This window comes from Pseudomonas sp. NPDC087803 (assembly GCF_044742995.1).
Classification (GTDB): Bacteria; Pseudomonadota; Gammaproteobacteria; order Pseudomonadales; family Pseudomonadaceae; genus Aquipseudomonas.
In genome coordinates, this window is record NZ_JBIUVO010000001.1 from 115,344 (window position 1) to 173,014 (window position 57,671).

Below are 57,671 nucleotides of genomic sequence, written 5' to 3' on the forward strand. Positions count from 1 at the left end.
CCGACCTTGTCGATCAGGTTGATCGGCAAGTGCCCTTCGACTTCCAGGGTGGTGCCTTGCGGAACGATTTCCAGCAGGGTTTCGCCCTGACGCACCACGGCGCCTTCGGTGTGCACGCCGAGGTTGACCGCCACTCCATCGGCGGTGGCGAGGATCTCGCTGTGTTGCAGGTCGAAACCGGCCGAGGTCAGTTGCTCGGACAGGGTCACGCTTTTGAGCTGCGCGTCGGCCAGTTGCGTGCGCACTTCCTTCTGGTATTCCTCGCCATGCTGTTGCAGTTTCAGGCGCGACTCGAGGATGCCCTGCTCGACCCGGCCGCTTTCGCCGGTGTTTTCCGCCAGTTGCTGCTGCACTTGCGACAGCTGCCGCTGGTACTCCATCAAGCGGTTGCGCGGGATGTAGCCGTTGTCCGCCAGCGGTTGCAGGTTGCTCAGTTGCTGTTGCAGCGAATCGGCCTGGGCGTTGAGGTCGGTGCGGGCGCGACGCATGCCCGCCAGTTGCGCGGTGGCGCCTTCGATGCTGGCGCGCAGACCGGCTTGCTCGCGGTAGAACGCTTCGCGACGGCTGCTGAACAGTTGACGCTGGCCTTCCAGAACCAGCGCCAGACGCGGATCCGGGTCGTTGCTCAGCTCTGCCGGAAAGGTCACCTGCTTGAGGTTATCGCGCTCGGCCTGCCAGCGTGCGAGGCTGGCCCAGGCCATGCGGTACTGGGCTTGCAGCGACTGCACGTCGGCCGCGACCTGGGTCTGGTCGAGGCGGAACAGTGGCTGACCCTGCTTCACGATCTCGCCTTCGCGTACCAGGATCCGGCTGACCACGCCGGCACTCATCGACTGCACAGCCTTGCGCTTGCCCGACACCACCACGGTGCCTTGCACCGGAATGCCTTGATCCAGCGGCGCGAGGGCCGCCCAGGTGAAGAAACTGCCGGCGCCGACGATGGCCAGAATCCAGCCCATGCGCGCGAAAAATTTCGCATCGCGCTCCGGGCGCTCGGTGACGTACGCGTGTTCCATGGAGGCTTCGTTTTCAGTGTTCATGCTGGCGCTGCTCATACACCCGAATTCCTTGTCGTGGGCTGGTACTGCCGGCTCATGCTGAGCCCGCCCGGTGCCTGCGCAGATTTTTCCCGTGGTTGTTCCTGATTGCCGGACAGCGCCTTGAGCACGTCCTGACTGTTGCCGAATGCCTGCAAACGACCGTCGTTGAGCACCAGCAGCTTGTCGGCCTGGGCCAGCACCGAAGACCGGTGCGTGACCAGCACCACGGTGGTGCCCTTGGCCTTGAGCTGGGCGATGGCGCTGGCCAGCGCGGCTTCACCGACAGTGTCGAGGTTGGAGTTCGGTTCATCGAGCACCACCAGACTCGGATCGCCATACATGGCGCGAGCCAAAGCGACGCGCTGCTTCTGGCCGCCGGACAGGCCGCTGCCGTCCTCGCCCAGCTGCGTGTCATAGCCTTGTGGCAGACGCAGAATCATCTCGTGCACGCCCGCCTGTTGCGCGGCAGCCACGACCTTCTCCGGGTTGGCTTCGCTGAAACGGGCGATGTTCTCGGCGATGCTGCCGCTGAACAGTTCGATGTCTTGAGGCAGGTAGCCGACGTACGGGCCGAGTTCGTCGCGGTTCCAGCGATGGATGTCCGCACCGTCCAGGCGCACGGTGCCGCCGAGGGTCGGCCACACGCCGACCAGCACCCGGGCCAGAGTAGACTTGCCGGAACCGGAAGCGCCGAGTACGCCCAGCACTTCCCCTGCGCCGATACCGAAGTTGACCATGTGCAGAGTTGCCGCACGTTGCCCCGGAGGGCCGGCACTGACTTGCTCAAAAGTAATCTGACCTTTCGGTGCTGGCAGGGCCATGGCGTCGTCGCTTGGCGGAAACGCCTGCAGCAACGAGTCGAGACGACGATAGGCGAGTTTCGCCCCGCTCCACTGCTTCCACACGGCAATCAACTGGTCGATCGGGCTCAGCACCCGGCCCATCAGGATCGAACCGGCAATCATCATCCCGGCGGTCATGTCGCCTTTGATCACCAGCAACGCACCGAGGCCCAGCACCAGCGATTGCAGGCACAGACGCAAGGTCTTACTGATCGAGCTGATTACCGCACCGGTGTCGCTGGCCTGATTCTGCAGGCCGAGAAAACGCGAGTGCACACCGAACCAGCGCTTGCGCAGCGCGCCGAGCATGCCCATGGCCTGGATGGTTTCGGCGTTGTGCAGGTGACTGGTCGCCAGTTGGCTGGACTTCTGCGAGTAACCGGCGGCTTCGCCCAGCGGTTTCTTGGTCATGTATTCGTTGAGGCACGCCAAAGCGATCAGCAACAGCGCACCGGCGGTGGCGAGCACGCCCAGCCAGACATTGAACAGGTAGATCACGAACAGATAGACCGGGAACCACGGCGCATCGAAAAACGCGAACAGCGCCGGCCCGGTGACGAACTGGCGAATGTGGGTCAGGTCGCCCAGCGATTGCCCGGCGTTACCCTCGCCCTTGAACAGGTTGCGTTCGAATGCGGCCTGATAGACCCGCAGGTTGAAGCGGCGCTCCAACTGGCTGCCGATGCGAATCACGATAAAGCTGCGTACCACTTCCAGCATGCCGATGAAGGCAAAGAAGCCGACGACCATCAACGACAACATGGCCAGGGTGGTTTCGTTCTGCGAAGACAACACGCGGTCGTAGACCTGCAGCATATAAATCGAGGGCACCAGCATCAGCACGTTAATCAGTGCGGTAAAGCACCCGACGCTGATCAGAATGCTTTTATAGTCACCCAAAGCCTTGAATAAGGGAGCGGTGGCTGGGGCCTTCGCCATCTTCATTGATTATTCCTGAAATAATATCCCCGCCACTCTTTGGCGGGACGCTTCCAATAATTATCCGTGCGCACATCGGACAGGTTCTTGCAACTTACACTTACACTTCAATAACAACTTCCGTTGTTCGAACGGCTATTCGCCGTATCGGGCTGTCACTTATAACTGCAACGTGAAACCTTATATTCAACGGTGCAGCCAATTTCGCTGTTCACTGCGCTGGCGCATTACGTTTCAGCGTAATCTCCAGTCCCGACTTCAAAGTGCTCAGATAAAGCCCATCACGTTGTCGGCTGAAGAACTGGATTCTTGAACCTTCCTTGCCGGTAATCGACAAGCCGTCCGGTTCAGGAAACCAGCCGATAGGCGCCTCTTCAAGCCATGCCCCCAGGCAGTCGGCGCCCTGGCCCAGTGTCTGGTTGGGCTCAAGATCGATCAGGCAGGTGTTGGACGGTTTGTCCTGCAATGTCTGCGCCTGCGGGGCATCGTCAGGTGCGGTCAGGATGGCCTGCCACTGCCCGGCGAAAACCGATGGATCTTCAAGTCTGAGGCTGCTTGCCATGGTTGTTTCTCCAGAAATCATGATGAACGCCGCCGAAAGCCACGCCATTGCCTTGTAGGTAAAAGCTTTACAGGTCATGAGAATATTCGCTCCGGCACGTAGCCTTGCCCAGTGGTCAAGACGATGCAAGTAAAGAAAGCGGCGCATCGAGCGCCGCTTCCCTGTTTCACATCACGCCACGATATCGCTGGTGGCTGCCTGGCCAACGGTGCTGACCTGGAAGTCCGCCACGCCGTGCCCGGAGAAGTCCACCGACAACAGGCTGTTGCCGCCCGACGAAGTCAGGATCGCGTCGCCGGCTGCACCGGTGAAGCTGCTGACGAAGTGCAGACCGGAACCGTTGGTGATGGCGCTCAGGTCGATTTTGTCCAGACCGCTGACAAAATCGAGGATCTGATCGATCGCACCCGGTTTGGAGTCGGAGCTGGCTGCGAACACAAAGGTGTCCGAACCGGCGCCGCCCCACAGTTTGTCCGCACCACCGGCGCCGTAGATGATGTCGTTGCCGGCACCGCCCTTCAGCTCGTTGGACACACTGTTACCGATCAGCAGGTCGTTGCCCGAACCGCCGATAGCGTTTTCGATGGTCACGCCCTTGGCGATGGACACGTTACCGATCATGCCGCCAACGTCGGAGAACGAGGCTTCATTGAGGTTGATCTTCTGGTTCTGGGTGAAACCCGAGAAGTCGAAGGTGTCCTTGCCGCCCGCATCCCACACCGAGAACACCAGCTTGTCGCTCGACGATGAGGCGCTAAGGAAATCGCGCCCGGCGTTGGAGTTGAAGCCGTAGGTGGTGTCACCGGTACGGGTGTTCATGTTGGCGCCGTAGAGCTTCTGGATGGCTGCGATATCGTCCATCAGCGGACCGGAGGCGTAGGCTTCCACACCGCCCTTGCTGAAGTTCTGGGCGGTGTTGCTTTCGCTCCAGTAACTCATAAGGCTGTAGCCGCGGGTGTCTTGCCCGTAGGACGCATCCTTGTAAGTCGGATTGCCTTCGCCGGCGTTGTAGTCGCCAGGGTGAGACAGGCCCAGGGTGTGACCGATTTCGTGCGTCAGAGTCTGACGCCCGTAATTGTTCAGGCCCGGGGTTTTGTTGACGTCATAGCCACTGCCGGTCAGGTACCAGGACTGACCGTCATAGCCTGGCTCGGTGCCTGGCAGGAACGCAAACGCCGCCGCGCCTTCCTGACCACCGCTGTAGTTACCGAAGGTCATGTGACCATCGCCACCACGGGCCGATTCGGTGAACGTGACGTTGGCGACATCCGCCCAGGATTGCATGGCGAGCACGGCCTGAGCTTTTTGCAGGGCACTGAACTGACTGAAACCGGTGACGCCCAGGCCGCTGAAGTTAGCGGTTTTGGCGGTCAGAAAGGTGTAGGTCAGTTCGATCTTGCCGCTGTTGTCGAGATCGTGCCAGGAGGCACCGTCGCGCAACAATTGAGTGGCGGCTTGATCCACCGAGAAGGACGGTTTGCCATTGACCGTGAGGTTGCCGCCACGATCGTATTGATGGCTGAAGCTATTGATCTGGTTCCAGGCAGAGCTGGTCGCAGCCAGAGATTGCGCTGCGCCGACAGGCACGAATGTGTCTGCGGTGATATCAACAGCATTAGCTTTTACTTTCGACATAAACACACTTCCTTGTTTAGCAATGGAACAGTTTTTGTCAGATAGCGACAATCCCTGGCGAGATCGTCCTATCACTCGCCCAATGAAGGCGTAAGAAACCTGACACAATTTGAAATCTGTCGTCTAGCGTTTTTTTGAGATCAAATTGCACTGTTGCGCAAAACTGCCGTAAACAAAGCCTGCGGGGTCGAAAGATTGTTTTGCCGAGCCTGACTTCGTCCATTTGTCTGACGATTTTCTATTTAAATATTAAATATTGGTAAGTTGTTTTTTGTTAGACGCGTCTCACTTTTCTGCACTCTATTAGTGCGATGCCAGTGTATTGATATCAATTAAAATGCTGCGCTGAAAACACATTGTGGGAGCGGGCTTGCTCGCGAATGCAGCTTATCAATCAACATAATTGCTGACTGAACGGACGCATTCGCGAGCAAGCCCGCTCCCACAGGAATGAAGTGAATCAACTACCCGTTCGGATCTTGTTCCACACCCGCGTGCGAATCCGGTCGATGTTCAGCGGCATGGCTTCCAGCGCGAACAGCTTGCCCATCATCTCCGGGCTCGGGTAGACCTTGGTGTCGCTCTTGATGGCCGGATCGATCAGGCCGTCAGCCTGTTCATTGCCGTTGGCGTAGTGTACGTAATTGCTGATGCCGGCCATCACGTCCGGGCGCAGCAGGTAGTTCATGAACGCGTAACCGGCCTTCTCGTCCGGCGCATCGGCGGGCATGGCGACCATGTCGAACCAGATTGCCGCGCCTTCCTTGGGAATCGCGTAACCGATGTCGATACCGTTCTTCGCTTCCTTGGCGCGGTTTTCCGCCTGCAGGATGTCGCCGGAGAAACCGACCGCCACGCAGATGTCACCGTTGGCCAGGTCGCTGGTGTATTTCGAGGAGTGGAAATAGCTGACATACGGACGGACTTTCATCAGCAGCGCTTCGGCTTTCTTGTAGTCCTCGGGGTTCTTGCTGTGCGGCGGCAAACCCAGATAGTTGAGCGCCGCCGGCAGCAGTTCCGGGCCGTTGTCGAGGATTGCCACGCCGCACTTCTGCAGTTTCTCCATGTACTCGGGCTTGAAGATCAGGTCCCAGGAATCGACCGGCGCGTTGTCACCCAGTACCGCTTTGACCTTGGCGATGTTGTAGCCGATGCCCGTGCTGCCCCACAGGTACGGGAAACCATGCTCGTTGTTCGGGTCGTTGACCTGCAAGGCCCTGAGCAATACCGGGTTGAGGTTTTTCCAGTTCGGCAACTGGCTCTTGTCGAGCTTCTTCAGCGCCCCGCCCTGGATCTGCCGGGCCATGAAGTGGTTGGACGGGAACACCACGTCATAACCGGATTTGCCGGTCATCAACTTGCCGTCGAGGGTTTCGTTGCTGTCGTAGACGTCATAGGTGACGCCGATGCCGGTGTCTTTGTGGAAATCTTTCGTGGTGTCCGGGGCGATGTAGTCCGACCAGTTGTAAACCTTGACCGTTTCGGCGGCATGGCTAATGGAGGCGGCCAGCAACAGCGGCGCCAGAGCGAGGGTTTTCTGGATCATGAGGTGATTCCTGTAGTGGCTATTTTTGTTGGCAGGCAATCAAAGGATCAAGCAATCAGAAAATCAGCACGTAGGTCTTGCGCACGGTCTCCTGGATATCCCAGATGCCGAGCGTGTTGGCCGGCAACATCAGTGCGTCGCCACCTTGTATGTGCAGGGTTTCACCGCCGTCGTCCGGGGTGAACGTGCAACGTCCGGAAATGAAATGGCAGAACTCTTGCGCGGTGATCTGCCGACGCCAGCGCCCGGGCGTGCATTCCCAGACGCCGGTTTCGACGCCGTCGTCGCGCTCGACGCTGGTGGTCGAGGCAATCGCGACCGGCTCACCGAGAGGCACGGCGACCGGGTTGGACTCGTCCAGTTGCAGGGTGGCGGTGTTCTTGAACTGCGTAATGCTCATGGTGGGACCTGTCGTGTGAAGAAAACGGCGGTTAGTGCATGAAACCTTCCATGAAGCCCGCGACCCGGCTGGCGAGCTTGCGCCGCCATGGCGCCGTTGCGGGGCTGGCCAGGGTCTGGTCTTCGTGGACAAAGCTTTTGATGATCGCGTTGTAGCCGAGCCAGCGGCACGGCTCCGGCTCCCAGGCGCGCAGCGCGTGAATCCCGCCGTCCGGCAGCACCCACGGCTGATGCACCAGTTCGGTGTCTCGCTCAAGAATCAGATCCGCCAGGGTGCGCCCGCCGAGGTTGCTGGCACCCACGCCCTCCCCGCCATAACCGCCGGACAGCGCGATGCCATTGGCGCGATCGCAGAGCATGTGCGGCTTGAAGTGCCGGGACATGCCGAGGTTGCCGCCCCAGGCGTGGGTGATCTGCACGTTTTTCAGCTGCGGGAACAGTTCGCCGAACAGATAGCGGCGCAGCTCAACCTCATCACGGGTCAGATCGAAGTTGTGCCGCAGCTTGCCGGCGAACTGGTAACCGCCGCGGGCGCCGAAGATCAGGCGATTGTCGGCACTACGCTGGCCATAGGTGACCTGACGGCTAAACTCGCTGAAGGCCTGGCCACGGTTGAGGCCGATTTCATCCCAGGTCGCTGCCGACAACGGCTCGGTGGCGACAATCAGGCTTTGCACCGGCAACTGATAGCGGCCCAGCGGCGGCAACGTCACCGAATAACCCTCGACGGCCGGCACGATCCAGCGACTGCGCACACTGCCCTTGGCCGTGCGCAAACTGCCGGACTGCCAGTGCGTGACCGGGCTGTTTTCGTAAATTTTCACGCCCATGTTCTGCACGGTGCGCGCCAGACCACGCACCAGTTTCGCCGGGTGGATGGTCGCCACATGCGGCGCATAGATACCGCCGTAGGGTTTCGCCACGCGAATCTGTTGCGCCAGTTGCTCGGGGCTGAGCCAGCGATAATCGTTGTCGGTCAGGCCCTGGCCGTGCAGTTTGTCGAGGTATTCACGCAGGCTGGTTTCCTGCTCCGGATAGCGTGCGGCGCAGTACAGCACCCCGCCTTTGCGGTAATCGCAGTCGATGCCCTCACGTTCGAGGACAACTTCCACTTCATCGGGGATGCTGTGCAGCAGATCGAATGAAGCGCGGCGTTGTTGTGGCGAGAGGCCGGCGAGCAAGCGATCCTCGCCCAGCAGATTGCCCATCAACCAGCCGCCATTGCGCCCGGACGCACCGAAACCGGCGGTTTGCGCCTCGACAATGGCGATATCCAGACCGGGAGCGAGTTTTTTCAGGTAGTACGCAGTCCACAGCCCGGTATAACCGGCGCCAATGATCGCCACGTCGACATCCAGATCCCGCTCCAGTGCCGGCCGCGCAATCAGCGGCTCGTCGAGTTGATCCATCCACAAACTGATAGTGCGCCACGCCGGCATGCAAGACTCCGCCACTGAAAACCTTCGATGGCGTCGATCCTAGTGGCTGACTTCAGCAGCTGTCTTGCGCGCGTGTCCGCAAAGAAATTTGTTTGGCGTAGGCCTTCGGTGACTGGCCGGTGTGTTGGCGGAAACAGCTGTAAAACGCTGACAGCGAGTTGAAACCGGCGGCAAACGCCAACTCGTCGATGCGCAGCGGCGGCGTGGCCTGATCAAGCGACTTGAGCAAGTGCTGCAGGCGTGCCTGATTGACGTAGCGGTAGAAGCTCTGCCCCAGCACCTGATTGAGCAAGTAGGAAATCTGATTGCGGCTGTACCCGCACTCCCTCGCCACCCGTTGCAGATCCAGTTCTGGATCGAGGTATGGCTGCTGCCGCTCAAAATACTGCTGCAGATCCTCGGCCATGAAACTGATCTGGCGCGGTGACAAGCCCAGACGGCTGACTGCCGGTCGCTGACTGGGCGCGGCGGCGCCACTGGTTTGTGCGCGAACCAGCGAGGCGTATTCGTTGACCCGCCAGATCAAGCCGTCCTTGACCGTGATCGCTTCGCTGGAACGGAACGACACCAGCCCGTCGCCGCCGCGCAACGTCACTTCGTACTGAATGAACGCGGTGTTGCCATCCACGCGGATCCGGTCGCAATGCTCCAGCGCTTCGTCGGATTCTCGCGGCATGCTCACGCGTACGTACTCGCGCAGTTCGTCGAGGCCAAGAACGCGGTTCTGAAAGAAATCGTTGTACTGGACGTCCGGGTGATACAGCGCCATGACGCTGTCCAGATCGCGGTGTTTCCAGCTCAGGTGGTAACGCATGACCGTGGCAGCCGTGGCCGGGGTCTGTTCTGGGCCGTCATCGTCGGCGTGCATAAAGGGCTCGGTGCAAAAGAACCGAGCTTGCCCAACTTCGTCAAAACGATCAACGAGCAAACCGTAGTGGCCTTTTGGCGATCACTGACCGGAGCGTGACTTACATCAAAAAACGCGCAGCAATCGCAAAATGAACTGAAAAATCTCACAGAGATTTCACATGTGGATGCTACTTTTAACCTCACTGACCGGTTGAGCCAATGAAGGCTCTTCCCACCTAACATGAGCAAAAGGAAGCGCTCGATGAAGAAGGCGGGCAACACATGAATAAAGGCTCCAGTAAAGTCACGTTTCCCAATGCGTGCCAACTGATGCGTTGGCACTTTCATCCCATGGGTTTTGAGGCAACGATGGATGCGCCGGGCAGCATGATTGCTCGTCTGTTTGATCGTGCCAGCGGCGAAACGATGATCGCCATCGCCGGAATCCCGTGTGCCACGGTGATGAACGCGGCCGACGTCGAGCGCATTATCGAGGCTGTGGAAGATGAACTGGAGGCTTTCATTCCTCCGGAATCTTTCAGGAGTTATGCATAAGCTATTGTTTTAAATGAAAAAGCCCGCCAAGAAATAGCGGGCTTTTTTGTGCGCGATGGTTACCCGGCTCTGGCTTGCGAGCGGTGATCGACAAAGAATGCCTTGCCTTGGGTCACCCGGTCAGACGCCCTCGGCATGTTCACTGCCTGGCTATCTTGCGGTTCGACGTACCAGTAGCAATGGCTGACCGCTCGGGTGATGCCAACGTAGGCCAGACGCAGGATTTCGTCCTTTTGCGCCGTGTCATAAGGCTCACTGTCACCGGCCTTGCCCAGCCCGGCCATGCGGTACACCTGGTTTTTGTACGGTGAGCTGGTCAGGTGCTGGCAATCACCAAGCAGGAACACGGCGTCTGCTTGTAGACCTTTGGCGCTGTGATAGGTCAGCTGTTTCAAGCGCCGCGCCTCGTACGGCAAGCTCGAATCAACATTAAGTACTGCCTGAATATGCTGCTCCATCAATAACTTATCGCTACTTTTTCGATAAAGCATCAAGATTGAATCGCCGCGATTGTAGTGCTCGGCCAGCCGCTGCCCCAAAGCCTGATCATCGCGCTCCAGCACATTTACTGGCTGCATGGGCTTGGCGGCGCCGCTGGCCTTGGCCTTCTTGCCGGGTATTGCCGGCGCTGCGCGGACGATGTGTTCGGCGGCGTCGATGATGTGCTGATGGCTGCGGTAGTTGTCACTGAGCATTACTCGCGTGGTGCTCGGCGACGGGAATTCCTTGTTGAACTCCATGAAGTAACTCGGCGAACTGCCGCGCCAGCCGTAGATTGACTGCCAGTCATCACCCACACAGAGCAGCGACGAACGCTGCGCTCCCCGCCCGACATGCATGGCCGGACCGCGACTGCGGATTTCCGCGAGGGTTGCACGGATCCACGAAACGATCTGCGGCGATACGTCCTGAAACTCGTCGATCATCAGATGCGACATGGGTCGCAGCAGCTCATCACTGAGCAGCTTGAGATTTTCTGGTGAATGCTCGCTGAACAACGCAAACATTCGGTTGTAGGTCATCACCGGTGGCTTTTGATCAAGCAGATGATCTTCCAGTGCGCGCCAGAACAGACTCAGCGCCTCGAAGAAGAACCGGTCTGGGTCGTCCTTGGCAAAACTCATTCGGCCGACAGCGTCTGGCACATCCAGCCCAAGGTTTTCGATGAAACCGGCCGCCGCGACAAAACAGTCCAGCAGCGGCGCCGAGACCAGCTCACCTTTGACCTTGTAGTCGAAGCCTGGACCGGCGCTCGCGTCGCCCGCCAATGTCGTCAAAACGCGTTTTGATGCTTCGTAGCTATCCAGCCAAATCAATGGCTTACGACAGAAAGCTTGAAATAGAGTGCGCTTTACAGCCCACTCGGCGCGCACGCTGAGTTTGGCGTTGGGGCGGCAGATCTGCGGATTTTCCCGGGGATCGAAGCCGAGCACCACCCAGGCATCGAGGCTGGGGATATAGCCATGGCAGTGAAAGGTTGAACCGTTGATCTCGAAAGTCTGGCGGTTGGGCTCGATGCCCTTGATCGGCCAGGCGCCGGCGCGAAACCACAGGTCTTCGATGGCATCGCACAGTTCCTCGTCGCGCTTGGCCGCCAATTCGGTCACCGCCATGCGCTTCTGCACGTCCGGGTGATCGCGCTCGATTTCCTTGAGCTGCAACGCAGCTTTGGCCAGCGGCTGAATCAACTGGCGGAAACGCTCGTCTTGATTGAATAACCGGTGATAGCAGGCGTTGAGCTGCTGACGCTGAGCATCATTGATCCGCAGATCGAACGGGTTGCTGTCGACCTCTTCGTCAGCGCCCTGCGCTCGATTGCTGAGATTTTCAAAGGCCTGCAGGCGCTCGAACCCCGGCAAGCTGCGAACCATGGGCAGAATGCGCGAGTGAAAGGTACGCACCAGTTCCCGCGCCTGTTTCAGGCTCAATGCCTGGCCCCAGAGCGCGAACAGCTCGATCAGCTTATTGATGAAATCCTTGCGCGACTCACGGGTGAAGGTCACCACGGTCATCGAGTCGAGTTCAAAGCCCAGATAATGCGTGAGCAACAGGATGCGCAGTACCAGCGTGGTCGACTTGCCCGCCCCGGCCCCGGCGATTACCGAAGTCGAGGGCGTGTCACTGAAGATCATCTTCCATTGCGCGGCGCTCGGCTGGGCGTGCTCGGGCAGCAGGCGCGCTACGTCGGCCTTCATGCGTTTCTTCAGGTCCGCACTCAGTGGCAGACGCCAATCATCGAACAGATGGTTGTCGACGCTCGGCGGACGATGCTCAGTGCTGCGGCTGTCACGAATCAGCAGAACCTGACGGCCTTCCTCCAGGCCTTCGAGTTTTCCCTCTTTGAAGCCGTACTCCACGCCGGCAGTGTGGCCACTGCGAAAACCGTCAGCCTGACCGTGCAGCCAGGAAGCACGGTGCTGGGCGCGCAAACGCGTCAGGCCGTGGCCGAAGAAGCGCGCGGCCAGTCGCTTGAACCATGGCATCTCGGCCAATGGACGAAGTTCGGGAGGCAGATCGGGAGTGTGTTGCGCCACGCTGACGGGCTCCAGTGTGTGAGGCTGTTGGGGCTATGGTGTCTTTAATTGCCCGTGAGTTCTAGCGAAATGCTTACAGGTCATTGGTTTAGGCGATGAACTGAAAGTTGGATGAGATATTTTCGAGCCGGTTTCTTATCAACGTATTCGATGAGAATGCCGCAGTTTTTCCGCTTTTTCTCGATGATTGACTGATGGATGATGCCAGTCATTAACCGACGGTCTCGCTTCGTGGCTCTGGCGTTACGCCCCATGACGAACCTTTTGAGGAGACGATCATGCTTGAACTCAGACCTTTCAACACGCTGGGCGGCGCTCATCACGGCTGGTTGGATGCCCATCACCACTTTTCGTTCGCCGAGTACTACGATCCACAGCGCATGAACTGGGGCAACCTGCGGGTATGGAACGATGACGTGATCGCTGCCGGCACTGGATTCCCGCAGCACCCGCACCGCGACATGGAAATCATCACCTACGTACGTGAAGGTGCGATTACCCACCAGGACAACCTTGGCAACAAGGGCCGCACTGAAGCGGGCGACGTGCAGGTCATGAGCGCCGGTACCGGCATCGCCCACAGCGAGTACAACCTGGAAGATAAAGAAACGCGGATTTTTCAGATCTGGATTCTGCCGACCGAAACCGGCGCACCGCCATCGTGGGGCGCCAAGCAGTTCCCCAAAGGTCAGCGTGAAGGCTTCGTGACCCTGGCCAGTGGCAAGGATGGCGACGACCAGAGCCTGCGTATTCGCGCCGACGCGCGATTGGTCGCGGCGAATATCAAGGCTGGGGAAACGGCTGAATATCGTCTGGATGCCGGACGCCGGGCTTACCTGGTGCCTGCCACCGGTTTGATTGAAGTCAATGGCTTGCGCGCGCAAGCTCGAGACGGTGTTGCTGTGGAACAGGAGTCGGTACTGACCGTGACCGCGCTTGAAGACAGCGAAATCGTGTTGGTGGACTTGGCTTGATAGCCTGATTTTCAGGCAAAAAAAGGGGCGACCGTCATGGCCGCCCCTTTTTTTGTAGTCTTTGTGGTGAGGGGATTCATCCCCTCACCACAGAAAGAACTCACCTCCCTGAAGTTCACTTGGTGCTGATCGCACCATCCACCAGGGTTTGCGCTTCGGCCACCAGTTGCTTGAGGTGGTCGTCGCCAATGAAGCTTTCGGCGTAGATCTTGTAGATGTCTTCGGTGCCCGAAGGACGTGCGGCGAACCAACCGTTTTCGGTCATCACCTTCAAGCCACCGATGGCCTGATCGTTGCCCGGCGCGTGACTGAGAATGCTCTGAATCTTCTCGCCGGCCAGCTCGGTCGAAGTCACTTGCTCCGGCGCCAGCTTGCTCAGCAGCGCTTTCTGCTCAGGGTTGGCCTTGGCATCGACGCGCACCGAGAACGGCTCGCCCAGTTCATCGGTCAGTGCGCGATAAGCCTGGCTTGGATCACGGCCAGTACGGGCAGTCATTTCCGCCGCCAGCAGGGCTGGAATCAAGCCGTCCTTGTCGGTGCTCCACACGCCGCCATCCTTGCGCAGGAACGAAGCGCCAGCACTCTCCTCGCCACCAAAACCCAGCGAGCCGTCGAACAGACCATCGGCAAACCATTTGAAACCCACCGGCACTTCGTACAGACGACGCCCCAGGCGCTTGGCCACGCGATCAATCAGACCGCTGCTGACCACGGTTTTACCCACGGCGGCATCGGCGCGCCATTGCGGACGATTCTGGAACAGGTAGTCGATGGACACCGCGAGATAGTTGTTCGGCGCCAGCAGACCACCCGAAGGGGTGACGATGCCGTGACGGTCGTGATCCGGGTCGCAGGCGAAGGCCACATCGTATCTTTCCTTGAGACCGATCAAACCTTGCATCGCATGGTTGGACGATGGGTCCATGCGGATCTGCCCGTCCCAATCGACCGTCATGAAACGGAATGTCGAATCGACCTGCTTGTTCACCACATTCAGATCAAGACGGTAATGTTCGGCAATCGCCGACCAGTAGCGCACCCCTGCTCCGCCCAGCGGATCGACACCCAGACGCAGCCCGGCGTCACGGATGGCATCGAAGTCGATCACGTTGATCAGGTCGGCGACATACGTGTTCAGATAGTCATGACGGTGGGTGGTGCTGGCCTTGAGCGCCTGTTCGTAGCTGATGCGCTTGACGCCGGCCAGTTTGTTGGCGAGCAATTCGTTGGCCTTGGCTTCGATCCACTTGGTGATGTGGGTATCGGCCGGGCCGCCATTGGTGGGGTTGTATTTGTAGCCACCGCTTTGCGGCGGATTGTGCGACGGCGTAATGACGATGCCATCGGCCAGGCCCGAGGTGCGGCCACGGTTGTAGCAGAGAATCGCGTGAGATACCGCCGGCGTCGGCGTGTATTCGTCCCCTTCGGCAATCATCACGGTTACGCCGTTGGCGGCCAGCACTTCCAGCGCACTCGCACCGGCCGGGGTCGACAGCGCATGGGTATCGATGCCGACGAACAACGGGCCAGTGATGCCTTGGGCTTCGCGGTACAGGCAGATCGCCTGGCTGATCGCCAGAACGTGCCACTCATTGAAGCTCAGATCGAAGGAGCTGCCGCGGTGGCCAGAAGTACCAAACGCCACACGCTGAGTGGAAATCGAAGCGTCCGGTTGGCCGGTGTAATAAGCCGTTACCAGTCGCGGGATATCGACCAACAATTCTGCCGGTGCCGGTTTGCCCGCAAAAGGACTGATAGTCATGCAAAACCTCTGAAATAGAGTGGTTCAGGAAATACAGCGCAGTTTACTGGCAGTTTGACCACAGCGCGAAGGGATCTATCCGACAGATTTCAACATTCATTCCAGGGCTGCCAGACGCAACGCATCACCCAACATTGCAATGGCTCCCGGCAAGCCGTTTTCATCCTGATCCAGCAGATTCAGGCGCAGATGACGACGATGCAGGCCGTGCAAGCTGAACAATTCGCCCGGGGCGATCAATACCTGTTGCCCGAGCAGGCGCTGAAACACATCGCGCATGTTCACCGGACGCAGTGCCTGCACCCAGACCGTCGCACCGCCCTGCGGCTCGACAACCTGCAAAGCATCACCCAAACGCTCGCGCAACAGCTGGATCATCGGGGTCCGGCGCTCCTTGAGGAGACGGCGGAGCACGTGCAGATGCTGGTCGATCCGACCGTTTCCGTACAAGCGAGCGATGGCCTTCTGGCGGATGGGCGACAAGCGGAACGATCGCAGCAGAAAATGCCGGAGCATTTCGCTGCGCCATTGGCGCGACAACACGAACCCGTAGGGGGCTTCGACACCAATGATCTTCTCGAATGTGGAGAACACCAGCAGCCGGTCAGGGTCCAGCCGATCGCGCCAACGCTCACCCTCCATCGCATCACCCAACTCGCCATAGCAGTCGTTTTCCAGCACCCAGGTGCCATGCTCGCCAAGCAGCCTGGCAATGTTGATGCGGTTATCCGCAGGAACCTGGGTGCCGCGCGGCATGCACAGACCCGACGACAGCAGAACCAGCCGCACGTCCCCGGTACTCAGCAAGGCTTCCAATCGTTGCGGCTCCAACCCACCGCAGGCCTGCAACGGCAGCTCGATCACGCGCACCTCTGCCGCTTGCAGCAGCCGCAGTATCACCCAGTCACAGGGAGACTCGACCAGAACAGTGGCGTGTTTGAGTTGCAGCACGGCAATCAGGATTTCCAGGACGCCGCGCAGATCCGCGCCGATGTAGACATCCTCAGCATGCCAGCATTGCCTCGGCGAGGTGGTGTAACGGGCTGCCAGCACCGTGCGCAATTCCAGCTCGCCGCAAGGCTGGTCGAGTAGCGCTGGCTGTCTGGGGTACTGCCGCAGCAGTTCGCGCTCCAGCAACAGCAACGGACTGTCCAGCGATTGCACCGACACCGGATCTTCACCACTCAGCAGGCACATGCCCGGGCGCCGCGCATTGACGTAGAGCGTTTCGAGCAAGTCATTGCCGACGTCTGAAGACGTCGGCGCCACCACCGCGCGGGCGTAATAACCGGACTTGGCGACGGAATACACCCGCCCTTCCTTCTCCAGTAGCGAGTAGGCGTATTGAATGGTCGAAATCGACACATTCAGGCGATCTGCCAACTGGCGCAGTGAAGGCAGTCGGGTATTGCCATCACCCCCCGACTCGGCCATCAATCGCATCAGATAACGATAGACGGCCTGATAAGCGAAACCGGGCTCCCGTGCGGTCTTCATGAGATGCCCACTCTGGATACCGGTGCGGCAAACACCTCAACGTCCCGCTGACCGGTCACCCACATCGGTGTCGATGTCGTCAGGATCCGCCGGGGCGACTGCCGCTTCCATGGCCTGCGAGACCGCACCGCGCACCGGCAGCGGCGCCATGGCGTAGAGATGGCTGATCAGCCTGACCGGCAGACCGCTGACATCCGTCATCCACTGCAGCACTTGCTCCGGACCGTGCAGCCCCTGCATCGCCCGGTGTAAATCGGGCATCGCCACCAGCATGCCGGGATGACAGCGGCGCAGAAAGCGTTCGAGTCCGGCTCCGCTTTCTATGAATGGGGTGAACAACAGGCAGACCCATTGCGCTTCATTCAGACCGTAGGTCTTTTGGAGGCCGTCTGCCGCCGCATCACGCAGTACATCCAGCGCCTGGCCCTGTCCGAGTCTGGCGATCATCTGCTCGCAGACCGGCTCCGGCACTTTTTGCTGTTGCATGTGCGCCAGCATGCGCTGGACATGCTCGGAAAACCCGGCGTCATAGCTGCGCCCATCAATGAATTCGGCCTCAAGGCCACGCAAATGGGCTTCGATCAAAGGATCGGCGTATTCACCTTCTCCCTGCTGGATCAGCCACTCCTGGGCCTGAAACCCGAGAAACTCGCTGAGCAACGGCCAGCGTTCTTCAAGATTGCTCACCGCCATGTCGTGGATGTCGACAAATGTGGCGCGCCGGCAGGCTTCGAACCCACCTTCGGGACGCCAGCACTGCCGCTCGGATTCGGCGTAGAAACCGCGGTAGATGTCCCCGCCCAAACCGTCGAGCAAGGTAAACAACTCGTCGAAGGTCCCGGCGTTGGTCGGCAATGCACCCAGACCGGCCTTCTGCACGGCCCGATCGAGGTTGTCGATGAATTGTTTCTGGCGCCGCGGCGACTCGCTGGCCACCCACGCATCGACCCCATGGCCCCAGCGGGCAATCTGGCCGCAAAACTCGGCCCACGCCAGACAGGCGTCGTCCCATAGTTCAAGGCGCTCATCCCGGGCTCGTCGGTGCCCCATCATCAGCAGATGGGTGCGGTTGGCATCCGCGCTGTCGCTGTCGAGTGGTGCCAGGTGATTGAACGGCAACACCTGGCGATGATCCACCATCAGCAACTCGACCCTCGGGTCGTCGTAAAGAAACAGGGCACCGTAGCTGCGGTGCAGGTTGTCCAGCGCCGTACCCGCGGCGCTTGAGCGCAAGGTGGCCACCCGCAGCTGAAAGGTGGCCGGCGCACGTCCGGCGATACTCAACTGCGCGGCGCGTAGCAACGCCAGGGTGTAGCAGCTGTCACGGGTGCCACCCGGCGTGATCAGTACCTTGTAGTCCCCCAAGCGCTCCATGCCGCCGGCGGCGACCACCAGCCGTTGAATCAGCAACTGCAGCGCCGTCCGTTCGGCTCTGGAAAAGAAACTCAGCAGTCGCTGCAAAACTTGCTGGTAGACATAGTTCATTGCCTGATCATGGATCGTGCTCATCAGTACTTTACCCGACGTAAAAAATTCATATCGCGCATCAGCGAAGACGCTGGCGCAATAAATTCATCAATAAGTAATAGACGATCAAATACTAACACTTATGCTTTTGAAGTTATTTGAAACACTTGACGTGAAGAAGTGCATCACACCAACCCTCTAGGTGACGCAACCCCCCCGTATTCACTGGACTTTCCCGTTAGAAAAATATCTGAGGAAACTTCTTACAACGTCCCACGAATAATGAGTACAAGAAAAGCAGAATGGAAATAGGAAATGCCCTACAACCATTAAACAGAAACTGCTGTATCGCCCATACAGAGAAATATTAAACACAGCACAACAAACAGAATGCACAGACATGGCTCATTCCTTGAGATGAAAGTAATCATTCAATTATCAGGGCTTAGATAATGATTAGAAGATACAGATAGCCAGTAAAAACCGGTGCAGATGCGCAACCGGCCAGGCACCGGGCCCGGCATGTCTCGTCATTGGCAAGGGGGGCAACGCAAGAGTCCGTGGGGCCACGGACTCTGATCGGAGGGAGTTACGCGGGTTCGACTTGCAGGGCAACCCGTTCGCGGCATGGGCATTCGTCCATGTAGCGATGGGCTTCGACGAACTCGCTGAACGGGAAAACCCGTGTCTTCAGCGGCAACAGCACGCGGTCGGCGGTCAACTGGTTGATGTCACGCAGGGCCCGCTGCAGCGCAACGTGATCCTGAGTAATGCCCAGCTCCGGCTTACCGGTGAAATTGCCGATGCAGTGCACGAAGAACTGGATGTTCTTCTGGAACGCCGCACAGGCCGGGAACGGCGTCTGATTGCCGCCCTGCAGACCGTACAGAACCAGGCTGCCACGCGGTGCGAGGACATCGCCGAGCAATGACATCTGCGGGCCGCCAAGACCGTCGAAGACTACATCGACGCCACGGTTGTCGGTGATCTTGTTGATCCGCATCAACAGATCTTCTTCCTCGGTGACGATGACTTTCTCGGCACCCAGCGACAGCAGGTATTCGCGCTCGTCCGCGGTTTTGGTCGCGGCAATCACCCGCACGCCCAGCGCCTTGCCCAACTGGACAAAGGACGGACCCGAGCAATGGCTGGCATCAGTGACCAGAGCAAACTGCCCGGGTTTGACCCGCGCCAGATCGGCGTAGGCAAAATAGGCGATCAACAGCGGTGTGTAATGCACGCTGGCTTCGACCGGGCTGAGCACATCCGGATAGCGGGTCAGCGCGGTACGGGGCAGCACGATCTGCTCGCCATACACCGGGTAATCGTTCGGGCTCTGCGCCGGGAAACTGGCCACCTTGTCGCCAACCGACAGATCCTCGACACCCTCGCCGACGGCGGTCACCACACCGGCCATTTCATGGCCGAGGCCTGAAGGCAGGCGAGCCTGAGACGAGGCCAGGTTCTGACGCCAGAGAATGTCGTACCAGCTGATGCCGATCGCCTCGACACGCACCTGCACTTCGCCAGGACCTGGCTGAGCGGCCGCATGCTCTTCGCATTTGAGCACCTCGGCCGGACCAAACTTGTGAAAACGGATCGTGCGGGACATCGCAAACCTCGTCAAAGTAACCTCTAATGCCATGAACTCTATCTGGGCTTTTGACCCAAGACTATCAGTGGCTATTAATAGTCGACATGCCTGTCATTGATTCCGCAGTATGGACGGCATTGGCAAATTTGATGAAAAAAACGCCGCAACCGGCTCGCTAAAGCTGAATTTAGCGGTGCAGAGTACCAGCCTTTCCCCGTAATATTCATGCCGGCCATTGTTCTCATATGGCCGCTCTCGTCAAGCTTGATGACTCTGCCAGGACTCCAGATGAATCGTAATGACCTGCGTCGTGTCGACCTGAACCTGTTGATCGTATTCGAAACATTGATGCACGAACGCAGCGTGACCCGCGCCGCCGAGAAGCTGTTTCTCGGCCAGCCGGCGATCAGTGCGGCGCTCTCGCGCCTGCGCAGTCTGTTCGATGACCCGTTGTTCGTGCGCACCGGACGCAGCATGGAACCCTCCGCCCGCGCGGTGGAAATCTTCGCCCTGCTCTCGCCGGCGCTCGACTCGATTTCCACCGCCGTCAGCCGCGCGGCGGAATTCGACCCGGCTACCAGCACCTCGGTGTTTCGCATCGGCCTGTCCGACGACGTCGAATTCGCCCTGCTGCCGATGCTGCTCAAACGCCTGCGCGCAGAGGCACCGGGCATCGTCCTGGTGGTACGTCGGGTCAACTACATATTGATGCCGAGCCTGCTGGCGTCCGGCGAAATATCCATTGGTGTCAGCTACACCACCGACCTGCCGGCCAACGCCAAGCGCAAGGTGCTGCGTCGCAGCCAGCCGAAGCTGCTGCGCGCCGACACCGTGCCCGGCCCGCTGAGCCTGGACGACTATTGCGCGCGTCCGCATGCGCTGGTGTCGTTTGCCGGCGACCTCAGTGGCTTCATTGATGAAGAGCTGGAAAAACTCGGGCGCAAACGCCACGTGGTGCTGGCGGTGCCGCAGTTCAACGGGCTGAGCACGTTACTGGCCGGTACCGACATCGTCGCCACCGTGCCGGATTACACCGCCGATGCGCTGACGGCTGCCGGTGGTGTGCGGGCGGAAGATCCGCCGCTGCCGACGCGCACCTTTGAGCTGCACATGGCGTGGCGCGGGTCGCAGGATAATGATCCGGGGGAGCGTTGGTTGCGCTCGCGGATTCAGATGTTTTTTGGCGATCCGGACAGTCTCGAGTTGCCTGCGCATTGAGCAGGCAACCTCAAAACGAAATGCGCCCGGCGGCGAACGGAAGTCGGCGAACTCAAGCCTCGGACCGGGCGAGTCGATACATCGACAGGCAGTAAAACGACAAGGCCGACGCCGCCAGCATCCCGCCAACCACTCCGATGTAAGCAAAACCAAACTGGCTGCCAACCCAACTCCCTACGAGCGCCCCGCCGCCGATACCGATGTTGTAGATCCCGGAAAACAGCGCCATCGCCACGTCGGTAGCGTCCGGCGCCAGCACCAGGACCTTGGACTGCAACGCCAGCCCGAAGCCCATGATCGCCATGCCCCAGAACACACTCAGCACGCCGAGGTACGAGACGTTACCGCTCAACGGCAACAGCAACGCCAGGCACAGGGCGAGCATCGACACGCAGATAATCAGAAAACGCTGCGGGTTGTAACTGTGCAGGTAGCTGAACAGCAGCGAGCCGAAAATACCGGCGCCGCCGAACAACAGCAGGAGCAGCGTCACCACATCACCGCTCATGTTGGCTACGGTGAGTACGAACGGCTCGATGTAGCTGTAGGCGGTGAATTGTGAAGTCACGACCAGCGCCGTCAGGATATAGATGGCCATCAGTGCTGGGCGCTTCAACAACACGGGCAGGCTTTTCAGCGAGCCGGAGTTCTGGCTGGGCAGCAACGGCAGCACCTTCGCCAGGCAGAACACCAGCGTCGCCGCCAAGCCTGCAATCACGATGAACGTGGTGCGCCAGCCCATGGCCTCGCCCAACAAGCGTCCGAGGGGAATGCCCAGCACCATCGCCAGCGAAGTGCCGGTTGCCAGCAAGCCCAAGGCCTGGACATGCTTGCCGGGCGGTGCCAGACGCACCGCCAGAGACGCGGTGATCGACCAGAACAGCGCGTGCGACAACGCCACCCCGATCCGGCTCACCAGCAGCACAGCGAAGCTGGTCGCCAGACTCGACAGAATGTGACTGGCAATAAACATCCCAAACAGCACGATCAACAGTTTTCGTCGTTCGACGTTGCGGGTCAGCAGCATGATCGGCAGCGACGTCAAAGACACGACCCACGCATAGATGGTCAACATCAGGCCGACCTGCGCGGTCGACATGTCGAAGCTGCTGCCGATCGAACTCAACAGACCGACCGGGACGAACTCGGTGGTGTTGAACACAAACGCAGCCAGTGCCAAGGCAATGACTGCGTACCAGTTGCCGTTGTTTGTCGCCGTAGAATCACTCATTTAAACGTCGTATTACTCTTCGATGATCGCGCGTAATTGTACGCAAGCGATCTGTGCCCATCTGTCGGTTTCTTGTACACCAATTGCCGAAAAGCCTCAGGCGACAGGTGGTTCGATGACGACTGTACTATAAAGATTTGGTGACTTGTCCAACGGGTTGAAGCACTCGACATTCATTTGCGAGTGCCTTGCGACCCCTCAAGCACGGGCATCAGGCCAGCGGACCAGGACGTGCAGCCCCTGAATGTATGACCTCACTTCCTGGTGAATTCCTATGAAAGCGCCTTTTACCTGCGCAGCACGCGTCACTCCTTTGCTTTTCCTGACACTCAGCGCTGCCGCCACGCTCAGCGGTTGCATGAGCGCTGAACAACAAGCGGCTGAAGACCGTCAAACCTGCGCCGGTTACGGTTACGCACAAGGCTCTACCGCGTTTGCAAACTGCATGATGATCTCCGACCAGAAGCGCAAAAAAGCCGTTGCCGACTGGCAAGCCCAGCAAGATCGCGAGTGGCAACAGAAAACCGCGAAACCCGCCATGCAGGAATGTAATACCACCGAAAGCGTTGATGTTCAGGGTGACGCGTCAGTCGATGGCCAAACCACACGAACCAAGTCCAATACGGTCTGTATCGGTCAGTGACGCGAGGTCTTGATCAATCTACCTGCCTTGTTCATTGGCCCGAATAACCTTTGACGCGCATGCAGTCATTGGTCAGGTCGATCTGTTTCTCCGCGATGACGATCCCGTCACCCACGGCGCTGCCCATGCCATGGGTTTTATCGTTCGCTGCCGGGGCTGAGTGGTAGCTGGCGGTCGCCGCCTTGGCCTGATACTGGCATTCAGCTTTATCGTGCTGAATATCTGCAGCGCTGGCGCCGGGCCGGGACCAGTCATGCACAGATGTCACACAGGCGCTCAACAGCGTCGCAAACAGGGCAATGATCAATAATTTCATGGTGTGTACCGCCGATTAATTGAGGGCTGCAATGTGGCTGGTTCGAATTGCGAAACCACAGCTCACTTGCAGACGAATGTCACGTTAGTTACTTCATTCGCCGGATCGAGCGGCAGGCGCGATTGCACGTCAAACACGTCGACCTGCTTGCCGAGCGATGCGCACTTCTTTTCGGCGCCGGCAAGCGCCATCCGACGGGCCTCGGAGTGAGTGTGTCTGGACGGCGATGTCTTGGCCGAGACCTGGTACTCGTAGGGACCGAGTTTCAGATCATGGGACTGCCAGACATAGTTGCCGACCCCTGCAATGGCGCTCCCGGCGATGATCATATTGAGTTTCATGGCAAGTTTCGGGCGCTGGACATTGGATGCCTCATCACGCCCACCCTTCTCTGTGAATAACGCCTCATTGCTGTCATCCGGAAATTCGGATGACGCCCGGAGCAGTGAGTTGCGCAGGTTGAAACCGCTCACTGTCGCCGCCGAGCAATGATTGAGCAGCGCTATGTTTAAGTGAAGAAAAACGCAGTATCTTTCAGTAACGATTAGAAATACTTAACCAGAGCGACAGCCATGCAACTCGACGCAAAACAGATGCAGGCGTTCCTCGCCGTGGTCGACAGCGGCAGCTTCGAGAAGGCTGCGGAACGTCTTAATGTGACGCCGTCGGCGGTGTCGCAACGCATACACGCCCTTGAAGTTCGCCTCGGCAGCTCGGTTGTGGTGCGCGGGCGACCGTGCGAGCCAACGCTGGCGGGAAGAAAACTGATGCTCTATCTACGCCGTGCAACCGTGCTTGAAGAAGAACTGCTGAACGAGCTGAGCGGCGATGAACAGGATCACCTGCGCGTGGTGATTGCGGTCAATGGCGACACGCTGGCGACTTGGTTCTTTCCGGCGCTGGCCGAGATATTCGTCAGCGAGAATATTCTGCTCGACGTTGTGGTCGACGATCAGGACCACACCTATGCCTTGCTGGAAAGTGGCCAGGTCATCGGTTGCATCGGCACACGCTCACAGCCTATGCGCGGTTGTTTCGCCGAGTTATTGGGCCCGGTGCGTTACCAGTTGGTGGCAGCGCCAGAATTTCAGCAGCGCTGGTTTGCCAAAGGCCTGACACGCGCGGCAGCACGCAAGGCGCCGGTCTTTGCCTATTCACGCAAAGACACCTTGCAGTCGGATTTCATGCAATCACGCTTCGGCCTGACCGCCGACGCTTATCCTACGCACTACCTGTCACTCCCGGAGGCACGCCTGAAAGCCATACGCCGCGGACTCGGTTACGGCATGGTGCCGTATATGCAGGTCAGCGATCTGCTGAAAAGTCGGGAGCTGGTGGATGTCGCGCCGGGGCATTTCACTGATGTCGAGCTTTACTGGCATGCGTGGGAATTGCAGTCACCGCGCATGGAAATGCTCTCCGAGCGCGCGGTGCATGCCGCACGACGCATTTTGAGTCGTAAAGAACCGGTGAAGCGCTCGACCATAGCGAAGAAGTAACGGGGGCACGGCGCGAGTGTTTCGTACTGATCTCCGATTAGGGCAGGCGATTCATATCAGCATCAAACCAGTGGTTGGCAGGGGCATCATGCCCGCCTCTTTAGCGATAAGTTCCGGTTACGCATCCAGAGCCATACTGGATTTCGTCAGGAATCTCCATTCGTGATCGCTCGTGTACGGCATGTGATTGGGGGGATTTGGGGCATATCAAGATTTTTTCAAACTGAAACTGCCCTCCTAGAGCCAAGTAAAATGTTTTTGGGGGATCCGGACAATCTCTGACCCGAGAACGAAAGCCCAAAAAATGCGCGTTGCACTAGCGCAAGTAACTGCTTGCGCCTGATTTTACAGCAGGCTAGCCAAATGCCATCATTCGCGCACCGATAGCTTTTGCCAAGGACGTTGCGTGAGCCACAAGTTTAAATTTCTGTCCCTTCCCCACCGCTCCGGAGAGGTCGCGAACATTTTCATTCACGGCTATTCTGCCGGCCACGACTTGGAGGATCGATGCGCACTACGCAAGTGCATACCGTCCTCTTTGCACAATTGCATCAATATCTTCGCCTTCTGGCCGTCAGGTCATTGGGCCCAGTTCGATGATTTCTCGAGCAAAAGTATCCTTGCGGCCGGCCGTTTCAATGTTCTGGCGGGCGCAGGGCTCGCGATGGCTGATCGTGCATTCCACTTCAACACCAGTCGCAAGCGCGCCACTTCCATGGGTAAAACGCTGCTGTCGCAGCTTGAGACCTATCTGCTGAAAAACCATCCCTACGTTTCGAAAGTTAATCTGGTCGGACATTCGCTCGGTGGACGTGTCGTCATCAGTGCTTTGCTCGATTTGCCAGATAAACCTGCCGATGACAACCTGGTAGTAGGCGATGTCCTTCTGATGGCTGCCGCGAGCAAGCTGTCGGGGGAAGAAGCGCAAGCCATTGGCAAACGCATCGATGGCAAGCTCTACAATGCCTGGTCGGGCGAAGACAAGGTCCTGCTGTTCAATCTCGGGGAAAGCAGTGCCGGTCGTCAGGCGATTGATCATTGCGAGAACGTGCCAATGCACGGATTTGGCCATACAGACTATTGGCCATGTCTTGAGCGAGTGCTCAGGGCATCAGGCTTCCTTGGCTACAAAAGTGGCCTGCCCTCTGCAATGCAACCTGAGTTTATCATCGAGAATCCCGATCCAGTCGTGGCCGACCACCTTCTCTACGACCTGCTCGAACTGACCAGCGACGGAATTCGCAGCCAGGTCGTCAAGCATCTGCGTAGCAGCAGTTGGACAAAGCTGGAAACGGAGCATTCGCTGTATCTGCTGACCAAAGAATTCCAGCTACTGGGTGGTCACTGCCTGGTCAATCTGGCACGAGGAAAAGGTCTCAAGTATGTTCAGATCCTGCTCATGCTGGCTGAACATTACGGGTTGGTAAGCGAGTTGCACGACTGTGCGCAAGTGATCGAAATGGAGGCGCTGTTGATCAGCAAATGCTTCCATTCCTCCTTCGGCGAAGGGCATGTACTCGCATCGATGCAGGACATTATTCAGCAAATGCATGGCATGTCAGAAAAGGGTTATTTCGAACAGGTCGATGCCTTGGCAGCGAGTCTGACCGTTACCTCGTACTTCTCGACCCCTGAATCGCCCGCACCGGCTTATCGCAAAACCGGTTCTGCACGGACGAGTGACAGTAAAGAATTGGTACTCACTTCTGAGTCGCTCCTGCCATCGCTCAGCAGCTTGGTACCGACCGAACGTATCAAGGCAGCGGTGACCAATCTGAAAAGCGCGGTCAAGCCCGGCTATTCGGCATTGATTCCAGCTGTTGCGGCCCTCTTCTACGCGCGCTGGAAGCTGAACAACGAAGGATTGCTCTGACGCGCGGATAAAGCCTGGCCAACAGCCGCTGACCAGGCTCACCGGATCAAACCACCCCGTACTCGCCTTCGAAGACGTTTTGCGAACCAAACGCCTGGCTCAAGTGTGTCTCAAGCTCTGCCAGTTGAATCTGACGGTTGCGCAGATCATCAAGGCTTGCTTCCTGCTCGGCCAGGATCTTCTCGAACGCCTGGATTTGCGGCGCGAAAATGTCCATGACTTTTTCGGGATCCATGAGCAACTTCACGGGCTCGGCAAAATAGCTTTTGACCACTTCGGCCAAATCACCCTGCAATTGTTTCAGCTCGGCTTCCGCACGTTGCTGCTGGGCAACGCTGATGACGTCGGTCAATACCTGAATACCTGCCCCAAGAGGCCCGGCCCAACGGCTGATGTTGGCGGCCAGCTTGGTTGCTTCCCAAGGTTTGAATTTGTAGACGTAGCCGGTCAGGCTTTTCAGCGTCTCTCGGGCCATGAATACGCCGTTCTTGATGCTTTCAACAGGAATTTTCGATACGGCTGTCAGCGCACGGCTCGACGCTGACAATGCCGATGCGGTGATGCTGTCGGCGAAGTCCGAGGAGCTATCGAGTTGATGTTCGATCTTGGCACTGATGCCGCTCATGATGCTTGAGGACTGGTTGAATGCGGTGCTGAACAAGTGGTCGATACGAAAACGCAGCTTTTCGCCGATATCATTGTTCGAGAAACCAATCTGCGATTCGAGGAAGGCACGAACCTGATCGCGCGGCAACGTACGAATGCTGTTAAGCAAATCGGTTTCGAGGTTATTCAACTCTTCGTACAGGTTGCCCACCGTTGCAAGAATTTTTCGTTTGCCCTCGGCAATGTCCTCCTGGATTCGCGCCGAGTCACGTTGCTGGTTATCGGCCAGTAGCTTGAACTTGATCAATTCGTCCTGAGCCAGGGCGATTTTTTTGCCCAGCACATCACGCACGACATCGATGCCGGTCTTCTTGATCAGGGTTTCACGGCCGCTGCCGTCGAGTACCTGCTGCGTAACCAGTTTGAGTTCGCTGATCCGCGAACGCTGGTCATACAGGTCTTTTTGCCCCAGCCAGAATTCCAGTCCACGGCTATTAGGGTTGGAGGCTACGCAGACCACGTTGATCGCGTCGCGCTCGGCCGCAGAAAGGTCGACAAAACGCTGCAGTTTATCCAGCAGATTGTTCTTTTTGATGGTGCTTTGCTGCTCGAACTCTTCAGCGTCACGCAGATCGGCAACTTCATCCATTTTATTGATGACAAAGATGGTCGAGCTCAATTTGTTGAGATCGCGCAGAACCCAACGGACGATGTCCTGATGGCTTTCCTTGAGCGGGTTGGTGGCATCGACCACGTAGAAGATCAGATGCGCTTCGGAAATGTAATTTTTGGTGATATCGCCGTATTGCACCAGCGCGCCGTTTTCAGCTGCCTTTTCCTTATCGCCGAACAGACCCGGGGTGTCCACAATCTCACAACGGTCCTGAAGATTGTCGGGACGATAGATCGCCAAGGCGTCCGAGGACTCATTGGTATCGATCTTCATGTCTTTCATGACCTGACCCAGCCACCCGGCAACGACGCTGGTCTTGCCGTCGGAAAATGCCCCCAGCAAAGCAATACGCAAGGCATCTGACTGTACGTCGCCAATCGCCTTCTTGATTTTTTCGATGTCCTGAGAGACGTCCAGTCCAAGTGCTTCAAGCGCGCCCACCAGTCTCTGGAGATTGTCCAGCGACTTGATCACCTCGGTCTTGCTGGCGTTGAACTGTTTAAATTGTTCCATAGGGTCTATCTCCCACTTCTTTTTTCAGTGCCTGAATTGAAGCGATCTTTTCATCGAACAAGCGTGTGACGTCGGCCATCTTGCGGCGTTCGTCAGTTAGTTGGCTCAATACAGAGTTTTCGATTTTGTCCTTGATCTTCGCCAGCATCTCTTCGGTATCACGCATGAAGGTCTTCGTGACCTTTCCACGCTCGGCCTTGATGGCCTTGGCAACTTGCTCCTGCGCTTCCGCAATCTTCTTGCCGCGGCCACCGAAGAGGTAACTCATGCCTGCGGCGAACAGGCCGAGTATGCCGCCCACAATCGCTCCGACGATGTTGCCAATCACCGGAAAAAGCGTACCGATACTAAAACCACTCAGGGCATAACCTCCGACACTCAGCAAGAAGCTGCCTACGTCGGAGAAATTGAAACTGATGGCGTCCATGGCACTGGACAGCGAAATGGAATTGTTCGCCGCCTCGCTCAAACGCTGCTGGAAATTCACTCGTTCGGCGTTTTCCTGCAGGCGTTTGACTGCCCGCTCGATTGCCTGGGACAGATCTTCAAGCAACTGCTCTTGGATCTCCTCCAGCCTTTCGGACAGTTGTGCCTGTCCTTCACTGACGTGACGCTGAATGACACGCTCGACATCGTCCTTGTCGCTGAAGTGCACTTCGACAGCCTCGCGCGCCGCCGAAGTCAGATCATTGAAAAAGCGATCCAGTGCGCTATTGCGTTTGGAATTGAAGCTGGTCGCCTGGTCCTGGAAGCTCTTGCGAATGACCTCCTGGCACTCCAGAACTTCCACACTGATCCTGGCACAGACTGCCTGATGCTCGTCTCGTTGCTTTTGCAGATCTGCGATGGTGTCTTGCAGCAGGCGCAGTACTTTACGCTTGTTGCTTTCGACGATGTCGAGCTCAAAATTGGCGCAGCCATCGCCGATGACCTGGTGCAACTGATCCAACTGGCTGAAGCTACGCATCGCTTGTTGGCTGACAAAGTCTTGTTTGTAGGCACGCTGCGACTTGAGCAGGTCGGTGCGAGCGGGATGAATGCTGGTCAGGCCGCGTTCATCGAATGCTACACCCGTAAAACCGAGCAATCCTTGCAGGCTTTGGCAGCCACTGACCAGTTCACCACCCAGGATATCTTCCAGCACTTCACGGGTCTGTTCGCGGGTCGCGACGGCATCTTTATGAGTACGCTCAAGACATTCGCGGTCACTGTCGAATTCGTAGGAGTCCGCCTTGCCACGCAAATTGCAAATTGCATACACCTTGGCATCACGATTGAGGTAGTGCTTGATCTTTCGGGCGGTCTCGGCCTCAGGTTTCTTATTGGTGCCGTTGACGTAGAACACCAAATGGGCTTTGGCAATGGCCGCTTGAACCATCGTTTCGTACTTCGACTCGTTACCTTCGATACCGGGTACATCGATGAGGTGAAAGTTCTTGCCCTGATGGCAGAACTGGTAGATCACGTTGTCCTGGGTGAAGTCTGCCTGGCCGGTGCCAACAATTTCGCCATCGACCTGGCCTGCACAACGCTGCAGGCGCTCAAGTTCTTTTTGTTGTTTGAGGAGCGTTGGCAGCCTGTCGCTAACCAACTCGCTCAAGGAATGTTGTTCGTGCATGAGTAGGTCCGGATTCTACGAAGGGAAGGTGGTTACTGGGCCATCAATGCCAAGGCTCACAGCAACTGCGCATAGCCCAAGGCACCTGCAATGCTCCCGATCACAACCCCTCCCAACAATCCGAATACCAGCTTCATTTTTGCCCGCTGCTCCAGCGATATACGGGCTGCCTCGCTCTGACGCTGGCACTCGCTCAATTGCGCCTGAGTGGCCTGCAACTGACCGCCCTTCTCCACCAGCTGTTGCTCAATGCGCTGAAGGTCGCCACGCACGCCCTGAAGTTGCAAGCCTGTTTGCTGAAGTTCGCTTTGAGTTTGCGCGTGGTGCTTCTGGCTTTCAGCCAGACGTGTTTCGGCACCCTGCAATGCTTGGCGGGTGCTATCGAGATCGCTCACGGCAAGGTTCAATCGCTCCTTGCAGTAGGTGTAATCCTGCTGAGTGTGTTCTAGCTGCTGGCGAGCCGTCTGCAGATCGCGCTGGGTCTGATTGACCAGCGCACCGATGTCGTCGCCCAACGCAGCAATGTCTTCGCAGAAACTCACATAGCGAGTACTGAGTTCCTCGATAAGCTCATCACTTTTGTGCGAGAACACCGTTTGAATATCAGCAGCGGTCGCTTGATTGCGCTGAATCAGGGCCTGACGTTTTTTCTCCTCGAAGAGGATGCGCAGGCTCTCGATGATGGTGCTTTTGCCGGCGTTGGTTTCGCCAAAGAAAGCAATAGTGAAGTTGTCCCACTCGGCGTGTTTTTCCAGATAGGAAATCTCGCAGTCAAAACGCGACTTCATTTCGCCGAGTTTTTCCTTGACGCTGGCAAGGTGGACATTGCCTTTGTCATTACTCACATCCAGCCTGGAGACATCATCCAGCGCGGTGGCAATGTCGCTGGCTACGCGGGCATAAAGCTTGGAGAAATCTTGAGCCTTACTCATATCGTTCCCTGTTGGTTTTCGGCTGGATCCAATTCAGCCCCAAAAATTGCATTTTGCCATCACTACTGTCAAGTTCACCGTCCCCACACGGACATGTTCGATCTGCACGTATTGCTGTCAGCGGGAGAAGCATCGATCAAGGGGAGACTGCTCGGGGAGCAACAACTTGTTGCTCTCGATACAAAACGGGAGAACCCAGAGCTTCAGGTCATCCGAGCTGCTGAAGTCGAACACGGGCAAGGGTTCAGAAAATGAATCTGTCCATGGGTAGATCAACACCACATTCCCGGCGTCGTTCAGGTAGACATGTGCATAAGCATGTAGCTGGTAAAAATCGGTCTGGCTGAGCAGGTATTTCTCACGACCGTTTCCTTTGAGACTGTCCAGAAGCTTCCATTTAGTATCGAGCACTATAAGAGTGCGCGCGCCGAGCTCGATCAGCAGATCTGGCTTGAGGCGAAACCAGTCTTGTTGCTGGTGGCTCACAAGATGGTGCTTGCTGGTCTGGGTCCGCAGAGTGAAACCCTGACGAACTTGAACATTCAGATGCTTCGCCACATAGGCTTCGAACAGCGCCTCCATGGGAAACAGCAAGGAAGGCGAGTCGTGCTTGCCCGCGCCTGTTACCGGACTGTCGCCCTGCAAGATCAATCGCGCCCAATCAAGTGCGGGCTCGTAATAAGTCATGCCTCGATCAAGCCGGATACGCTTGAGGTCTTGGGCGATATCGCTACACAGGGGCACTTCGGCAAAAACAAAACTCAGCTCTCGCGCCAACCGCTGATTATCGGGTGCTTTGCACATATTCAGCGTTTTGCGCAGGGCGCTATGAATGAGCCTGTTTTCTGCCCGATTCTGGATGAACTCGTCGAATTCGGTGAAGAATCGATCACGACGCAGCAGATTCTGCGCCAAGTGAGGGGCCATCAACAGCTTGCCGCGCAGGCTGGAAAGGTTAGCCTGTCGAGTGCTGTAGTCGCTGCGTAAGCCTCGCTTTACGACATGCCGTACAGCCTCAAGAAACTGTTGAAGAAACACCTCGAGCAGCGGCATGCGCTCCATTTGAAGATCAGCGTTCAATGTCTGGATATGGCGAAAACCCCGCAGGCACTTGAGCATATCGATCAGTTTTCTGCGTGACCTGTCCGCAGACATATTGCGACCGATCTTGGGCAGAATCTCTATTTGATAACCGCAGGGAGCACGAAGTACGCCAACGTAATTGCTGAACTGAATCGCGCGCCGGCCCTGCCGACTGGTCAATTTCAACCAGACCGGAGCGCGCTCGTCAGGCGTCAGGCATTGCTCCTCCAACCAGGCGAATACCCTCGGGGGCACGGTCTTACCCTTGAAGTCATCATCCGAGGCGACCAGCGTGTCGAACTCGAAAATCTGTATCGCTGTCATTCAGCAAACGTCACATAAATGCCGACATAGGCTTGCGGGCTATCAAACACCGTTTTATTCAAGCGGTACTGAGGCCGCAGCGAGTATTCATCCAGATCGTGATTGGAGCCGAACAGAGCTTTGGAACCCCTGTCGGCTTTCAACTCATGGACAAATTGAAGCGCCTCGTCAGGCTGCTGGTTATCGCCCAGTACCAAGCGAATTTTCTGCCAGTCTTCAAAAAAGTATTCTTCCAGCAGCGGAATGATGCGCGTCCGAAAAATGTTGCCGAGCGCTTCGAAACGCGCCTCAGGTGCAAGGTTTTTCAAGGGCGTGAAATACGCCTGCCCGATGGTATGTTCACGGTCATACAACGCCTCGATGCGTGCGTTAAGTGCCATTAGCAAGCGATCAAGGTGGATTTCATGCCCAGCTCTGACAACCTCGATTTCGGTTAACACGAGCGGATCGGGCATCAATTCAACGAATTCAAAACGTCGGCGCAACGCCGTATCAACCAGCGCTAACGAGCGATCAGCGGTGTTCATCGTGCCAATGACGTCGACATTTGAGGGGACGCTGAATGAATTGCCTGAATAGGGCAACGTCAGTGTCACCTCATACTCGCCACCCTTGCGCTTGTCGACTTCGATCAACGTGATCAATTCGCCGAAAATCTTACTGATGTTGCCGCGATTGATCTCGTCAATCACCATTGCGTATTTCTGGTGTGGATCGACTTGGGCCTTTTCGCACAGCCGAAGAAAGGCACCCTTTTTGATCTCGTAGCGGACATCCTTTGAACCGGCTGATTCAGCGTTTTCATCAACCGTCGCCCCCTTGGAATCGACAAGCACCGGGCGCAGTCCCTCAACGAATTCTTCGTAACCGTAGGACTGGTGGAAGGTGACAAACTCATAGCGCTTTGCCCCCCCGGCGGACGTGTACTTGCCACTGAGCAACGCCTGCAACATGCGGGTTTTACCAGTGCCAGGAGGGCCAAAATAGATTTCATTGCGTGGGGCGCCAGCCCCCTCGGTCGTTTCGAGGCCAACTGGCTGCTCGCCCTCCTCTACGGAGGTCTCTTCTTCGCTGCTGTAATCATCCGGCCAGAAACCCGGACGATTGGATTGTTGAATTTGCTGGGGCCAGGCGCCCTTCTTCTGGGCGTTTACCGCTTCGACCGATGCCACCAGCTCCTCACTCAGGTCCTGGTTTTCCGATATCGTACTCAGATCGCCGAATGAGACCCACCTGACCGACACACGATTCGCTTGCACGAACAGCACCCCAACCGATGATCCCCTTATTGCATTCTTCTGCTTGAAGCCGAATACCAACTGGGCATTAGTGGACTTCGTAGACCACCAATCAAAACCCACTTCATGTATCGCAATGGCCAACCGTACAAACAACTGCGTTGTCTCAAGGCTCCATTCTGGCTGCCGCCTTATGAAGTCCTTGCTGATTTTAAAGTGCTCCAGTACTTCAGCCACGGTGGGTGCGGTGGTCAAACCAAGTTGATCGGCCATGTCATCGTATCCAAATCCAAAGTGTGTAATAGCCGCTGCGCTCCAATCGACAATGCCTTGAAACCCCCGTTTCAGGCCTTCTTCAGCAGGCAAGACCGCGACAATGGGTGAAGCCTCAAAAGGGCCACGCAACTTCTCATAACGCTCGCGCAAGGCAGCATCTGCAATTTTTGTGTCGACCAGATCGAGTTTGACAACAAAGCCTTTGGTCGCATCAATCCCTACGGTATAAGCCAGACCCAACGGAGCATCCTTGCGAGGGTAGATACGTGCCCAGTTGTAGCCCAGAAATTTTTTGTGCCACTGGCCTATGGGTCTGCGAATAACTCGGGGGGCTGTGCTATCGGGGAATACACGCTGTTGCAATGCGCTCGCCCACTGCTTGGTGATGTCATAGGCTTCGCGCAATTGACGGTAGGCTTGCCGGTGAGAAGCATCAGTTTTATCGAAAGGTCTGCCATGCCAGGTGTGCATGCATTGGAATTGGTCTGGGGTGAAATAGGTTGGCGCCACTGGTGTCATTCCGTCCCTTGAAAGTAACTGCATGGTGCCATCACCGCTAAGGCATGGATAGAGCCCTGCTTTCGTTATAAATCCCCGCCGCATGACGCTCGCCACTGATTTGGGGGGCCTTCGGGCTCAACAGTCGCACAATGATCGATCAGCGTTGGCGCTTTCCCTCAGCCCCGAGATCAACGTGGACAACGTGTCCCATTCAAGCGTTGTGCGCTGTGTGAAGATAACCCTCACCATTCCGCAGTAAAGTGAGGTTGCGTGCCCCGCCATCGCAACGCATTCCAGCACGCGCAAGACATCCCGCTCAGTGACATTGCGCGCGATCTCGTCGAGATGCTCATGCGTGGCGTGCGCGATTTTGTAGCGGGCCAGTCGAAGGCTGGAGCGATCCAGGCCACAGGTTGAGATCGTTGCCCTGCCCTCTTCGGTTAAAGCGGAAATTTCACCCAGGCGACCAAAGGAAAAGTGCTCTTCAGGTTTGAAATGCTCATCAAACGGCGACAGCAGCAAAGGCCTGCCTGCGGCCGAAGTCGGCACTACCGTGTGCTCCCCTTTCACCGGATAGAAGTTCGCCTTCCATTGCTGATTGCACACCTGACAACTGAGTAGATAGTTGTCCCAGGAATAGGCTCGCCACCAATAACCCGGCATGATGACGTCGCCTCTACTCTTTCGTCCGATCACCGAGCCTTTCCAGGGGACTTCCCTCCCCCAGTCCTCGGGTTGGTCCTCGAGCGTGTGGATTTCTGCCTTGGGCTGAATATGCTCCACATCCCCATAATGCAGGCCCCACACCTGGCCTTCACAGTATCCACACCGACCACCTTGCGCTTCGCTGAATACGTCCTTGTAGTCAGACCACAGGCTTGAGAATTCGGGTTTTGCCCCTTGCGTGGCAGCCGAGGCGACGCGGTCTCTTACAGTTGAAGCTCTGCTATCGAAATCGGGGGCAACCGGTGGCCGTTGCAGTTTACGCATCGCTGTGCTCCTGCCGCTTTCCTGACTTGCCTTCCAGAATGTTTTGCAGGCGATGCTTGATTAACTGATTCGCCTGGGACTCCGGCATACCGACGTCGAGCACTGCAGCCGCCGCCATTGCAGCACGCTGTGCACGCGTACTGCCAAAAGTGACCATACGCTGACGCAGCCTGGCCTCCAACTCGGCGAGGCGCTCCGCGTTCGGCCGGGCCTGCTGTAACAACTCGCTGTGCTCGGACATGAGCAACAAGGTCTCGGTATCGATCGTCGATTCAAGACCGAACCACGGACCGGTTAGCACTTCATCTGCCCGACTCCCAGGTGGGACATCAATTTGTTCAAGCAGGAAACTCTGGTCTTTGGGATGCTTGGCCATGACCCATAACTCGCCGCTTTTCAAGCCGTGCACACACAGCGGGTCATGGGTACTTGCAATGAAACGCACGCGTGGAAACAGCTGACGCAATCGCTCCACGATCTGGATTTTCCAACGGGGGTGAAGATGCAGCTCCAGCTCATCAATCATGACCACGCCTTGCGCGGACTCCATGTCAAACGAACTGTTGGTCAGATGGAACATGATGTCCATCGCCAAAGCCAGTACAGACTTGTACCCGTCACTCAATTCACGCAGCGACACCGATCTATCGTCGATTTTACTTTCCATGTGTTTGCTCTTGCGTGTGAGCAGAGCGTCAGCGTTGACGGGCAGCAATTCTTTGAGGCTGGTGGCCAACAGGTTGAACTGTGTATCACTGATTTTTTTCTTGTCACAGAGATAACGTTCGACATGCGCCAGCGGGTAAATGTGGTCGAACAGGTTGCGGACACTGATCGTGTCTGGCGAGGCAGGTGCAGCGGTGCTGTCGTCAGGAAGCAGTCGAGTGGAACTATAGGCGAGGACCGGCAAATCAGGTGCATCCCCCGTGATGTGAAAGGTCTTCTTACCCTTTTCAAGCACCATCTCTCGCTGGTTGCCATCCGAAAACAGCAAACGGACAAAACCATTGCTGATGCTCTTGCCCTTTCGAAGCCAGCTGCTTGCATCAGTTTTATCGCGCTCACTGGCCGGCATCATGGTCAAAGCTACGGCCTGGAGCAAGCTGCTCTTACCGACACCGTTTTCGCCAAGCACCATCAACCAGGGTTGCACTGCGTGTTCACCATCGCGTTGTAATGGCGGGAATGACAATTTCAGGTCACTGATCACCTTGAAATTCTGGATTTCGATTGTTTCAAGCCAGATAGCATCGGGAATTGCCTTTATTGCCTCAGGCACTTCGACTGGTGGTGCAGCTGGCGTGACGGGTGGCGTGGAAACTTCGGTGAAAAGCTCATCGAGCGCCGCTTGTCTGACGGCAAAAAAGCTCATGTTTGAAGAGAAAAAACCACGAATCCTCGTTTCGTCGTGGCTCGCCTGGGATCCTAGTGACATCAATTCCTGAGCAACAGTGAGCGTTTCGACGGCAAGCTCACTACGCGTCGCGATAAGCCCACGTTGATTGAGCTGAAATATTTTGATTGTAGCCGCCCCGCGATCCGTAAGGGCTACGACTTGGCCATTGCTGAGAAACTTCAGATGGTCCTGGGGATTGTCCAAGCATGGATCTATCAATAGCGGAAGTTCGCACAACAGGGACTGCCTATCGCTCATAGGGGCGGCAACCTCTCCCAAAATCGGGAACAGATTCCGTTTACTCATATTGCATCTTGGGCAGCTCAGATACAGATTTCCCCAATCACTTGCCAACCACCAGTAGTGCTCCGGGTCGATGCTGCCATCAAGCCGGGCTGCGCGTCTGAGGGGCCGAAAGTGTTCGACTTCGCTACCAGAACGTTCGCAAAACGCACATCTTCCCTTAAACAGCTCAAAGAGCTTTTCACGCACCTGATCCAGTAACGCTCGAGGCATTCGCAAATCAATGACTTTTTGTGAGTGCGCTCCCTGCAACGATTCAAAGATCGGCCTCAACCGCTCAATTTCACGTCGATGGTAATCGAGCAAACTTGGGGGTGGAGAAACTCTATTGCGATCAACAAATATCATCGAATACCCGATCGGAAACTGGGGGCGGACAGGAAGTTGGCAGCATCTTTGTTGATGCAGTGGTTGCGTTATAGCACAGGCATACCCGCACAATGGTGACCGGAGAACACCGTGCCAGAGGCCTTTCAGGCAAAATTTCCGGCGGCTATGTATGACCTTTGTCGATGACGCAACACAGATTTGCATCAAACCAATTGATAGCCCCCTAACGAAAGGTGCATGCTAGAGGGCTCGAATCGGTCTTATATCATTCCGAATGATAGTTACCTTTGCTTCATTCGATTCGTGCCATCACACCCCGCCGAGCATCATCCGCCCATCTTCAATACATTGGCGGATGATTCCATGGAACAGTCACTCAAACATTTGCGCTTCCCGTTGGCCCTGTTGGCCGTACTGGTGATGAGCGCCTGCGGCAAGACTCCGGAAACTGCCGCCACCCAACCCGCTGCCAAAGTCAGTGTGGCCAAGGTGCTGGAACAACCGGTCAACGAGTGGGACGAATTCACCGGGCGCCTCGAAGCGCCGGAAACCGTTGAAATCCGTCCACGGGTCTCTGGCCAGATCGACGAGGTGGCGTTCACCGAAGGTGCACTGGTGAAGAAAGGCGACCTGCTGTTCCAGATCGACCCGCGTCCATTCCAGGCTGAGGTTCGCCGCCTCGAAGCCCTGGTTGCCCAATCCCGCGCCAACGCCACCCGCAGTGAAAACGAAGCCGGTCGCGGCGAACGTCTGCGTGCCAGCAACGCCATCTCCGCCGAGCTGGCCGACTCGCGTACCAGCGCTGCACAAGAAGCCCGCGCCGCCGTCGGCGCCCTGCAAGCACAACTGGATCTGGCCAAGCTGAACCTGAGCTTCACCCGCGTCACCGCGCCCATCAGCGGTCGCGTCAGCCGTGCGGAAATCACTGCCGGCAACCTGGTGACCGCCGACACCACCGCGCTGACCAGCGTGGTCTCCACTGACAAGGTTTACGCCTACTTCGACGCCGACGAGCGTGTGTTCCTCAAGTACACCCAACTCGCCCGCAACGGCCAACGTGGCGCAACCACCCCGGTGTACATGGGCCTGTCCAATGAAGACGGCAACCCGCACCTCGGTCAGATGAACTTCGTCGACAACCAGGTCAACCCGAAAACCGGCACCATCCGTGGTCGCGCAGTGTTCGACAACAGCGATGGCACCTACACCCCGGGCCTGTACGCACGGCTGAAACTGGTCGGCAGCGGCACCTACAACGCCATGCTGATCAACGATGAAGCGGTCGGTACCGACCTGGGCAAGAAGTTCGTGCTGGTGATGGATGCGGACAATAAAACCGCTTACCGCGCCGTCGAACTGGGGCCGAAGATCGAAGGCCTGCGCATCGTGCGCACCGGTCTGAACAAGGACGACACAATCATCGTCAAGGGCCTGCAGCGGGTACGTCCGGGTTCGCCAGTGACGCCTGAAGTGATCCCGATGGCCAGCGAGCAGACCATTGCCGCGCTGGCTCAACAACGTCAAGCGCTGGAAGCCAGCAACCTGCCCAAAGTCGCGCCCGCTAAAGGCGCGTCCGGTTCGGTTGTGAAGCTGGCTGCTACGACCCCACGCGGTTAAGGGACGACAACTCCGATGAATTTTTCCCAATTCTTCATTTCACGGCCGATCTTCGCAGCGGTGCTCTCGCTGTTGATCCTGATCGCCGGTGCGATCTCGCTGTTCCAGCTGCCGATCAGCGAATACCCGGAAGTCGTGCCACCGACCGTGGTGGTGCGTGCCAACTTCCCGGGCGCCAACCCCAAAGTCATCGGTGAAACCGTGGCCGCTCCGCTGGAGCAAGCCATCACCGGCGTCGAGAACATGTTGTACATGTCCTCGCAGTCCACCGCTGACGGCAAGATCACCCTGACCATCACCTTCGCCCTGGGCACTGACCTGGACAACGCGCAGGTGCAGGTGCAGAACCGGGTGACCCGGACCGAGCCGAAACTTCCCGAGGAAGTGACGCGCATCGGTATCACCGTCGACAAGGCTTCGCCCGACCTGACCATGGTTGTGCACTTGACCTCGCCGGACAAACGCTACGACATGCTCTACCTGTCCAATTACGCGATCCTCAACATCAAGGATGAGCTGGCTCGCCTGGGTGGTGTCGGTGACGTGCAGCTGTTCGGCATGGGCGACTACTCGCTGCGGGTCTGGCTCGATCCGAACAAGACCGCTTCGCGCAACCTGACTGCCACTGACGTGGTGACAGCGATTCGTGAACAGAACCGTCAAGTCGCTGCCGGTCAGCTCGGTGCGCCCCCTGCCCCGAATGCCCAGAGTTTCCAGCTGTCGGTCAACACTCAGGGTCGTCTGGTTTCTGAAGAAGAGTTCGAGAACATCATCATTCGCTCCGGCGACAACGGTGAAATCACTCGCCTCAAGGACATCGCGCGCGTCGAGCTGGGTTCCAGCCAGTACGCTCTGCGTTCGTTGCTGAACAACCAGCCTGCTGTAGCGATTCCGATCTTCCAGCGCCCGGGCTCGAACGCCATCGAAATCTCGAACGAAGTTCGCGGCAAGATGGAAGAGCTGAAGAAAAGCTTCCCGCAAGGCATGGACTACAGCATCGTCTATGACCCGACGATCTTCGTGCGCGGCTCGATCGAAGCGGTGGTTCACACCCTCTTCGAAGCACTGATCCTCGTGGTGCTGGTGGTGATCCTGTTCCTGCAGACCTGGCGCGCCTCGATCATTCCGTTGGTAGCGGTGCCGGTATCGTTGATCGGTACGTTTGCGGTGATGCACCTGTTCGGCTTCTCGCTCAACGCGTTGTCGCTGTTCGGCCTGGTACTGGCGATCGGTATCGTGGTGGACGACGCCATCGTGGTGGTGGAGAACGTCGAGCGCAACATCGAGCTGGGACTGACCCCGGTCGAAGCGACCAAACGGGCGATGCGTGAAGTGACCGGCCCGATCATCGCGACGGCGCTGGTGCTGTGTGCGGTGTTTGTACCGGCGGCATTCATCTCCGGTCTCACCGGGCAGTTCTACAAGCAGTTTGCGTTGACCATTGCGATCTCGACCGTGATCTCCGCGTTCAACTCGCTGACCCTGTCGCCGGCATTGGCGGCGGTGCTGCTCAAAGGTCATGACGCGCCGAAAGACCGCTTTTCCAAAGTGCTCGACAAGATTTTCGGTGGCTGGTTGTTCCGTCCGTTCAACCGCTTCTTCGAAAAGGCCAGCCATGGCTACGTCGGTACGGTGCGCCGTGTGATCCGTGGCAGCGGCATCGCCCTGCTGCTGTATGCAGGTCTGATGGTGTTGACGTTCTTCGGCTTCTCCAGCACACCGACCGGTTTCGTACCCGGCCAGGACAAGCAATACCTGGTGGCTTTCGCGCAACTGCCGGACGCGGCGAGCCTGGATCGCACCGAAGACGTGATCAAGCGCATGTCCGACCTGGCGCTGAAACAGCCAGGCGTGGAAAGCGCCGTAGCGTTCCCGGGCCTGTCGATCAACGGCTTCACCAACAGTCCGAACGCCGGCATCGTGTTCGTCACCCTGAAACCGTTCGACGAGCGTAAAGACCCGAGCATGTCCGCCGGTGCCATCGCCGGGGCCTTGAACGGCCAGTTCGCGAACATTCAGGAAGCGTACATGGCGATCTTCCCGCCACCGCCGGTACAAGGCTTGGGCACCATTGGTGGTTTCCGCCTGCAAATCGAAGACCGGGGCAACCTGGGCTACGACGAGCTGTACAAGGAAACCATGAACATCATCAACAAGAGCCACAGCGTGCCGGAACTGGCCGGGCTGTTCACCAGCTACACAGTGAACGTGCCACAGGTCGATGCCGCCATCGACCGCGAAAAAGCCAAGACCCACGGCGTGGCCGTCAGCGACATCTTCGACACCCTGCAGATTTATCTGGGTTCGCTGTATGCCAACGACTTCAACCGCTTCGGGCGCACCTATCAGGTCAACGTGCAGGCTGAACAGCAGTTCCGTCTCGAATCCGACCAGATCGGCCAGCTGAAAGTACGCAACAACAAGGGCGAAATGATCCCGCTGGCGACCTTCATCAAGGTCAGCGACACCTCGGGCCCGGATCGCGTGATGCACTACAACGGCTTCATCACCGCAGAAATCAACGCTGCGGCTGCCCCCGGCTACAGCTCCGGCCAGGCCGAAAAAGCCATCGAGAAACTGCTCAAGGATGAAATCCCGAACGGCATGACCTACGAGTGGACCGACCTGACCTACCAGCAGATTCTGTCCGGCAACACTGCGCTGTTCGTGTTCCCGCTCTGCGTACTGCTGGCGTTCCTGGTGCTCGCCGCTCAATACGAAAGCTGGAGCCTGCCACTGGCGGTGATCCTGATCGTACCGATGACCCTGCTGTCGGCCATCACCGGGGTGATCATCTCCGGCGGCGACAACAACATCTTCACCCAGATCGGCTTGATCGTACTGGTGGGACTTGCCTGTAAGAACGCGATTCTGATCGTCGAATTCGCCAAGGATAAACAGCTGGAAGGTCTCGATCCGCTGGCTGCAGTGCTGGAAGCCTGCCGTCTGCGTCTGCGGCCGATCCTGATGACCTCCTTCGCGTTCATCATGGGTGTGGTGCCACTGGTGTTCTCCAGCGGTGCCGGTGCCGAGATGCGTCATGCCATGGGTGTGGCGGTGTTCTCCGGGATGCTCGGGGTGACCTTCTTCGGTCTGTTGCTGACGCCAGTGTTCTACGTATTGATCCGTAATTTCGTCGAGCGTGGCGAAGCCCGCAAAGCGGCCAAGGCACACGCTCTTCAAAAGCCACTGGAGGCGCAATAATGAGTCTGAAAGTCTTCCTGCCGAGTCTGCTGGTGCTGGCGTTGAGCGCCTGCGCCGTCGGCCCTGACTACAAGACCCCGGCGACGGAGGCGGCCAACATCACCACCGCCACCGACGGCGCTGCCGGTCAGAAGAACTTTGACCGTTCGAAGTTCGAAGGCATCTGGTGGCAGCAATTCGACGATCCGACCCTCAACCAGTTGGTCACTCAATCGCTGCAAGGCAACCGTCAATTGCGCGTGGCGTTCGCCCGCTGGAAAGCCGCCCGGGCGATCCGCGACGACGTCAGCAACGATGCGATGCCGACCATCACCAGCCGCGCCAGCAGTGATCTGGCCAAGGGGCAAATCCCCGGCCAGACCACCAAACGGGTCAACAGCGAACGCTACGATCTGGGTCTGGACATGGCCTGGGAGCTCGACCTGTTCGGGCGCATCCAGCGCAATCTGGAAGCCAGCGACGCCGACCAGCAGGCGGCCGAAGCCGATCTGTACCAACTGCAAGTCACCATGATTGCCGAACTGGTCGACGCCTACGGTCAACTGCGCGGTGCGCAACTGCGCGAGAAGATCGCCGTGGCCAACCTGAACAACCAGGTCGAGTCGCGCAAAATCACCATCAGCCTGCGTGACGCCGGCGTGGGTGATCAGCTCGACGTCGAACGTGCCGATGCGCGTCTGGCCTCGGTCGAAGCCAGCGTGCCGCAATTGCAGGCGGAACAGGTTCGGCAGAAGAACCGCATCGCCACCCTTTTGGGTGAGCGCCCGGACAAACTGACCGTCGATCTGAGCCCGAAAGAATTGCCGGCGATTGCCAAGGCCTTGCCGATCGGCGATCCGGGTGAGTTGCTGCAACGGCGTCCGGACATCCTCAGCGCCGAACGCAAACTGGCCTCGGCCACCGCGCGCATCGGCGTGGCGAAAGCCGACCTGTTTCCACGGGTCAGCCTCAGCGGGTTCCTCGGCTGGACGGCCGGACGTGGCTCGCAGATCGGTTCCTCGGCGGCCAACGCCTGGGCACTCGGCCCGAGCATCACCTGGGCGGCGTTCGATCTGGGCAGCGTGCGTGCTCGTCTGCGTGGCGCCGATGCCGACGCCGAAGGCGCACTCGCCACCTACGAGCAACAAGTGTTGCTGGCGCTGGAAGAATCGGAAAACGCCTTCAGCGATTACGGCAAGCGTCAGCAACGGCTGATCTCGCTGATTCGCCAGAGTGAATCGAGCCGCAAGGCTGCCGATCTGGCGGAAATCCGCTATCGCGAAGGCACCACCGACTTCCTCGTGCTGCTCGACGCGCAGCGTGAACGCCTGAATGCCGAAGACAGCCAGGCCCAGGCCGAGGTTGATCTGTATCGCGGCATCGTCGCGATCTACAAGGCCCTGGGTGGTGGCTGGCAGCCGGAAACCGTCGCCAGCAAGTAACGCTTTTCAAAGAGCTCCTTTGGTTGGCCGCAACCAACCAATTTTTTGCCCCGCGTATCATTCGGTCGCGGGGCTTTTTTGTGCCCGCCCCCCTGTAGGAGCTGCCGCAGGCTGCGATCTTTTGATCTTGCTTTTTGAAATCAAAGTCAAAAGATCGCAGCCTGCGGCAGCTCCTGCAGGTCTATTCGCGAGCACGGGTTTGACTCATGGCCTTCTCTGACCGAAGCTTGCCCCCTCTGCTATAGAACGCCAGTTCACGGAAATCTGCATGCCTCAATCCCGCCGCTACCTGTTCATCAGCCTTGGCCTTGTGCTGCTCGTCGTCATTGCCTGGTTATCGCTGCGCAGCACCACGCCGGTGGTGCCGGAAGCGATCAAACGCGGCTACAGCGAAGCGCTCACGGCAGCCCGTTCGGGGCAGCCGGGGGCGGCGCGCCAGTTGTATCAGCAACTGGCGCGCCCGGACCTGTCGGTCAAGCGCAGTGTCTGGCTGCTGGCCGAACTGCCCAACTATCCAAGCCCGCAAGCGCTGAAACTGGCCGACGCCCATCTGCAAAATGAAGCCCCCGAGGTGCGCCTGGCGGCGATTCAAAGCGTGGTCGGGCTGGTGCCGGGCGGCCAACGCAGTCTGTTGCTCGGGCCGATGCTCGAGGATGAGGATCAAAGCGTACGGTTTGCCGCGATCAACGCCCTGCTCGGCCTGACGCCGGATGAGCTTGGTCTGTATTTCGCCCCGCTGCAGCAAGCGATCGATGGCTGGGAACAAGTGCTCAAGGGCCAAGCGGAAAACGCCGCCGCCTATGCGCAACTGGCGCGCCTGTATTTGCACAACGCCGAGCTCAAACAGGCTCAGCAAGCACTCGACAATACCCTGCGCCTGGAGCCGGGCAATCTGCCGGCGCTGGTGATGCAGATCGACGTCCTCGACCGCCAGGGCCAGAGCGACGCCGCCCGCCAGTTGCTCGCCAAACAGTTGCAGGCCCAGCCGGACTCCGCCTACCTGCAGCACGCATTGGGCCTGTGGCTGTTGCACCACGACCAGCGTGAGTTCGCCCTGCTCGGTTTGTCCAAAGCGGTGGAACTCGAGCCCGACAACAAGGATTACCGCTACGACCTCGCCACCACCCTGCACGCCGCCGAAGAACTGGAAGCGGCGCAAAAACAGTTGCAGGAAGTGGTGCAGCGCCACCCCGCCGACCGCAAGGCGCGGGTGCTGCTGATCAATTACTGGAAGGAAAGCGGGCAGTTGCAGAACGTGCAGATTCTGCTGGCACAACTGGAACAGATGAATCCTGATGACCCGGCCTTGCAGCAGGGACTCTAAGCCTTTAGCCGTAAATTCAATGACATTTTGATATCGAAACCTCGGAACCGTCATGACTGGCAGCGGTCAAGTAATCAGGTAGTGCACAACGGCTGAAACAGCCTGCTGCCTCGATTCCCCTAGTCATGAGAGGGCATTCTTTGTCTACGTCCAACGAGTTGATCAGTGCAAAAGCCGCCACCGGCATCATTGGCCTGGATGACATCCTCGCCGGTGGTCTGTCCCGAGGGCATGTGTTTTTGCTCGAAGGTGAACCCGGCACAGGCAAAACCACCGTCGCGTTGCATTTTCTGATGGCGGGCGCCCGTGCCGGCGAACGCTGTCTGTACATCACGCTGTCGGAAACCGAACGTGAACTGCGCCAGGGCGCGCTGTCCCACGGTTGGGAGCTGAACGAGAACATCGAAATCTTTGAGCTGACGCCGCCCGAAAGCCTGCTCAATGCCGAGCATCAGCAAAGCCTGCTGTACTCCTCCGACCTGGAACTGGGCGAAGCCACCAAGCAGATTTTCGAAGTGGTCGAGCGTTTCAAGCCGACCCGTGTGGTACTCGACAGCCTCTCCGAAATCCGTCTGCTGGCGCAGAGTTCGCTGCGTTACCGCCGACAGATTCTGGCGATCAAGCACTACTTTGTGCGTTACGACGCCACCGTCCTGCTGCTTGACGACCTGACCACCGAATCCCTCGACAAGACCGTGCACAGCGTCGCCCACGGGGTAATCCGCCTCGAAGAACTGACGCCCAATTACGGCGCCGAGCGCCGGCGCGTGCGCATCGTCAAGTATCGCGGCCAGAAATACCGTGGCGGCTATCACGACTTCACCATCATGGGCGACGGCGTCCATGTGTTCCCACGACTGGTGGCTGCTGAACACCGTGGCGACTACTCACGCTTGCAATTGACCAGCGGCATCAAGGAAATGGACGCCCTGCTCGGTGGCGGCATCGAGACCGGTTCCAGCACACTGATTCTCGGCCCGGCCGGTACCGGCAAATCGCTGATCTCGATGATCTTCGCCGCTGCAGCAGTGGCCCGTGGCGAGAAAGCCGCGCTGTTCATCTTTGATGAAGAACTCGGCTTGCTGTTCGAGCGCATGAAGAATATCGGCATCGACCTCAAGGCCCTGCAAGCCACTGGCAACCTGCTGATCGATCAGGTGGACGCCGCCGAACTGTCCCCTGGCGAGTTCTCGCATCGGGTGCGTCGCTGCGTCGATGAAGGCAACATCAAGACCGTAGTGATCGACAGCATCAACGGCTATCAGGCCGCAATGCCGGAAGAAAACGCACTGGTGCTGCACATGCACGAGCTGCTGCTGTACCTCAACCGCAAGGGCGCGGCGACCTTCATGACCGTGGCCCAGCACGGTCTGGTCGGTGACATGCAGGCGCCGGTCGACATCACTTACCTCGCCGACACGGTGATTCTGTTGCGCTACTTCGAAGCCATCGGCAAAGTCCGCCGCGCGATTTCGATCATCAAGAAACGTACCGGCAGCCACGAATCGACGATCCGTGAATACCGCATTTCCAGCCAGGGCATGACCATCGGTGAACCGCTGGAAGCCTTCCAGGGTGTGTTGCGCGGCGTGCCGACTTACCTCGGCGCGAGCAATCCGCTGTTGCGGGAAGAAACCTTGTGACGGTTACCGTACCGCTGTCGGAACGGGCGCTGATTCTGGCGCCCATGGGACGTGACAGCCAAGTGGCGCTGATGATCCTCAATGAGGCAGGTTTCTGCGGGGTGATCACCCCGGATCTGGGCGCACTGTGCGCGCAACTGGAACCCGGCGCCGGACTGCTGCTGATTGCCACCGAAGCGCTGCGCGGTCCCGAGCTGGAAACCCTCTTGCATTTTCTCGAGGAGCAGCCGGCCTGGTCGGATCTGCCGATCGTCTTGCTGACCCACCACGGCGGCTCGGAACAAGGTCCTTCTTCGCGCCTGAGCCAGCTGCTGGGCAACGTCACTTTCCTTGAGCGCCCGTTTCATCCGGCAACGCTGGTCAGTCTGGTCTCCACCGCCCTGCGCGGGCGACGACGACAATACGAAGCCCGCGATCGCCTGATCGACTTGAGTGAAAGCGAACGGCGCCTGCAATCGACCCTGGAAACCCTCGAGCAACAGGTCGAGGAACGCACCGCGCAACTTCGCCACAATGAAGAAGCCTTGCGCCAGTCGCAGAAAATGGAAGCGGTCGGGCAGCTCACCGGCGGCATCGCCCACGACTTCAACAACATGCTCACCGGGATTATCGGCAGCCTTGAGTTGCTGCGCCGGCGCCTGGCTCGCGGACGCACCGAAGACCTCGACAGCCTGATTGATCTTGGCGTGACCTCGGCCAACCGCGCTGCCGGTCTGACTCACCGCTTGCTGGCGTTCTCGCGCCGGCAATCGCTGGACTCCAAAGCCGTGCAGATGAACACGCTGGTGCTGTCGATGGGCGAGTTGTTGCAACGCAGCCTCAACGAAAGCATTCAACTGGACATGCGCCTCAATGACCAGTTGTGGATCGCCGAAGCGGACCCCAATCAACTGGAAAGCGCCCTGCTCAACCTGGTGCTCAATGCCCGCGACGCCATGCCCGATGGCGGCAAACTGGTGGTCGAGACCAGTAACCAGGTGCTTCAACGGGAATTCACCGAGGCCTACCCCAACCTCGAACCCGGCGACTACGTGATGCTCAGCGTCACCGACAATGGCTGCGGCATGCCGCAAAGCGTGATCAACCGCGCGTTCGATCCGTTCTTCACCACCAAGCCGATCGGTCAGGGTACGGGGCTGGGCCTGTCGATGATCTACGGCTTCAGCAAACAGTCGCGGGGACATGTGTCGATCGACAGCGAAATCGACCAGGGCACCACGGTCAAACTGTACCTGCCACGCTTTCGCGGCGAAGCGCTGGAGCATCCGGTTTCCGATATCCAGCAAGCCCCGCATGCACTGGATGGCGAAACGGTGTTGATCGTTGAAGACGACCCCGCCGTGCGCGTGCTGGTCAGCGCGGTGCTCAGTGAGTTGGGTTATGCGTTCGTCGAAGCCGGCGATGCTGACGGCGCAGTACCGATCCTCAATTCGGCGCAGCGCATCGACCTGCTGATCAGTGACGTCGGCCTGCCGGGCATGAACGGCCGGCAGCTGGCGGAGATCGGCCGGCAGTACCGGCCAGGGCTGAAGGTGTTGTTCATCACCGGTTACGCCGAGCACGCTGCCGTACGCGGTGGCTTTCTCGACCCGGGGATGCAGATGATCACCAAGCCGTTCACCTTCGATCTGCTGACCGCCAAGGTCCGCGAGATGATCAAGAACTGACCCCCAAAAACGACTGTAGGAGCTGCCGCAGGCTGCGATCTTTTGATTTTGTTTTTTAAGATCAAAAGATCGCAGCCTGCGGCAGCTCCTACATGGGGAATATCAGCCGCTAGGGATCAGGCCAGCAGTTCCTGGATCTTTTCCTGCAGCACATCCAGATCGAACGGCTTTTCCAGGATCGGCGCCTTTTGCGTGATCGGACTGCCGGTCTCGCGGATTTCCTGCGGATAGCCGCTGATGAAGATCACCTTCAGGTCCGGACGCAGCTTGACTGCCGGTTCGGCGATCTGCACGCCGGAGATCCCGCCAGGCAGGCGGAAGTCAGTGATCAACATGTCCAGATGTGGCTTGCTCGCAAGAATCTCGAACGCCTGCTCGCCGTTTTCGGCCTGCAACACGCGGTACCCCTGCCCCGACAGATAGTCCGTCAGCACCATCAAGATAACCGGTTCGTCCTCGACGACGAGTACTACATCTTGTGCATCTACGCTCATGGGAAGCCTTTGTTCGGTCAATAGCTGCTGATACGACCGTGTGGTCACTCAGAGGTTGCGTCGGAAATGCCGTTTTCCTGGATTGGCAGACAAACGCGAAACAGGGCGCCTTCGTTGATTCGACTCTCGACGGCGATGGAGCCGCCATGGGCGGCGACGATCTGCTCGGAAATGAACAGACCCAGCCCGAGACCAGCCACTACCGTCTTGGCGGAAACCCGTTCGAACTGTTGAAAAATACGCTTCTGGTTCTCTTCACTGATGCCGATGCCATGGTCCTGAACTTCGACCCGCGCCTCGTCGCCCTCACGGTACACGCGGACTTGAATCGGGCTACGGCCACCGTAGCGCAAGGCGTTGGTCAGCAGGTTGGAAACCACCTGCTCAATGCGGAATTCGTCCCAATGACCTTCCACCGGCTCCGGCGCGGTAAAGCTGACTTCAGTCTCGGCCGCTTCCATCTGCGGCGCGAAGTTCTGCAGCAGGTTGCCCACCAGTTGCGTCAGGTCGAAGCGATTCGGCCGGATCGACAGCTTGCCGGTGCGAATCCGCGAAACGTCGAGCATGTCTTCGATCAGGCGGATCAGGCTTTTGATCTGACGTTCGTCGCGGTCGACCATGGCGTGCATCTTGTCGAGGGTGAACGCCGCGGCGTTGTCCCGCGCCAGGTGCATCTTGCGCAACTGGGTCTCGAGTATCAGGCCATTGAGCGGCGTGCGCACTTCGTGGGCGACGATTGACATGAAGTCATCGCGCATACGCACCGCCTGCTCCAGCTCCAGCTGCGTGCTCTGCAGTTGCTGCAACAGCGCTTCCTGCTCGCGGCGCGCCTGCTCGAGGGCTTCGACCTGTTGCTTCATGGCCTTGCTCTGGCGGTACAGGTCGACGAACACATTGACCTTGCTCTTCACCGCATGGATATCCAGCGGCTTGTGCAGGAAGTCCACCGCCCCGCTTTCGTAGCCCTTGAACGCGTAGTTCAATTCGCGGCCGGCGGCGCTGACGAAAATGATCGGAATGTTCTTGGTTTTCTCGGTGCCGCGCATCAATTCGGCGAGTTCGAAGCCGTTCATCCCCGGCATCTGTACGTCGAGGATGGCCATGGCGAACTCGTGTTGCAGCAGCAGCGAAAGTGCTTCGTCCGCCGACAGCGCCTTGTACACCGTGCGGTCCTCGCGCTTGATCAGCGCTTCGAGGGCCAGCAGGTTCTCCGGCAGATCGTCGACGATCAGCAATTTGGCCTGGATATTACTCAGCATGCGATTCGTTCCAGCTCGACAAGCAGACGGCCGATGCCGTGAATGGGTAGGACATGGTCGGGCTGCTGAATCTTCAGTGCAGCCTGAGGCATGGTGGCGACCTGAGCGTCCTGCGGGTCTTGAACGATGGTCAGTCCGCCACGGCGCTTGACTTGCGCCAGGCCGCGAGCGCCATCGTGATTGGCGCCGGTCAGCAACACGGCGGCCAGTGTTTCGCCGTAAGCGTCGGCGGCGGATTCGAACAAGTAGTCAATCGACGGTCGGGAATGATGCACGCGGTCTTCAAGGCTCAACGACAGACTGCGATCCTGCTCGACCGACAGGTGATAACCCGGCGTGGCGAAATACACCGTTCCGGACTGGATGTCCTGCTTGTCCGTCGCCTCCTGCACCGGCAGCATCAGCCGCCGTTCAAACACCTCGGCCAACAGGCTGCGGCGCTCTTCCGGCAGATGCAAAACGACAATGATCGGCAACACGTAGCCCTTGCGCAGCGGCGCGAGCAGCGTCAGCAGTGCTTCGACACCACCGGCCGAAGCACCGACCACGATGGCCTCGACGCGAGGCAAATCAACGGCATCGTTCATAATTTGCGGTAGATCCGTTCTTGTTTGACCAACGGCTCGAACTGGTTGGAGTAGGCGGAAAAATCCAGCGTCTCCTTGCTGCCCAGCACCAGAAAACCTCGGTGGCACAGCGATTCGTGAAACAGACCGAAGGCACGGTCCTGAAGTTTCTTGTTGAAGTAAATCAGTACGTTGCGGCAGGAAATCAACTGTGTTTCGGAGAACACGCTGTCAGTCGCCAGACTGTGGTCGGCGAAGGTCACGTTTTCGCACAGGCTCTTGTCGAAGATCGCGTAGCCGTACGCAGCCGTGTAGTAGTCGGCAAAGGAGCGCTGGCCGCCGGCCTGCTGGTAATTGGCGGTGTAGGCGCGGACGTTCTCCATGGAGAAAATCCCCTGCTTGGCCTTGTCCAGCGAGCGCGGGTTGATGTCGGTGGCATAGATGATCGTGCGGTCGAGCAGGCCTTCCTCGCGCAGCAGAATCGCCATCGAATAAACCTCCTCACCGGTGCTGCACCCGGCAATCCAGATCTTCAGCGACGGATAGGTGCGCAGCAGCGGCACTACTTCCTTGCGGATCGCGAGGAAGTGCGACGGATCGCGAAACATCTCGCTGACCGGGATCGTCAGCAGTTGCAGCAACTGCATGAACGCGGTCGGATCGTGCAGGACTTTCTCCTGCAAGGCCGAAATGGTCGCGCATTCGAACTGGCTCAAGGCGTGCTGCACCCGGCGCTTGATCGAAGCGCCCGAGTAATCGCGAAAATCGTAGCTGTACTTGAGGTAAATGGCCTCGATCAGCAAACGCAATTCGATTTCGCTGTTGCGCTCCGCGGAGTGACTGCTATCCACTAAATGCGTTCCATCTTCGGTAACCACACGCGAATCAACGAGAACAGGCGATCCAGGTCGATGGGCTTGGCCAGGTAATCATTGGCGCCCGCCTGCAGGCAGCGCTCCTGATCGTCCTTCATGGCCTTGGCCGTCACCGCGATGATCGGCAGCTTGCGCCAGCGCGGATCCTTGCGGATTTCGATGGTGGCTTCGAAACCATCCATCTCCGGCATCATCACGTCCATCAGCACCAGATCGATGTCCTCGACCTCGTTCAATTTATCAATCGCCTCACGGCCGTTTCGGCCGATCACCACGACTGCCCCCTTGTGTTCCAGCGCGCTGGTCAGGGCAAAGATGTTGCGCACATCGTCGTCCACCAGCAGCACCTTGCGGCCTTCGAAGACCTTGTCGCGGCTGCGGGCGGTCTTGAGCATCTTCTGCCGCTCATGGGACAACTGCGATTCGACTTTGTGCAGAAAGAGTGTGACCTCATCCAGCAGCCGTTCCGGCGAGCGCGCACCCTTGATAATGATCGAGCGCGAATACTTGCGCAGCTCGGCCTCTTCATCACGGGTCAGGTTGCGCCCGGTGTAGACAATCACCGGCGGGAACGAGCAAATGTCCTCGGTAGACATGCGCTTGAGCAGATCGTTGCCGAGCATGTCCGGCAATTTCAGGTCGATCACCATGCAGTCGTAGATCGTCGTGCGCAGTTTCTCCAGAGCGTCCTGCGCCAGGCCGACGGCGGTGATCTCGATGTCATCGTCGCCGATCAGGCGGGCAATGCTTTCGCGTTGCAGATCGTCATCTTCGACCAGCAGCACACGCTTGACCTTCTGGGTCAGCTTGGCTTCAAGACGGGCGAACACGTCCTTGAGCTCTTCGCGGGTGGTCGGCTTGACCGCATAACCTATCGCGCCCATGTGCATGGCCGCTTCCACGCGGTCTTCAACCGAGATCACGTGCACCGGAATGTGCCGGGTTTCGGCGTGTTCCTTCAGACGCTGCAGCACGGTCAGCCCGGAATGATCCGGCAGGCGCATGTCGAGCAGGATCGCGTCCGGCACGAACTCGCGGGCCAGGTCATAACCTTCGTCGGCACCATGCGCCACCAGGCACTGATACCCCAGCTCGTGGGCCAGGTCGTAGAGGATGTGGGCGAAATTCGGCTCGTCTTCCACCACCAGAATGCAGCGGGTGGTGAACGGTGCCTTGCCACGGTCATCGGCAAAGCGCGGGATGTGCACCGGGGCCATTGGCGACACCGCAATCGACGGCGGCGCGATGGGCGTCGGGGCCGTTGCCGGCGGTGCAGTAAAGGTCAACGGTGCGGACGGCGCGTCACCCGGCTCATGGTATTGCTGCGGCAACACCAGGGTGAACACGCTGCCCTGCCCCGGCGCGCTGCTGACGCTGATCGAACCGCCGAGCAACGCCGCCAGATCGCGCGAGATCGACAGGCCCAGACCGGTGCCACCGTACTTGCGGTTGGTCGTACCGTCAGCCTGACGGAACGCTTCGAAAATGCTTTCCTGCTGATCTGCGGCGATACCGATCCCCGAATCGCGCACGATGAACGCAATGCGCTCGTTCGGCTGGCCGGCGATGGTCAGGCTGACCGCCCCGTGTTCGGTGAACTTCACGGCGTTGGACAGCAGGTTCTTGATCACCTGCTCCAGACGCTGGCGGTCGGTGTACAGCATGATCGGCGCATCCGGCTGCAACTCGACGCTGAAGGTCAGTTTCTTGTCCGCCGCCAGCGGTTCGAACACGCTGCGCAAGCCATCGGCCAGGCGCGCGACGCTGGTATTTTCCGGGAGCACTTCAAGCTTGCCGGCTTCGACTTTGGAGATGTCGAGAATGTCGTTGATCAGGTTCAGCAGATCGTTGCCGGCGGAATAAATCGACTCGGCGAACTTGACCTGCTCGGCCGTGAGATTGTCCTGCGGGTTCTCCGCCAGCAACTTGGCGAGGATCAGCGAACTGTTCAGCGGCGTGCGCAGTTCGTGGGACATGTTGGCGAGGAATTCGGATTTGTACTTGCTCGAACGCTGCAGCTCTTCGGCGCGCTCCTCGAGCTGCACCTGCACCTGGTTGAGCTCGGTGTTTTTCAGATCCATGGCATCACGCTGCTCGGCCAGGGTCTGCGCCTGCTCGGCCAACTGCTCGTTGGTCTGCTCCAGCTCGACTTGCTGGGTTTCCAGATGCGCCTGGGATTCCTTGAGAATCCGCGACTGCTCTTCGAGTTCTTCGTTGGCGGTTTTCAGCTCTTCCTGCTGCACCTGCAACTCTTCGTTGAGCTGCTGGGTTTCGGCCAGCACTTCTTGCAGGCGCTGACGATAACGCGCCGCTTCGATCGAGGTACCGATGTTGCCGGCAATCAGCTCCAGCAAGTCGATATCGCGCTCGGTGAGCGGACGCAGGAAGCCCAGTTCGACCACGCCATTGACCCGGTCATCATCACTGGTCGGCACCACCAGCACGCTGCGTGGCAGGCCCTGGCCCAAGCCGGAACTGACCTTGAAATAGTCGGCCGGGACCGAGTCCAGACGAATCAGTTTGCCCTGCTGGGCAACTTGGCCAACGATGCCTTCGCCGCTGTAGATCTGCTGATCCAGTTCTTCCTGTTCGCGGGAAAATCCGTAGGACGCCACGCGCTTGAGACCGCCATGTTCTTCGCGCACATACAGCGCCGCCACTGCGGTGCCCAGGTATTGCGCGCAGAACTGCAGGATGTTGCGCCCCAGCAGGTTGAGCGTCAGTTGCCCCAGCACCTGCTCGGCCAGCTCGGTCTGGCCGCTGCGCATCCAGGCCTGACGCTCCAGGCGTTCGGCACTGGCCTGTTGCGCGGCCAGGTTGGCGCTGTAGCTGTCCGACAGGCTGACCAGATCGCGGCGGCCGACATAGGCCAGCAAACCGCTGATCCCGGCAATGAACAGCAGATAAAGGGTGATGCTCCAGATCGTGGTGCGGCGCACCTCTTCGTTGCGCGTGGTGCGCAACTGCTGCTCCATGTCGATCACGTCTTCGAATTGCTTGCGAATTTCGTCAGTCAGACGCTTGCCCCGCCCGGCCTTGACCGCCCCCCTGTAGTCGCCGCTGGAACGCTGCAGGTCGATCATCGACTGCGCATAATTGCTCCACTCGGTCTGCAATGCCTGCAAACGCCGCAGCCGGTCGGTCTGCACCGGGTTATCGGCGGTCAGTTCGAGCAAGGTATTGAGCGCGACGTTGATCCGCGGCTTGGCGGTTTCATAGGGGTCGAGGAAGTGTTCGTCGCCGCTGAGCAGAAACCCGCGCATGCCGGTTTCCAGATCAACGGTGAGTTTCACCGCTTCATTGGCGTTATTGATCACCCGGTCGGTGTGCTCCACCCACTGAATCACCGAGAGCAAATAGGTAATCAGAGACACAAAGAACACGGCGCTGAGCGCACCGACCCCCAACGGCAAACCGATGTTGCGCGTCAATAGTTTGCGGAACCGTGTTTCATCAACTGTAGACCGAGTGGACATGGGGCAGCCTTGTCGAACTGTCGAAACCCGGGAGTTTGCCCCAAAACGGCTGCATGGATCCATTTTTCTGACTGCTTTGGCAGCAATTTCCTACATTTTCCTGCGCTTCCGGATCAAGCAACCGTTATCCTTGCGCCGCAAATAACAGCTAATCTTTTTTCCATCGAATCGGGAACTTGTGGCCATGCGCCACTTACTCATGCAAGAGCCCGGCATTTTCGACCGGTCGCCGTCCGATTTCATTTCTTGAGAGCACCAATATGTCCACCCCAGCGTCCACCATCCTTGTAGTAGAAGACGACAACATCGTGCGCATGCTCATCGTCGACGTGCTGGAGGAGCTGGCGTTCAATGTGCTGGAGGCGGACGACGGCGAGTCTGCCCTGAAGATTCTCGGGGATCAGAGCACGGTTATCGACTTGATGATGACCGACTACGGCCTGCCGGGCATGACAGGCAGTGAACTGGCCGGCAAAGCCCGTGAACTGCGTCCCACCCTGCCGGTCCTGTTCGCCAGCGGTTACGCCGAAAACATCGACGTCCCCGCCGGCATGCACGTGATCGGCAAACCGTTCTCGATTGATCAGCTGCGCGACAAGGTCAAGGGCATTCTCCTTCAGAAGTAACCGTGACGCGGGCTGAAGTCACCCTATGCTGACTTTGGCCCCGCCATATTCGCTCTCGATCCGCACCTCGTTGCCGTATGTCACGCCATCCGTTGGAATCAACGGATCGGTGCCGGCACCGACCTTTTTCGCAATATCCCGGCCAAATCCGTGACCGACACCGTCCTGACTCGACTGGATCGCCAGTCGCAGCGCCTGCGGATTGGGGATGAATTTACCCGCACTGTCATACGCCCCAAGGATCAGCCTCGGCGAGATATCAACGGCATAGTTGATTTCCAGCGGAGGCAGCATCTTCAGCCCGGTGTTGGGCCGAAACGCCAGCTCGGTGTTGGCGTACAAGTGAAACCCCTCCAGTTGCCGGGCATCAATGAAATACGTATGGCCGCCCTTGGCGCCACCGTAGACAAAGGCTCCAGCACCATCCTTCTTGTAAAATGCCGACGTTGAAATGCCGGCCCCGTCCGGTGCCAAGGCATCGTGCGCGCCGCCGTAACCCCCCTTGAAGCCGTTGACCTGGTTGAGGTCAGTGATGGGCGTGCGCTGACGAAAACCCTCCTTGAAGACAATCGACGGATCACGGGTGTCGCCGCGAAAGGTGAAGCCTTGATAGACAATGCCCTTCTGCGGCCCGGCATGGTGCAAGACCTGGGTTTGATCGGCGATCATTTGCGCGACACTCGGCCCACCCGCCAGCTCCTGCAACTGCCCGGCGACCACCGCGCCTTTGGCCCGGTCCGGTATCTCCTTGCCAGCCGTACTCGCCAGGTGATGCGACAGACTTGCGCCCGGTCGACGTAACAGTGAGGGTCTGTTCGCTTGGGTCAAGGTACTGAGAATGCGCTGGCTCAAGCGTTTTTTTGCCGCGGTCGACAACGCTTTGCCGATCAGCCGCTCACCGACCGGGCCCGCGAGCTCGGCCAGTACACCTATCGCGGCGCTGATACGCAAACGGTCGGTTTCGGCCGGATCATCGGCAATTTCCGCACGGATCAGATCGGTCGCCGCCGCGCCGAGGCCCACCAGCATCGACACCAGAACCTTCACCGACGTCGAGGCCAAAACCCCGCTGCCGCCCCAGGGCATCGAAGCCGCCATTGCCAGGCATTGCAAGACATGCCCCGCCGCCTCGAGCGCGAGGTCGGTGATGCGCTCCTCCGATGTCGACACGAGGGTGTCGATATCCGCCAGGGCGCGCACGATCTGTAGCTCATATAAGCTGCGGCCGATCTCGCTGCTCGTCCTGAACACCAGTTCCCGATAATGCGCTCGGGTGGCGAACAGCGGCATTTCCATGCCGCGATATTTGAAATCCCTGACGTGCGCCTGCTGTTGCGCGCGAAGCGGTACGCGCTTGAGCAATAGCTGCTGCAGTTGGTCGTTGCTTTCGAGAAACTTCCCGCGCGCGTCGTGACCGGCGGGAAAAACAATCGCCTCGCTGTCCTCGCCGAGAAAAAACAGAATGCCATTGGAAAGGTTGTCGGCGCCGATAAACACCGCGTTATCCACCATCAGGCTTGGGTCGCTGTGCAGCAGCATGGTGCGCGGCGTCAGGGTGCCTCTGAGAAACGCGAAAGCGATATGGCGATCGTCGATGGAACGCTTCTCGTCCTTGATGAATTCGACCACCAGTTTGATCAGTTCGGTTTTCTTCAAATAGTAGCCAAATGCACGGGCGCCGGGGGGGAGCAGATTGTCTTTCACATACTGTTTGAAATCGTCCTCGTAGTTGGCTTCTGTGAAGGCCTCGATCAACGCCTTGGGATAAAACTCAGGCCAGAGGATTTCCTTGAAACCGTGTTCCTTCAGCACGACCAAATGATGATCGGTGCAAATCTCGGCCAGGGTGAAGTCCTTCTGACGCCACTGGGCCGGGGCTTTCTCGGGTTTCAGCGTATCGCTGCGATTTACCGCGTCATGTTGCAGATACTTGACCGCAATCTTCGCATCGTAGGTGATCTGTGCCAGTTGCTTGGGGGCGGTGACCAGCGCACGCGCGGTATCTTCGATACGGGTGCGGATGAAGTAAGCCGGGTGAAAACTGGCAGGATCCGTCAGGGCCGCACAATGGCTGGCAATCTTGTCGCCAAGCTCCTTGATATTCACCGCATCGATGAAATCCTCCGGATTTTCGCCGTCGGGTACTTGGGTCAGTGGTTCGACCCGTGGTTCGTTCGAGTTGCCTTGCGCGCCCCAGGGATCCAGCAGCGCCATTAATCCGCAGTTATCGTCAGCCGCGGCACCAAGATCAAAAATATCGCTTCCCATGTTCATCCTTTTAACTTTGCGCTATGAGGCCGGC

Annotated in this window: 42 protein-coding genes (1 of these 42 only partly in view); 13 read left to right on the forward strand and 29 right to left on the reverse strand. The window is 58.3% G+C overall.

All coding sequences use genetic code 11. The features are described from left to right. From ACIOUG_RS00485 to ACIOUG_RS00520, 8 genes are all read right to left on the reverse strand, one after another. Positions 1-1,055 carry the 5' portion of an HlyD family type I secretion periplasmic adaptor subunit gene (locus tag ACIOUG_RS00485; protein ID WP_007963525.1) on the reverse strand. Its footprint begins 295 nt before the window's first position, so the window shows 1,055 of its 1,350 coding nt (coding positions 1-1,055); its start codon is at positions 1,053-1,055; the stop codon falls past the left edge of the window. Beyond that, complete coding sequence (locus ACIOUG_RS00490) at positions 1,052-2,827, reverse strand: type I secretion system permease/ATPase (RefSeq protein WP_401061658.1); 1,776 nt, start codon at positions 2,825-2,827, stop codon at positions 1,052-1,054. The genes ACIOUG_RS00485 and ACIOUG_RS00490 overlap by 4 nt, the downstream gene beginning before the upstream one ends. 205 nt (positions 2,828-3,032) lie before the next feature. Next, the gene (locus tag ACIOUG_RS00495; protein ID WP_401062423.1) at positions 3,033-3,461 is read right to left on the reverse strand and encodes an AprI/Inh family metalloprotease inhibitor; all 429 of its coding nucleotides are present in this window, start codon (positions 3,459-3,461) and stop codon (positions 3,033-3,035) included. A 93-nt stretch (positions 3,462-3,554) separates the two neighbouring features. Further along, entirely contained in the window at positions 3,555-5,018 is a 1,464-nt protein-coding gene (locus tag ACIOUG_RS00500; RefSeq protein WP_401061660.1) for a serralysin family metalloprotease, read from the reverse strand. 460 nt (positions 5,019-5,478) lie between these two features. After that, positions 5,479-6,564 (reverse strand): polyamine ABC transporter substrate-binding protein, encoded by a 1,086-nt coding sequence (locus tag ACIOUG_RS00505; RefSeq protein ID WP_401061661.1) that lies wholly within the window; start codon positions 6,562-6,564, stop codon positions 5,479-5,481. A gap of 55 nt (positions 6,565-6,619) precedes the next feature. Then, positions 6,620-6,964: a cupin domain-containing protein gene (locus ACIOUG_RS00510; RefSeq protein WP_401061663.1), complete on the reverse strand. Its 345-nt coding sequence runs from the start codon at positions 6,962-6,964 to the stop codon at positions 6,620-6,622. Positions 6,965-6,995: 31 nt separating this feature from the next. Beyond that, on the reverse strand, positions 6,996-8,402 hold the full coding sequence (locus tag ACIOUG_RS00515; protein WP_401061665.1) for an NAD(P)/FAD-dependent oxidoreductase: 1,407 nt from the start codon (positions 8,400-8,402) through the stop codon (positions 6,996-6,998). Between the two features lie 52 nt (positions 8,403-8,454). Then, positions 8,455-9,270, reverse strand: a complete 816-nt coding sequence (locus ACIOUG_RS00520) for a helix-turn-helix domain-containing protein (RefSeq protein WP_401061666.1) — start codon at positions 9,268-9,270, stop codon at positions 8,455-8,457. Positions 9,271-9,533: 263 nt separating this feature from the next. Here ACIOUG_RS00520 and ACIOUG_RS00525 point away from each other — a divergent pair, with 263 nt between their 5' ends. Next, positions 9,534-9,806 carry a DUF1652 domain-containing protein gene (locus tag ACIOUG_RS00525; RefSeq protein ID WP_007963535.1) on the forward strand — a complete coding sequence of 91 codons (273 nt, stop codon included), beginning with the start codon at positions 9,534-9,536 and terminating at the stop codon, positions 9,804-9,806. 59 nt (positions 9,807-9,865) lie between these two features. Here the strand turns inward: ACIOUG_RS00525 and ACIOUG_RS00530 are convergent, their stop codons facing one another. Continuing rightward, complete coding sequence (locus tag ACIOUG_RS00530; RefSeq protein ID WP_401061668.1) at positions 9,866-12,340, reverse strand: UvrD-helicase domain-containing protein; 2,475 nt, start codon at positions 12,338-12,340, stop codon at positions 9,866-9,868. 278 nt (positions 12,341-12,618) lie between these two features. Between ACIOUG_RS00530 and ACIOUG_RS00535 the strand changes: the two genes are divergently transcribed. Next, positions 12,619-13,314 carry a pirin family protein gene (locus ACIOUG_RS00535; RefSeq protein ID WP_401061669.1) on the forward strand — a complete coding sequence of 232 codons (696 nt, stop codon included), beginning with the start codon at positions 12,619-12,621 and terminating at the stop codon, positions 13,312-13,314. Positions 13,315-13,429: 115 nt separating this feature from the next. Here the strand turns inward: ACIOUG_RS00535 and pgm are convergent, their stop codons facing one another. The 4 genes from pgm to ACIOUG_RS00555 all read right to left on the reverse strand — a co-directional run bounded on the left by pgm (position 13,430) and on the right by ACIOUG_RS00555 (position 19,652). Then, a complete protein-coding gene (pgm, locus tag ACIOUG_RS00540; RefSeq protein ID WP_401061671.1) occupies positions 13,430-15,076 on the reverse strand; it encodes a phosphoglucomutase (alpha-D-glucose-1,6-bisphosphate-dependent) in 1,647 nt (548 codons plus the stop codon). 96 nt (positions 15,077-15,172) lie between these two features. Further along, positions 15,173-16,573: a PLP-dependent aminotransferase family protein gene (locus ACIOUG_RS00545; RefSeq protein WP_401061673.1), complete on the reverse strand. Its 1,401-nt coding sequence runs from the start codon at positions 16,571-16,573 to the stop codon at positions 15,173-15,175. Positions 16,574-16,609: 36 nt separating this feature from the next. Next, a complete protein-coding gene (locus ACIOUG_RS00550) occupies positions 16,610-18,082 on the reverse strand; it encodes a hypothetical protein (RefSeq protein WP_401061675.1) in 1,473 nt (490 codons plus the stop codon). A 547-nt stretch (positions 18,083-18,629) separates the two neighbouring features. Then, a complete protein-coding gene (locus tag ACIOUG_RS00555) occupies positions 18,630-19,652 on the reverse strand; it encodes a zinc-dependent alcohol dehydrogenase family protein (protein ID WP_401061676.1) in 1,023 nt (340 codons plus the stop codon). A gap of 270 nt (positions 19,653-19,922) precedes the next feature. On the opposite strand from ACIOUG_RS00555, the gene ACIOUG_RS00560 reads away from it, so the two are divergent. Continuing rightward, a complete protein-coding gene (locus ACIOUG_RS00560; protein WP_145598195.1) occupies positions 19,923-20,852 on the forward strand; it encodes a LysR family transcriptional regulator in 930 nt (309 codons plus the stop codon). A gap of 52 nt (positions 20,853-20,904) precedes the next feature. Here ACIOUG_RS00560 and ACIOUG_RS00565 read toward each other — a convergent pair whose 3' ends face one another. Continuing rightward, the gene (locus ACIOUG_RS00565; protein ID WP_401061678.1) at positions 20,905-22,083 is read right to left on the reverse strand and encodes a sugar transporter; all 1,179 of its coding nucleotides are present in this window, start codon (positions 22,081-22,083) and stop codon (positions 20,905-20,907) included. 274 nt (positions 22,084-22,357) lie between these two features. Here ACIOUG_RS00565 and ACIOUG_RS00570 point away from each other — a divergent pair, with 274 nt between their 5' ends. Continuing rightward, on the forward strand, positions 22,358-22,726 hold the full coding sequence (locus ACIOUG_RS00570) for a hypothetical protein (protein ID WP_401061680.1): 369 nt from the start codon (positions 22,358-22,360) through the stop codon (positions 22,724-22,726). A 31-nt stretch (positions 22,727-22,757) separates the two neighbouring features. On the opposite strand, the gene ACIOUG_RS00575 is transcribed toward ACIOUG_RS00570, so the two are convergent. After that, complete coding sequence (locus ACIOUG_RS00575) at positions 22,758-23,042, reverse strand: hypothetical protein (protein ID WP_401061682.1); 285 nt, start codon at positions 23,040-23,042, stop codon at positions 22,758-22,760. A gap of 62 nt (positions 23,043-23,104) precedes the next feature. Next, a complete protein-coding gene (locus ACIOUG_RS00580) occupies positions 23,105-23,515 on the reverse strand; it encodes a hypothetical protein (RefSeq protein ID WP_401061684.1) in 411 nt (136 codons plus the stop codon). A gap of 99 nt (positions 23,516-23,614) precedes the next feature. Between ACIOUG_RS00580 and argP the strand changes: the two genes are divergently transcribed. Both argP and ACIOUG_RS00590 read left to right on the forward strand, forming a co-directional pair. Then, positions 23,615-24,541, forward strand: a complete 927-nt coding sequence (argP, locus tag ACIOUG_RS00585; RefSeq protein ID WP_401061685.1) for an HTH-type transcriptional regulator ArgP — start codon at positions 23,615-23,617, stop codon at positions 24,539-24,541. Positions 24,542-24,947: 406 nt separating this feature from the next. Further along, positions 24,948-26,414 carry a DUF726 domain-containing protein gene (locus ACIOUG_RS00590; protein WP_401061687.1) on the forward strand — a complete coding sequence of 489 codons (1,467 nt, stop codon included), beginning with the start codon at positions 24,948-24,950 and terminating at the stop codon, positions 26,412-26,414. Between the two features lie 46 nt (positions 26,415-26,460). Here ACIOUG_RS00590 and ACIOUG_RS00595 read toward each other — a convergent pair whose 3' ends face one another. The 7 genes from ACIOUG_RS00595 to ACIOUG_RS00625 form a co-directional block, all read right to left on the reverse strand. Next, the gene (locus ACIOUG_RS00595; RefSeq protein WP_401061689.1) at positions 26,461-28,206 is read right to left on the reverse strand and encodes a LeoA/HP0731 family dynamin-like GTPase; all 1,746 of its coding nucleotides are present in this window, start codon (positions 28,204-28,206) and stop codon (positions 26,461-26,463) included. After that, on the reverse strand, positions 28,193-29,824 hold the full coding sequence (locus ACIOUG_RS00600) for a GTPase (protein ID WP_401061691.1): 1,632 nt from the start codon (positions 29,822-29,824) through the stop codon (positions 28,193-28,195). Before ACIOUG_RS00600 ends, ACIOUG_RS00595 begins: the two co-directional genes overlap by 14 nt. A 56-nt stretch (positions 29,825-29,880) precedes the next feature. After that, complete coding sequence (locus tag ACIOUG_RS00605; RefSeq protein WP_401061692.1) at positions 29,881-30,756, reverse strand: hypothetical protein; 876 nt, start codon at positions 30,754-30,756, stop codon at positions 29,881-29,883. A gap of 117 nt (positions 30,757-30,873) precedes the next feature. Continuing rightward, complete coding sequence (locus ACIOUG_RS00610; RefSeq protein WP_401061694.1) at positions 30,874-32,163, reverse strand: McrC family protein; 1,290 nt, start codon at positions 32,161-32,163, stop codon at positions 30,874-30,876. Further along, positions 32,160-34,220, reverse strand: a complete 2,061-nt coding sequence (locus ACIOUG_RS00615; protein ID WP_401061695.1) for an McrB family protein — start codon at positions 34,218-34,220, stop codon at positions 32,160-32,162. The genes ACIOUG_RS00610 and ACIOUG_RS00615 overlap by 4 nt, the downstream gene beginning before the upstream one ends. A 93-nt stretch (positions 34,221-34,313) precedes the next feature. Continuing rightward, on the reverse strand, positions 34,314-35,168 hold the full coding sequence (locus ACIOUG_RS00620) for a hypothetical protein (protein ID WP_401061696.1): 855 nt from the start codon (positions 35,166-35,168) through the stop codon (positions 34,314-34,316). Continuing rightward, positions 35,161-37,215, reverse strand: coding sequence for an AAA family ATPase (locus ACIOUG_RS00625; RefSeq protein ID WP_401061697.1), 2,055 nt, complete (start codon positions 37,213-37,215; stop codon positions 35,161-35,163). Before ACIOUG_RS00625 ends, ACIOUG_RS00620 begins: the two co-directional genes overlap by 8 nt. Before the next feature lie 345 nt (positions 37,216-37,560). Between ACIOUG_RS00625 and mexE the strand changes: the two genes are divergently transcribed. The 6 genes from mexE (at position 37,561) to ACIOUG_RS00655 (ending at position 48,073) form a co-directional block, all read left to right on the forward strand. Then, positions 37,561-38,814: a multidrug efflux RND transporter periplasmic adaptor subunit MexE gene (gene mexE, locus ACIOUG_RS00630; protein WP_401061699.1), complete on the forward strand. Its 1,254-nt coding sequence runs from the start codon at positions 37,561-37,563 to the stop codon at positions 38,812-38,814. Between the two features lie 15 nt (positions 38,815-38,829). Then, entirely contained in the window at positions 38,830-42,018 is a 3,189-nt protein-coding gene (locus ACIOUG_RS00635; protein ID WP_401061701.1) for an efflux RND transporter permease subunit, read from the forward strand. Next, positions 42,018-43,439 (forward strand): efflux transporter outer membrane subunit, encoded by a 1,422-nt coding sequence (locus ACIOUG_RS00640; protein WP_401061703.1) that lies wholly within the window; start codon positions 42,018-42,020, stop codon positions 43,437-43,439. Before ACIOUG_RS00635 ends, ACIOUG_RS00640 begins: the two co-directional genes overlap by 1 nt. Positions 43,440-43,707: 268 nt before the next feature. After that, positions 43,708-44,763 (forward strand): tetratricopeptide repeat protein, encoded by a 1,056-nt coding sequence (locus ACIOUG_RS00645; protein ID WP_401061705.1) that lies wholly within the window; start codon positions 43,708-43,710, stop codon positions 44,761-44,763. A gap of 140 nt (positions 44,764-44,903) precedes the next feature. Next, entirely contained in the window at positions 44,904-46,406 is a 1,503-nt protein-coding gene (locus tag ACIOUG_RS00650; protein ID WP_401061706.1) for an ATPase domain-containing protein, read from the forward strand. Then, entirely contained in the window at positions 46,403-48,073 is a 1,671-nt protein-coding gene (locus tag ACIOUG_RS00655; protein WP_401061708.1) for an ATP-binding protein, read from the forward strand. The genes ACIOUG_RS00650 and ACIOUG_RS00655 overlap by 4 nt, the downstream gene beginning before the upstream one ends. 116 nt (positions 48,074-48,189) lie before the next feature. Here ACIOUG_RS00655 and ACIOUG_RS00660 read toward each other — a convergent pair whose 3' ends face one another. From ACIOUG_RS00660 to ACIOUG_RS00680, 5 genes are read right to left on the reverse strand one after another with little or no spacing between them, the layout of a single operon-like run. Further along, positions 48,190-48,567 carry a response regulator gene (locus ACIOUG_RS00660; protein WP_007963558.1) on the reverse strand — a complete coding sequence of 126 codons (378 nt, stop codon included), beginning with the start codon at positions 48,565-48,567 and terminating at the stop codon, positions 48,190-48,192. 44 nt (positions 48,568-48,611) lie between these two features. Beyond that, positions 48,612-49,826 (reverse strand): ATP-binding protein, encoded by a 1,215-nt coding sequence (locus ACIOUG_RS00665; protein ID WP_401061710.1) that lies wholly within the window; start codon positions 49,824-49,826, stop codon positions 48,612-48,614. Beyond that, complete coding sequence (locus ACIOUG_RS00670) at positions 49,820-50,413, reverse strand: chemotaxis protein CheB (protein ID WP_401061711.1); 594 nt, start codon at positions 50,411-50,413, stop codon at positions 49,820-49,822. The genes ACIOUG_RS00665 and ACIOUG_RS00670 overlap by 7 nt, the downstream gene beginning before the upstream one ends. After that, on the reverse strand, positions 50,410-51,243 hold the full coding sequence (locus ACIOUG_RS00675) for a CheR family methyltransferase (RefSeq protein ID WP_401061713.1): 834 nt from the start codon (positions 51,241-51,243) through the stop codon (positions 50,410-50,412). Before ACIOUG_RS00675 ends, ACIOUG_RS00670 begins: the two co-directional genes overlap by 4 nt. Beyond that, the gene (locus ACIOUG_RS00680) at positions 51,243-54,743 is read right to left on the reverse strand and encodes a response regulator (protein WP_401061714.1); all 3,501 of its coding nucleotides are present in this window, start codon (positions 54,741-54,743) and stop codon (positions 51,243-51,245) included. The genes ACIOUG_RS00675 and ACIOUG_RS00680 overlap by 1 nt, the downstream gene beginning before the upstream one ends. Before the next feature lie 260 nt (positions 54,744-55,003). On the opposite strand from ACIOUG_RS00680, the gene ACIOUG_RS00685 reads away from it, so the two are divergent. Next, positions 55,004-55,369: a response regulator gene (locus tag ACIOUG_RS00685; RefSeq protein WP_401061716.1), complete on the forward strand. Its 366-nt coding sequence runs from the start codon at positions 55,004-55,006 to the stop codon at positions 55,367-55,369. An 18-nt stretch (positions 55,370-55,387) separates the two neighbouring features. Here ACIOUG_RS00685 and ACIOUG_RS00690 read toward each other — a convergent pair whose 3' ends face one another. Continuing rightward, positions 55,388-57,637, reverse strand: coding sequence for a hypothetical protein (locus ACIOUG_RS00690; protein WP_401061718.1), 2,250 nt, complete (start codon positions 57,635-57,637; stop codon positions 55,388-55,390). Positions 57,638-57,671 lie beyond the last annotated feature (34 nt).

Excerpts from the sequence above, each read along its gene's own strand:
- ACIOUG_RS00490 (WP_401061658.1), bottom strand. The coding sequence starts at position 2,827 with ATGAAGATGGCGAAGGCCCCAGCCACCGCTCCCTTATTCAAGGCTTTG.
- ACIOUG_RS00495 (WP_401062423.1), bottom strand. The coding sequence starts at position 3,461 with ATGACCTGTAAAGCTTTTACCTACAAGGCAATGGCGTGGCTTTCGGCG.
- ACIOUG_RS00500 (WP_401061660.1), bottom strand. The coding sequence starts at position 5,018 with ATGTCGAAAGTAAAAGCTAATGCTGTTGATATCACCGCAGACACATTC.
- ACIOUG_RS00505 (WP_401061661.1), bottom strand. The coding sequence starts at position 6,564 with ATGATCCAGAAAACCCTCGCTCTGGCGCCGCTGTTGCTGGCCGCCTCC.
- ACIOUG_RS00510 (WP_401061663.1), bottom strand. The coding sequence starts at position 6,964 with ATGAGCATTACGCAGTTCAAGAACACCGCCACCCTGCAACTGGACGAG.
- ACIOUG_RS00515 (WP_401061665.1), bottom strand. The coding sequence starts at position 8,402 with ATGCCGGCGTGGCGCACTATCAGTTTGTGGATGGATCAACTCGACGAG.
- ACIOUG_RS00520 (WP_401061666.1), bottom strand. The coding sequence starts at position 9,270 with ATGCACGCCGACGATGACGGCCCAGAACAGACCCCGGCCACGGCTGCC.
- ACIOUG_RS00525 (WP_007963535.1), top strand. The coding sequence starts at position 9,534 with ATGAATAAAGGCTCCAGTAAAGTCACGTTTCCCAATGCGTGCCAACTG.
- ACIOUG_RS00535 (WP_401061669.1), top strand. The coding sequence starts at position 12,619 with ATGCTTGAACTCAGACCTTTCAACACGCTGGGCGGCGCTCATCACGGC.
- pgm (WP_401061671.1), bottom strand. The coding sequence starts at position 15,076 with ATGACTATCAGTCCTTTTGCGGGCAAACCGGCACCGGCAGAATTGTTG.
- ACIOUG_RS00545 (WP_401061673.1), bottom strand. The coding sequence starts at position 16,573 with ATGAAGACCGCACGGGAGCCCGGTTTCGCTTATCAGGCCGTCTATCGT.
- ACIOUG_RS00550 (WP_401061675.1), bottom strand. The coding sequence starts at position 18,082 with ATGAGCACGATCCATGATCAGGCAATGAACTATGTCTACCAGCAAGTT.
- ACIOUG_RS00555 (WP_401061676.1), bottom strand. The coding sequence starts at position 19,652 with ATGTCCCGCACGATCCGTTTTCACAAGTTTGGTCCGGCCGAGGTGCTC.
- ACIOUG_RS00560 (WP_145598195.1), top strand. The coding sequence starts at position 19,923 with ATGAATCGTAATGACCTGCGTCGTGTCGACCTGAACCTGTTGATCGTA.
- ACIOUG_RS00565 (WP_401061678.1), bottom strand. The coding sequence starts at position 22,083 with ATGAGTGATTCTACGGCGACAAACAACGGCAACTGGTACGCAGTCATT.
- ACIOUG_RS00570 (WP_401061680.1), top strand. The coding sequence starts at position 22,358 with ATGAAAGCGCCTTTTACCTGCGCAGCACGCGTCACTCCTTTGCTTTTC.
- ACIOUG_RS00575 (WP_401061682.1), bottom strand. The coding sequence starts at position 23,042 with ATGAAATTATTGATCATTGCCCTGTTTGCGACGCTGTTGAGCGCCTGT.
- argP (WP_401061685.1), top strand. The coding sequence starts at position 23,615 with ATGCAACTCGACGCAAAACAGATGCAGGCGTTCCTCGCCGTGGTCGAC.
- ACIOUG_RS00595 (WP_401061689.1), bottom strand. The coding sequence starts at position 28,206 with ATGGAACAATTTAAACAGTTCAACGCCAGCAAGACCGAGGTGATCAAG.
- ACIOUG_RS00600 (WP_401061691.1), bottom strand. The coding sequence starts at position 29,824 with ATGCACGAACAACATTCCTTGAGCGAGTTGGTTAGCGACAGGCTGCCA.
- ACIOUG_RS00605 (WP_401061692.1), bottom strand. The coding sequence starts at position 30,756 with ATGAGTAAGGCTCAAGATTTCTCCAAGCTTTATGCCCGCGTAGCCAGC.
- ACIOUG_RS00610 (WP_401061694.1), bottom strand. The coding sequence starts at position 32,163 with ATGACAGCGATACAGATTTTCGAGTTCGACACGCTGGTCGCCTCGGAT.
- ACIOUG_RS00615 (WP_401061695.1), bottom strand. The coding sequence starts at position 34,220 with ATGCAGTTACTTTCAAGGGACGGAATGACACCAGTGGCGCCAACCTAT.
- ACIOUG_RS00620 (WP_401061696.1), bottom strand. The coding sequence starts at position 35,168 with ATGCGTAAACTGCAACGGCCACCGGTTGCCCCCGATTTCGATAGCAGA.
- ACIOUG_RS00625 (WP_401061697.1), bottom strand. The coding sequence starts at position 37,215 with ATGATATTTGTTGATCGCAATAGAGTTTCTCCACCCCCAAGTTTGCTC.
- mexE (WP_401061699.1), top strand. The coding sequence starts at position 37,561 with ATGGAACAGTCACTCAAACATTTGCGCTTCCCGTTGGCCCTGTTGGCC.
- ACIOUG_RS00635 (WP_401061701.1), top strand. The coding sequence starts at position 38,830 with ATGAATTTTTCCCAATTCTTCATTTCACGGCCGATCTTCGCAGCGGTG.
- ACIOUG_RS00640 (WP_401061703.1), top strand. The coding sequence starts at position 42,018 with ATGAGTCTGAAAGTCTTCCTGCCGAGTCTGCTGGTGCTGGCGTTGAGC.
- ACIOUG_RS00645 (WP_401061705.1), top strand. The coding sequence starts at position 43,708 with ATGCCTCAATCCCGCCGCTACCTGTTCATCAGCCTTGGCCTTGTGCTG.
- ACIOUG_RS00660 (WP_007963558.1), bottom strand. The coding sequence starts at position 48,567 with ATGAGCGTAGATGCACAAGATGTAGTACTCGTCGTCGAGGACGAACCG.
- ACIOUG_RS00665 (WP_401061710.1), bottom strand. The coding sequence starts at position 49,826 with ATGCTGAGTAATATCCAGGCCAAATTGCTGATCGTCGACGATCTGCCG.
- ACIOUG_RS00670 (WP_401061711.1), bottom strand. The coding sequence starts at position 50,413 with ATGAACGATGCCGTTGATTTGCCTCGCGTCGAGGCCATCGTGGTCGGT.
- ACIOUG_RS00680 (WP_401061714.1), bottom strand. The coding sequence starts at position 54,743 with ATGTCCACTCGGTCTACAGTTGATGAAACACGGTTCCGCAAACTATTG.
- ACIOUG_RS00685 (WP_401061716.1), top strand. The coding sequence starts at position 55,004 with ATGTCCACCCCAGCGTCCACCATCCTTGTAGTAGAAGACGACAACATC.
- ACIOUG_RS00690 (WP_401061718.1), bottom strand. The coding sequence starts at position 57,637 with ATGGGAAGCGATATTTTTGATCTTGGTGCCGCGGCTGACGATAACTGC.